This is a genomic window from Xenorhabdus beddingii, assembly GCF_002127545.1.
Classification (GTDB): Bacteria; Pseudomonadota; Gammaproteobacteria; order Enterobacterales; family Enterobacteriaceae; genus Xenorhabdus; species Xenorhabdus beddingii.
Genome location: NZ_MUBK01000011.1, coordinates 1 through 57,260, shown reverse-complemented (window position 1 = coordinate 57,260; position 57,260 = coordinate 1). Strand labels below are relative to the sequence as shown.

Annotated in this window: 61 protein-coding genes, 1 other RNA gene, 1 pseudogene and 1 CRISPR repeat array; of the genes and pseudogenes, 26 read left to right on the top strand and 37 right to left on the bottom strand. The window is 47.2% G+C overall.

Annotated elements, in window-relative coordinates; genetic code table 11:
• Positions 1-6 precede the first annotated feature (6 nt).
• Positions 7-1,170: a TerD family protein gene (locus tag Xbed_RS08335; RefSeq protein ID WP_086112461.1), complete on the bottom strand. Its 1,164-nt coding sequence runs from the start codon at positions 1,168-1,170 to the stop codon at positions 7-9.
• Entirely contained in the window at positions 1,170-1,754 is a 585-nt protein-coding gene (locus Xbed_RS08330) for a TerD family protein (RefSeq protein ID WP_086112460.1), read from the bottom strand. The genes Xbed_RS08335 and Xbed_RS08330 overlap by 1 nt, the downstream gene beginning before the upstream one ends.
• Positions 1,755-2,196: 442 nt before the next feature.
• On the opposite strand from Xbed_RS08330, the gene Xbed_RS08325 reads away from it, so the two are divergent.
• From Xbed_RS08325 to Xbed_RS08305, 5 genes are all read left to right on the top strand, one after another.
• A complete protein-coding gene (locus Xbed_RS08325; RefSeq protein ID WP_086112459.1) occupies positions 2,197-3,366 on the top strand; it encodes a phosphoribosyltransferase domain-containing protein in 1,170 nt (389 codons plus the stop codon).
• A complete protein-coding gene (locus Xbed_RS08320) occupies positions 3,359-4,150 on the top strand; it encodes a hypothetical protein (RefSeq protein WP_086112458.1) in 792 nt (263 codons plus the stop codon). Before Xbed_RS08325 ends, Xbed_RS08320 begins: the two co-directional genes overlap by 8 nt.
• Entirely contained in the window at positions 4,143-5,222 is a 1,080-nt protein-coding gene (locus Xbed_RS08315) for a cysteine protease StiP family protein (protein ID WP_086112457.1), read from the top strand. The genes Xbed_RS08320 and Xbed_RS08315 overlap by 8 nt, the downstream gene beginning before the upstream one ends.
• Positions 5,222-6,160: an HpcH/HpaI aldolase/citrate lyase family protein gene (locus Xbed_RS08310; RefSeq protein WP_086112456.1), complete on the top strand. Its 939-nt coding sequence runs from the start codon at positions 5,222-5,224 to the stop codon at positions 6,158-6,160. The genes Xbed_RS08315 and Xbed_RS08310 overlap by 1 nt, the downstream gene beginning before the upstream one ends.
• A gap of 143 nt (positions 6,161-6,303) precedes the next feature.
• A complete protein-coding gene (locus tag Xbed_RS08305) occupies positions 6,304-6,789 on the top strand; it encodes a tellurium resistance protein TerW (protein ID WP_086112455.1) in 486 nt (161 codons plus the stop codon).
• Positions 6,790-6,843: 54 nt separating this feature from the next.
• Here the strand turns inward: Xbed_RS08305 and Xbed_RS08300 are convergent, their stop codons facing one another.
• The 5 genes from Xbed_RS08300 to Xbed_RS08280 form a co-directional block, all read right to left on the bottom strand.
• Positions 6,844-7,338, bottom strand: a complete 495-nt coding sequence (locus Xbed_RS08300) for a TIGR00645 family protein (RefSeq protein ID WP_086112454.1) — start codon at positions 7,336-7,338, stop codon at positions 6,844-6,846.
• A gap of 122 nt (positions 7,339-7,460) precedes the next feature.
• Positions 7,461-7,733: direct repeats of the CRISPR family, unit length 29 nt; unit sequence CGGTTTATCCCCGTGCCTACGGGGAACAC.
• 361 nt (positions 7,734-8,094) lie between these two features.
• Positions 8,095-8,670 (bottom strand): division/outer membrane stress-associated lipid-binding lipoprotein, encoded by a 576-nt coding sequence (dolP, locus tag Xbed_RS08295; RefSeq protein WP_086112453.1) that lies wholly within the window; start codon positions 8,668-8,670, stop codon positions 8,095-8,097.
• 11 nt (positions 8,671-8,681) lie between these two features.
• Positions 8,682-9,272, bottom strand: coding sequence for a DnaA initiator-associating protein DiaA (diaA, locus tag Xbed_RS08290; RefSeq protein ID WP_086112452.1), 591 nt, complete (start codon positions 9,270-9,272; stop codon positions 8,682-8,684).
• Positions 9,273-9,323: 51 nt separating this feature from the next.
• The gene (locus Xbed_RS08285; protein ID WP_086112451.1) at positions 9,324-9,707 is read right to left on the bottom strand and encodes a YraN family protein; all 384 of its coding nucleotides are present in this window, start codon (positions 9,705-9,707) and stop codon (positions 9,324-9,326) included.
• A gap of 99 nt (positions 9,708-9,806) precedes the next feature.
• Complete coding sequence (locus Xbed_RS08280) at positions 9,807-11,660, bottom strand: penicillin-binding protein activator (protein ID WP_086112450.1); 1,854 nt, start codon at positions 11,658-11,660, stop codon at positions 9,807-9,809.
• A gap of 63 nt (positions 11,661-11,723) precedes the next feature.
• Between Xbed_RS08280 and rsmI the strand changes: the two genes are divergently transcribed.
• Together rsmI and rnpB are read left to right on the top strand one after the other, a co-directional pair.
• Complete coding sequence (gene rsmI / locus Xbed_RS08275; protein ID WP_086112449.1) at positions 11,724-12,641, top strand: 16S rRNA (cytidine(1402)-2'-O)-methyltransferase; 918 nt, start codon at positions 11,724-11,726, stop codon at positions 12,639-12,641.
• A gap of 43 nt (positions 12,642-12,684) precedes the next feature.
• Positions 12,685-13,054, top strand: an RNA gene (gene rnpB, locus Xbed_RS08270) — RNase P RNA component class A.
• A gap of 143 nt (positions 13,055-13,197) precedes the next feature.
• Here the strand turns inward: rnpB and Xbed_RS08265 are convergent.
• On the bottom strand, positions 13,198-13,932 hold the full coding sequence (locus Xbed_RS08265; protein WP_086112448.1) for a pirin family protein: 735 nt from the start codon (positions 13,930-13,932) through the stop codon (positions 13,198-13,200).
• A gap of 112 nt (positions 13,933-14,044) precedes the next feature.
• On the opposite strand from Xbed_RS08265, the gene Xbed_RS08260 reads away from it, so the two are divergent.
• A complete protein-coding gene (locus tag Xbed_RS08260; RefSeq protein WP_086112447.1) occupies positions 14,045-14,941 on the top strand; it encodes a LysR family transcriptional regulator in 897 nt (298 codons plus the stop codon).
• A gap of 77 nt (positions 14,942-15,018) precedes the next feature.
• On the opposite strand, the gene Xbed_RS08255 is transcribed toward Xbed_RS08260, so the two are convergent.
• The 5 genes from Xbed_RS08255 to Xbed_RS08235 form a co-directional block, all read right to left on the bottom strand.
• Entirely contained in the window at positions 15,019-15,414 is a 396-nt protein-coding gene (locus Xbed_RS08255) for a DoxX family protein (protein WP_086112446.1), read from the bottom strand.
• 200 nt (positions 15,415-15,614) lie between these two features.
• Complete coding sequence (locus Xbed_RS08250; RefSeq protein WP_086112445.1) at positions 15,615-15,908, bottom strand: YqjK-like family protein; 294 nt, start codon at positions 15,906-15,908, stop codon at positions 15,615-15,617.
• Entirely contained in the window at positions 15,901-16,302 is a 402-nt protein-coding gene (locus Xbed_RS08245) for a phage holin family protein (RefSeq protein WP_086112444.1), read from the bottom strand. The genes Xbed_RS08250 and Xbed_RS08245 overlap by 8 nt, the downstream gene beginning before the upstream one ends.
• 1 nt (position 16,303) lies before the next feature.
• Positions 16,304-16,609 (bottom strand): ElaB/YgaM/YqjD family protein, encoded by a 306-nt coding sequence (locus Xbed_RS08240; protein ID WP_086112443.1) that lies wholly within the window; start codon positions 16,607-16,609, stop codon positions 16,304-16,306.
• 251 nt (positions 16,610-16,860) lie between these two features.
• Complete coding sequence (locus Xbed_RS08235) at positions 16,861-17,526, bottom strand: DedA family protein (protein WP_086112442.1); 666 nt, start codon at positions 17,524-17,526, stop codon at positions 16,861-16,863.
• Between the two features lie 681 nt (positions 17,527-18,207).
• Between Xbed_RS08235 and sstT the strand changes: the two genes are divergently transcribed.
• Complete coding sequence (gene sstT, locus Xbed_RS08230) at positions 18,208-19,452, top strand: serine/threonine transporter SstT (RefSeq protein ID WP_086112441.1); 1,245 nt, start codon at positions 18,208-18,210, stop codon at positions 19,450-19,452.
• A 91-nt stretch (positions 19,453-19,543) separates the two neighbouring features.
• Here sstT and Xbed_RS08225 read toward each other — a convergent pair whose 3' ends face one another.
• A complete protein-coding gene (locus Xbed_RS08225) occupies positions 19,544-21,565 on the bottom strand; it encodes an oxidoreductase (RefSeq protein ID WP_086112440.1) in 2,022 nt (673 codons plus the stop codon).
• A gap of 318 nt (positions 21,566-21,883) precedes the next feature.
• Between Xbed_RS08225 and Xbed_RS08220 the strand changes: the two genes are divergently transcribed.
• A complete protein-coding gene (locus Xbed_RS08220) occupies positions 21,884-22,480 on the top strand; it encodes a GNAT family N-acetyltransferase (RefSeq protein ID WP_086112439.1) in 597 nt (198 codons plus the stop codon).
• Positions 22,481-22,513: 33 nt separating this feature from the next.
• Here Xbed_RS08220 and Xbed_RS08215 read toward each other — a convergent pair whose 3' ends face one another.
• From Xbed_RS08215 to Xbed_RS08205, 3 genes are all read right to left on the bottom strand, one after another.
• The gene (locus tag Xbed_RS08215; protein ID WP_086112438.1) at positions 22,514-23,449 is read right to left on the bottom strand and encodes a VirK/YbjX family protein; all 936 of its coding nucleotides are present in this window, start codon (positions 23,447-23,449) and stop codon (positions 22,514-22,516) included.
• A gap of 453 nt (positions 23,450-23,902) precedes the next feature.
• Positions 23,903-24,367, bottom strand: coding sequence for an acetyltransferase (locus tag Xbed_RS08210; RefSeq protein ID WP_086112437.1), 465 nt, complete (start codon positions 24,365-24,367; stop codon positions 23,903-23,905).
• A 66-nt stretch (positions 24,368-24,433) separates the two neighbouring features.
• Positions 24,434-25,621, bottom strand: a complete 1,188-nt coding sequence (locus tag Xbed_RS08205) for an MFS transporter (RefSeq protein WP_086112436.1) — start codon at positions 25,619-25,621, stop codon at positions 24,434-24,436.
• 438 nt (positions 25,622-26,059) lie between these two features.
• On the opposite strand from Xbed_RS08205, the gene Xbed_RS08200 reads away from it, so the two are divergent.
• The 15 genes from Xbed_RS08200 to Xbed_RS08125 all read left to right on the top strand — a co-directional run bounded on the left by Xbed_RS08200 (position 26,060) and on the right by Xbed_RS08125 (position 39,011).
• The gene (locus Xbed_RS08200; RefSeq protein WP_086112435.1) at positions 26,060-26,329 is read left to right on the top strand and encodes an Ogr/Delta-like zinc finger protein; all 270 of its coding nucleotides are present in this window, start codon (positions 26,060-26,062) and stop codon (positions 26,327-26,329) included.
• 497 nt (positions 26,330-26,826) lie between these two features.
• Positions 26,827-27,315, top strand: a complete 489-nt coding sequence (locus Xbed_RS08185) for a phage tail protein (protein WP_086112527.1) — start codon at positions 26,827-26,829, stop codon at positions 27,313-27,315.
• Between the two features lie 94 nt (positions 27,316-27,409).
• A complete protein-coding gene (locus Xbed_RS08180) occupies positions 27,410-28,525 on the top strand; it encodes a DUF2586 domain-containing protein (RefSeq protein WP_208612214.1) in 1,116 nt (371 codons plus the stop codon).
• Complete coding sequence (locus Xbed_RS08175) at positions 28,526-28,981, top strand: DUF2597 family protein (RefSeq protein WP_086112431.1); 456 nt, start codon at positions 28,526-28,528, stop codon at positions 28,979-28,981. It abuts the gene before it with no gap.
• 160 nt (positions 28,982-29,141) lie between these two features.
• Positions 29,142-29,411 (top strand): putative phage tail assembly chaperone, encoded by a 270-nt coding sequence (locus Xbed_RS08170; protein WP_086112430.1) that lies wholly within the window; start codon positions 29,142-29,144, stop codon positions 29,409-29,411.
• Between the two features lie 50 nt (positions 29,412-29,461).
• A complete protein-coding gene (locus Xbed_RS20685; protein ID WP_273554506.1) occupies positions 29,462-29,602 on the top strand; it encodes a DUF6890 family protein in 141 nt (46 codons plus the stop codon).
• A complete protein-coding gene (locus tag Xbed_RS08165; protein WP_086112429.1) occupies positions 29,599-31,704 on the top strand; it encodes a phage tail tape measure protein in 2,106 nt (701 codons plus the stop codon). The genes Xbed_RS20685 and Xbed_RS08165 overlap by 4 nt, the downstream gene beginning before the upstream one ends.
• On the top strand, positions 31,697-32,032 hold the full coding sequence (locus Xbed_RS08160; RefSeq protein ID WP_086112428.1) for a DUF2590 family protein: 336 nt from the start codon (positions 31,697-31,699) through the stop codon (positions 32,030-32,032). The genes Xbed_RS08165 and Xbed_RS08160 overlap by 8 nt, the downstream gene beginning before the upstream one ends.
• Positions 32,022-33,206, top strand: a complete 1,185-nt coding sequence (locus Xbed_RS08155) for a baseplate J/gp47 family protein (protein WP_086112427.1) — start codon at positions 32,022-32,024, stop codon at positions 33,204-33,206. Before Xbed_RS08160 ends, Xbed_RS08155 begins: the two co-directional genes overlap by 11 nt.
• A complete protein-coding gene (locus Xbed_RS08150) occupies positions 33,199-33,855 on the top strand; it encodes a phage tail protein (protein WP_086112426.1) in 657 nt (218 codons plus the stop codon). The genes Xbed_RS08155 and Xbed_RS08150 overlap by 8 nt, the downstream gene beginning before the upstream one ends.
• Before the next feature lie 12 nt (positions 33,856-33,867).
• Positions 33,868-35,640: a phage tail-collar fiber domain-containing protein gene (locus Xbed_RS20155; protein WP_244182442.1), complete on the top strand. Its 1,773-nt coding sequence runs from the start codon at positions 33,868-33,870 to the stop codon at positions 35,638-35,640.
• Entirely contained in the window at positions 35,627-36,142 is a 516-nt protein-coding gene (locus Xbed_RS08140; RefSeq protein ID WP_086112425.1) for a tail fiber assembly protein, read from the top strand. Before Xbed_RS20155 ends, Xbed_RS08140 begins: the two co-directional genes overlap by 14 nt.
• Positions 36,142-36,870, top strand: coding sequence for a hypothetical protein (locus tag Xbed_RS08135; protein ID WP_086112424.1), 729 nt, complete (start codon positions 36,142-36,144; stop codon positions 36,868-36,870). Before Xbed_RS08140 ends, Xbed_RS08135 begins: the two co-directional genes overlap by 1 nt.
• Positions 36,842-37,387, top strand: a complete 546-nt coding sequence (locus Xbed_RS08130) for a baseplate complex protein (protein ID WP_086112423.1) — start codon at positions 36,842-36,844, stop codon at positions 37,385-37,387. The genes Xbed_RS08135 and Xbed_RS08130 overlap by 29 nt, the downstream gene beginning before the upstream one ends.
• Positions 37,374-39,011, top strand: coding sequence for a type VI secretion system Vgr family protein (locus tag Xbed_RS08125; protein ID WP_086112422.1), 1,638 nt, complete (start codon positions 37,374-37,376; stop codon positions 39,009-39,011). Before Xbed_RS08130 ends, Xbed_RS08125 begins: the two co-directional genes overlap by 14 nt.
• Positions 39,012-39,341: 330 nt before the next feature.
• Here the strand turns inward: Xbed_RS08125 and Xbed_RS08120 are convergent, their stop codons facing one another.
• From Xbed_RS08120 to Xbed_RS08025, 20 genes are all read right to left on the bottom strand, one after another.
• Positions 39,342-40,571, bottom strand: a complete 1,230-nt coding sequence (locus tag Xbed_RS08120; RefSeq protein WP_086112525.1) for a beta-ketoacyl-ACP synthase — start codon at positions 40,569-40,571, stop codon at positions 39,342-39,344.
• Between the two features lie 11 nt (positions 40,572-40,582).
• Complete coding sequence (locus tag Xbed_RS08115) at positions 40,583-41,314, bottom strand: 3-ketoacyl-ACP reductase FabG2 (RefSeq protein WP_086112421.1); 732 nt, start codon at positions 41,312-41,314, stop codon at positions 40,583-40,585.
• Positions 41,311-41,859, bottom strand: coding sequence for a hotdog family protein (locus Xbed_RS08110; RefSeq protein ID WP_086112420.1), 549 nt, complete (start codon positions 41,857-41,859; stop codon positions 41,311-41,313). The genes Xbed_RS08115 and Xbed_RS08110 overlap by 4 nt, the downstream gene beginning before the upstream one ends.
• The gene (locus Xbed_RS08105) at positions 41,859-43,025 is read right to left on the bottom strand and encodes a beta-ketoacyl-[acyl-carrier-protein] synthase family protein (RefSeq protein WP_086112419.1); all 1,167 of its coding nucleotides are present in this window, start codon (positions 43,023-43,025) and stop codon (positions 41,859-41,861) included. Before Xbed_RS08105 ends, Xbed_RS08110 begins: the two co-directional genes overlap by 1 nt.
• A gap of 3 nt (positions 43,026-43,028) precedes the next feature.
• Positions 43,029-43,592 carry a DUF3261 domain-containing protein gene (locus tag Xbed_RS08100; protein WP_086112418.1) on the bottom strand — a complete coding sequence of 188 codons (564 nt, stop codon included), beginning with the start codon at positions 43,590-43,592 and terminating at the stop codon, positions 43,029-43,031.
• Positions 43,589-45,928, bottom strand: a complete 2,340-nt coding sequence (locus tag Xbed_RS08095) for an MMPL family transporter (RefSeq protein ID WP_086112417.1) — start codon at positions 45,926-45,928, stop codon at positions 43,589-43,591. Before Xbed_RS08095 ends, Xbed_RS08100 begins: the two co-directional genes overlap by 4 nt.
• Positions 45,900-46,463: an outer membrane lipoprotein carrier protein LolA gene (locus Xbed_RS08090; protein WP_086112524.1), complete on the bottom strand. Its 564-nt coding sequence runs from the start codon at positions 46,461-46,463 to the stop codon at positions 45,900-45,902. The genes Xbed_RS08095 and Xbed_RS08090 overlap by 29 nt, the downstream gene beginning before the upstream one ends.
• A gap of 56 nt (positions 46,464-46,519) precedes the next feature.
• The gene (locus tag Xbed_RS08085) at positions 46,520-46,942 is read right to left on the bottom strand and encodes an acyl-CoA thioesterase (RefSeq protein ID WP_086112416.1); all 423 of its coding nucleotides are present in this window, start codon (positions 46,940-46,942) and stop codon (positions 46,520-46,522) included.
• Positions 46,943-46,945: 3 nt separating this feature from the next.
• Positions 46,946-48,646: a glycosyltransferase family 2 protein gene (locus Xbed_RS08080; protein ID WP_086112415.1), complete on the bottom strand. Its 1,701-nt coding sequence runs from the start codon at positions 48,644-48,646 to the stop codon at positions 46,946-46,948.
• Positions 48,637-48,996 (bottom strand): ApeI family dehydratase, encoded by a 360-nt coding sequence (locus tag Xbed_RS08075; RefSeq protein ID WP_086112414.1) that lies wholly within the window; start codon positions 48,994-48,996, stop codon positions 48,637-48,639. The genes Xbed_RS08080 and Xbed_RS08075 overlap by 10 nt, the downstream gene beginning before the upstream one ends.
• Positions 48,983-50,356, bottom strand: coding sequence for an AMP-binding protein (locus tag Xbed_RS08070; protein ID WP_086112413.1), 1,374 nt, complete (start codon positions 50,354-50,356; stop codon positions 48,983-48,985). The genes Xbed_RS08075 and Xbed_RS08070 overlap by 14 nt, the downstream gene beginning before the upstream one ends.
• Positions 50,353-50,943: a COG4648 family protein gene (locus tag Xbed_RS08065; protein ID WP_244182441.1), complete on the bottom strand. Its 591-nt coding sequence runs from the start codon at positions 50,941-50,943 to the stop codon at positions 50,353-50,355. Before Xbed_RS08065 ends, Xbed_RS08070 begins: the two co-directional genes overlap by 4 nt.
• 45 nt (positions 50,944-50,988) lie before the next feature.
• The gene (locus Xbed_RS08060; protein ID WP_086112412.1) at positions 50,989-51,240 is read right to left on the bottom strand and encodes an acyl carrier protein; all 252 of its coding nucleotides are present in this window, start codon (positions 51,238-51,240) and stop codon (positions 50,989-50,991) included.
• A gap of 11 nt (positions 51,241-51,251) precedes the next feature.
• A complete protein-coding gene (locus Xbed_RS08055) occupies positions 51,252-51,509 on the bottom strand; it encodes a phosphopantetheine-binding protein (RefSeq protein ID WP_086112411.1) in 258 nt (85 codons plus the stop codon).
• A gap of 15 nt (positions 51,510-51,524) precedes the next feature.
• Positions 51,525-52,319, bottom strand: coding sequence for a lysophospholipid acyltransferase family protein (locus Xbed_RS08050; protein WP_086112410.1), 795 nt, complete (start codon positions 52,317-52,319; stop codon positions 51,525-51,527).
• Between the two features lies 1 nt (position 52,320).
• Complete coding sequence (locus tag Xbed_RS08045) at positions 52,321-53,040, bottom strand: beta-ketoacyl synthase chain length factor (RefSeq protein WP_086112409.1); 720 nt, start codon at positions 53,038-53,040, stop codon at positions 52,321-52,323.
• Between the two features lie 13 nt (positions 53,041-53,053).
• On the bottom strand, positions 53,054-54,127 hold the full coding sequence (locus tag Xbed_RS08040; protein ID WP_086112408.1) for a methyltransferase: 1,074 nt from the start codon (positions 54,125-54,127) through the stop codon (positions 53,054-53,056).
• A 100-nt stretch (positions 54,128-54,227) separates the two neighbouring features.
• The gene (locus Xbed_RS08035) at positions 54,228-54,617 is read right to left on the bottom strand and encodes a hypothetical protein (RefSeq protein WP_086112407.1); all 390 of its coding nucleotides are present in this window, start codon (positions 54,615-54,617) and stop codon (positions 54,228-54,230) included.
• Positions 54,618-55,154: 537 nt separating this feature from the next.
• The gene (locus tag Xbed_RS08030; RefSeq protein WP_086112406.1) at positions 55,155-55,976 is read right to left on the bottom strand and encodes an OB-fold protein; all 822 of its coding nucleotides are present in this window, start codon (positions 55,974-55,976) and stop codon (positions 55,155-55,157) included.
• A 129-nt stretch (positions 55,977-56,105) separates the two neighbouring features.
• Positions 56,106-56,450: a hypothetical protein gene (locus Xbed_RS08025; RefSeq protein ID WP_086112405.1), complete on the bottom strand. Its 345-nt coding sequence runs from the start codon at positions 56,448-56,450 to the stop codon at positions 56,106-56,108.
• Positions 56,451-56,870: 420 nt separating this feature from the next.
• Between Xbed_RS08025 and Xbed_RS08020 the strand changes: the two are divergent.
• Positions 56,871-57,113, top strand: a pseudogene (locus Xbed_RS08020) (DNA primase); the annotation flags it as partial.
• Between the last annotated feature and the right edge of the window lie 147 nt (positions 57,114-57,260).

Below are 57,260 nucleotides of genomic sequence, written 5' to 3'. Positions count from 1 at the left end.
AACCGGTTATTTACTGCCGGATGTCCAGTTAAAGCCCCATCCAAACGCCTGATCCATCTCTTTATGCCCCTTGAAGTATTGATTGATGCGCTCCACTTTGATGGCACCGTTTTCATTGACAAGGCGAGCAATGGCACACATGCCCTTTTGGTTGTTGCCTTCCGTCATCCGGGTTTCAATCGGGGGCTGGTCAGGGACATGGATCGTGACCACACCGTCGGTTTTGTCCCAGCTAGGTGCACCCTCGTAGATAAAGGCGTAGATCAAAACTTCACGGATGTTTTGCCATTCAAGACCATTGACGTGGAGCCATTCACCGTCACTCACATTACCGGTGCGGTCATCGCCCTGTAATTCGACATAGGGTTCAGCGCGGTAATCGCCAAAGCTATTCCCCAATGCCTGTACCACGTTTTTATATCCATCCTGCAGTCGGATAAAGGCGCCAAGATCCAGATCCACACCTTTGTTTGAACCAAACATGCCTTGCAGTAAACCTTTTGGCGGGGAAGCCGTCTGGTTCCAGTTCAGGTTAACGCGGATTTTACCGAAGTTATCGCGTTTACTCAGGCTGATGGCCGGTTTTTCTTTGGTCAGGGAAACCTTGCTCAGATTCACGTTATTGGAAGCTGGCGTTGGTGCCGGTGCTGTGGTTGGCGCTGCGGCGGGGGCATCATCAAGAATATTCACGCCAAAATGCTCTGCCAGCGGCTTAAGGCCGCCATTGAAGCCTTGGGCAATAAAGCGGAATTTCCACTCACCATTGCGGCGGTACAGTTCACCGAGGATCAGGGCGGCTTCCGGGCGTCCCTGTATTTCAACCTCCCCCTGCAAAATTACGCTGCTGTTCAGTTCGATCCGGATAGTCAGGCTACGCAGGTTGGAAATCGTTTGATTGCCGTCACAGGTCGCGGTGAAGGCGACTTTCTGGACATCCGGGTGCAATGCCGGCAAGTTGACGAAAAATGAGGTATTGATGTTGCCACCTGCCAGACGGATCGTGTTGTCGTCATTGACTGGCTGGCCATAGAACACCATATCGGGATCGCCTTTAACTTTACCCTCGGCATACAGGCGGAAAGCTGAGACATCAACGGCTGAACCTGACAGGATCCGCACAGTGAGTGTTTGATTGGAAACCGGGGCATTGCCCCCGGGTGTCAGATTCATCAGCGTACCACCGTTTCGACGATCTGCGGATACATCGCTTCAATGGTACGCCCAACGCAAGGGACGCCATGTGCCGTAAAATCCCATTGACCCCCATTGCGGCGCAGGGAAGAGATGATGATGCCGGTATGGGAACCCTGCTCATGCAGCTTATAGCGAGCCAGTTCTTTGCCGCTTTGGTCAACGACACGGCAGAAGGCATTTTCAACATCATTGAAGGTTTGACCCCGGAAGCTGTTGACGGTAAAAGCCAGATATTCAACATTTGCGGGAAGTTTGATCAAATCAACGCGGATAACTTCATCATCCCCATCGCCTTCACCGGTCAGATTGTCGCCGGTATGCAGGATAGAACCGCATTTTGATTTCAACTGACCGAACCATACGGTATCGATGGCATTGCCGGATTGATCCAGTAGGATACAGCTTGCATCCAGATCAATTTCATCACTGCTGGCGAATAAACTTGCCAGGAAGCCTTTTTTCTTGGTGACGGGATCCCATCCCAGACCAAAATCAACGTTAGCCAGTGAAGCACTCTGTTTGGCGAGTGAAACTGACTGATTCTTGTTTAACGAAACCATTAATGACACCTCTATTCTGTTTGTCGGTGAATCACGGTAATTTCACGTATTAAAAAAATCATAATATGACAAATAGATAGCGAAAATCTGTCATATTATGATTCCCATAAACAGTATGTCTGGTTGTTAACTGTATGATAGGAAACAATCTGGCGTCATTTTTTATCATTTCTTTTCTGTGCAGAAAAGTCAAACAAATTTTGTTCTAAAAAATCATAATATGATTGACATGGCGTTATTCTCAACTCTAGACTGCGATGCATATTCCACCGAATTAAGAGCGGAAATGGCAAATTACCCAGTTGGGTGTCAGCAATTTAACAATTGTTTCTGTCTGGATAACGAAATTTGGTTTATGAAAAGATAATTTAATTTGTGAAAAGATAGTTGCCGCATTCATCAATCATCCTAAATAAGCAGAATTTTTTTTAAAAGGCATCACATGACAGCATTGAATAATCCCCTTGTTTATAAAGAACAGGTTTATCAGGAACAGGTTTATCAAAAAAGATTAAACAGTGGGATGTTGACGGTAACAGCACCCCATGAATCTGCATCTCTGGAAACCCTGTTTGATATTGCTGAACGCCGTAATCCCAAAAGGGCATTTTTGTTTGTCAGTAAGGTTTTGGGACGGCATATTCCTGTCAGTCCCTCCATTATGCGCTCGGTTTATCGACAATTGTCTGAACGGTTTCCGGTTAATATTTCTGGCCCTGTTTTGTATATTGGCATGGCGGAAACCGCTGTCGGGCTGGCCGCCGGGGTGTTTCAGGAAACGAAAGGCAAGGTGGATGCCCCGGTATTTCTCACTTCGACACGCCATCCCGTTGAGGGTGATTTATTGTGTGAATTTAAGGAAAACCACAGCCATGCAACGGATCACCTGATTTATTGGCCGACAGAAAGCCGGCTGCGCCAGCGGGTGATCGATGCACGCACTCTGGTCTTGATTGATGATGAAGCCACGACCGGCAATACGTTTCTCAATCTACTGGAGGCGTTGCGCAAGGCCGGGCTTAATCATATTGAACATATTGTCACGGTAACGTTGACGGACTGGAGTGGGGAAGCGGTTGTGAAACGCAGCCCGTTGCGGGTTTCTGCCGTTTCCCTGATTGCAGGAAACTGGCAATGGGATGCAGATATCTCTGCCCCGGTTCCGGTTATGCCTCAGGTCAATGTCACGGCGCGGGGAAACGTCAGCATTATCGGTCACCAGAATTGGGGGCGTTTGGGATTGGATGAGAGCCAGTGTGATATCGGTGCTGATATTTGCGTTAAGGAAGGTGAGAAAGTATTGGTATTAGGCTCCAGCGAGTTTGTCTGGCAGCCGTTCCTGCTGGCTGAACGGCTTGAGCAAGCCGGTGCCTCGGTCATGTTTGGCTCGACAACCCGTTCTCCGATCTCCTGCGGCCATGCGATTCAGTCAGTGATGACTTTTACCGATAATTACGGGCTTGGCATCCCCAATTTTCTCTACAATGTCGCGCATCAGGCGTTTGACCGTGTGCTGCTCTGTCTTGAAACGCCGAAAACGTCGGTTGATCAGGGGTTGATGGAACAGCTTGCGCATGTTTCTCCCGTGGTAGAGATTGTTTCTTATGATTAAGCCTGTTTTCCTGACCGATCTCGATGACACGCTATTTCAATCACGCCGAAAGATGAAGGGGGCATCGCCTATCCCGGCCTTTCGTGTAGGCGCTTTGGATCGGAAAAACTCACCCCATAGCTATATGACGGAAGAGCAATCCATGCTGGTTGACTGGCTGCTGGCTCACGCAGAGCTTATTCCTGTCACCGCCAGAAATACAGAACAGTTCAAGCGGGTACAAATCTTTGGTCATTCCTGGAGCATTGTCTCTCATGGCGCGGTGCTTCTTACGCCAGAAGGTGCGGTTGATGAACAGTGGCAATCACATATGTTGCCGGAATTAATGCCGTATCGGGATAAATTGCAGGAATGGGAACGCTTGTGCCATCGCCTGATTGCATCTCATGGTCTGGATGCATGGGCACGGATTGATTATGAATATGGTGATATGCCGGTTTTCCTGATCATTAAACATCGGGATCATGATCGGTTGAACGAGCTTAATTTACTGGCCGAAACCTTGGCTCAGGAAAATCATGCCGACTTCCAACAACATTTTTATTTCCACCAAAACAATAACAACCTGACTTTGCTGCCGAGGTGTGTTGACAAGGGCATGGCAACCCGTCACCTTTTGCAAAGGTTACGCGCTGAGAGAGGGGCTTTTCCCGTCATTGGTTTGGGCGACAGTCTGAGTGATCACCGTTTCATGCAATTGTGCGATTGGTTTGGTATGCCCCGGCAAAGCCAGTTTGCCGATACATTAATGACTGCTTTATTTGGAGTTGTAAATAATGAATAGCTTTCCGCCTTTTTCTGGAAGTTATGTCGCTGATGATGTTCAATTTTTGCTAAAACCCATCCAAATTGAGATGACGCCGGTTGATGTTAAGGAACAGTTGATTCAATCAGGTGCCCGCCATTATTCGGATATGCTGAGTCAGGAGCCGGAACCGACCTCTTATCATCTTGAGCTGTTTGATAAAGCCCTTGAACAAGGCGCGGTGCGGTTGGCCACGGAAGTGGTGATGCTTGCCAAGGCATTGATATCGCGCTTTGGGGACACACCGATGGTGTTGGTCAGTTTGGTCAGGGCGGGTGTCCCTTTGGGCGTGATGTTGCATCAGGCACTCAGGACCATGGGCAAACGCTCTTATCATTATGGTATCAGCATCATTCGGGATCGGGGCATTGACAGCACCGCCCTATCGTATATTGAACAGCAACATGGCACGGAAGGTCTGGTGTTTGTCGATGGCTGGACAGGCAAAGGGGCGATTACCGCAGAATTGTCGCGCGCGCTGGCGGGGCGGGCAGGTTATCCAGAGACGCCTCGTTTGGTGGTACTGGCTGATCCCTGTGGCTGTTCGTGGTTGGCCGCAAGTGATGATGACTGGTTGATCCCTTTTGGCATTATGGGCGCGCCGGTATCGGGGTTGATATCCCGCTCGATCTGGCGCGGGGAAGGATTGCATGGCTGCGTGCAATGCGATCACCTGACCGCGTTTGAATGCAGTCGTCTGCTGGTGGATACCATTGCTGCGTGTCGTGAGCAACTGGATTTGGACGCTGTACCAGAGGCCGTCTGGCTGGTGCAGGAAAAAAAACCTTTGTTGCAATTGAGTCAGGAAGTGATTGCTAATCTTGCCGAAAAATACCAGATTGACAGCATCAATCGCATCAAACCCGGCATTGCTGAAGCCACCCGCGCCGTGTTGCGGCGTGTGCCAGAACACGTACTGGTGCGTTCCTTTGATGATCCTGATGTTGCCCTATTGATTCATCTGGCACGTCAGAAAAATATTGTTATTACGGAAGTCGGCGATCTGATAGGTCAATATCGCGCCGTCACTATTATTAAAAAGGTTGTGTGATGAAACCGATCCCTTCTCCATATCAACTTGGCGCAACGCTGTATATGCCGGCCACCCGGCAGAACATTGCAGAAATTGTGTTACACAATAAAGTCCTTGGGCTGCGCTCCCTCGTGATTTGTCTGGAAGATGCGGTCAGTGAACAGGATATCCCGGCGGCGATTGAAAATCTCAGCCGTGTCCTGCAAACATTGGCGGAATCTGATGCGCCTTCTTCCGGTTCATCTGTTTCCAATACCGGACATCATCGCCCCATGATTTTTATCCGCCCGCGCAACATGAGCATGGCGAAGCATCTGATCGCCAATATTAACCTCAATATGATTGATGGGTTGGTTCTGCCCAAATTTACCTATGCTTCGTTGGCGGGCTGGTGGGATATGGTGGGTTCAACCCATCTTTGCATCATGCCAACGCTGGAAACCGAAGAAGTCTTTGATGTCCAGAAAATGAATCAGCTTGCTGACACTCTCAAAAATCATCCTTGCAAAGAACGTATTATTGCCCTGCGTATTGGCGGTAATGACCTGATGAGTGTGATATCTCTGCGACGTCCCCGTGATTTCACGCTTTATGATGGGCCAATGGGATATGTCATTAAAATGCTGGTCGCCGTTTTTGCTGCACGGGAGTTCGCCCTGACAGCACCGGTTTGTGAGCATATTGATGATCTGGAGATACTGGAGAAAGAGCTGGCACTGGATATTGCCCATGGTTTGGTGGGAAAAACCGCCATACATCCGAAGCAGATCGCCTGTATTCAGCGAGCGTTGAAGGTCAGCTCCCACGACTATGCTGATGCGTTGAATATCCTCGCCTCAAATCAGGCTGTTTTCAAATCCCGTGGCGTGATGTGTGAGCCAGCCACCCATCAACGTTGGGCGGTGAATATACTTGAGCGGGCAGAATATTATGGCATAGAGTCTGAGACAGCATAAAACCTGAAACTGACGAAAAGAGTATTAAGGCTTTTAATCTGTTTTGATATTGATTTAGTTGTGATAGAAGCTATGCTGAAACTCATTCACTTAGTTGATAATAGGGGGTTTGTTTTGACACCCCTAACTTGGTAATTGAAAACATGCTGCTCAGTCCCAAACAATTTAGAAATTTCAAGTTAACCTTATTACTTTCACATGGCAAACCGATCAGTAAAGTGAGAATCATCAAAGAACTTAGCTGTTCGGAGCCGACATTAACCCGCGCACTGCGGGAGTTGAGGGATCTTTACTGTGCGGATATCCGCTTTAGCAAGATAGGGAATACCTATCAACTGGTTGATAGCGGAATGCTGACCAAAAAAGATGTGAAAAGGATTGAAGAACTGCTCGCTCATCATCTTAGTCTAAAAGCCGACGAAGCCATCAGCCATGTCTTTCTTGATAAAGAGAAGAAAAAACCGGTTTCTCTCTCGTTGAGAATGTCTGTGATCAGAAAAATTGATGGGCTGGCCCATCGGCTTGAGACGACCAGAAGTGACGTGGTTGAAATGGTCGTGGACAGGTTTATCGAGAAGCTGATGAGAGAAGCGATGAACCGTGAATTATCGGAGCGGAGAGTCCCGTAATGCCAGCCGGTTGAGTTCAACTGGCAACGGGGCGATGATCGTTGGCCTGATGGTTTAGTGGTTGTGGCGTGTAAGTTTATCAAGATATCCCATCATAAATGCGGATAAAACGAAGGTGAGGTGGATGATGACATACCACATGAGTTTATTGTCCGGCACATTTTTAGCATCCATAAAGATGCGCAGCAGGTGAATGGAAGAGATAGCCACAATTGAGGCTGCAACTTTATTTTTGAGCGAAGTGGCATCCATCTTCCCCAGCCAACTCAGTTTCTCCTTGCTTTCGTGGATATCCAGGCTTGAGACAAAGTTTTCATAGCCTGAAAACATCACCATCACCAGTAACCCACCCACCAGAGCCATATCAATCAGGGAAAGCAGTGTCAGGATTAAATCTGATTCTGCAACGGAAAAAATATGCGGCAGGATATGCATGATTTCCTGAAAGAATTTAACCGCAAGAGCAAATAGCGCCAATGATAAACCGAAATAAACCGGTGCAAGTAGCCAGCGCGAGGCATACATAGTGTTTTCGATAAAGCGTTCCATGGTCTTTTATAGGTAACAAAAGGGGGAATAGTATAGATCAAGAGGGTGAAAGCTACGAAATACATATCGCTGTTACGCACTCAACGTTACATAAACTGCCTTTTCCTGCCCTGATATTATTTGGGTTTATCCCCGTACCTACGGGGAACACCGTCTTACAATGTCCATGCCCCTTTCTGGTATCGGTTTATCCCCGTGCCTACGGGGAACACCGCCCAATAGCGATCCATTTCTTCCGGCGTGGCGGTTTATCCCCGTGCCTACGGGGAACACGGCGTACTGTAACGGGGCGATAGCATTTGATGCGGTTTATCCCCGTGCCTACGGGGAACACTTTGGTCTATAAATATAGCTCCCCATCCTTTCCGGTTTATCCCCGTGCCTACGGGGAACACTCTAATTATATCCGTCTGTTTTATAATATCTTTTTAGAGTGGAATAATTCCACCATTTTTTTAGCTTATAAAATAGTCAAATCCACTGTTCTGTTTTTTCCTGTTTACTCTCTGTAAATTCGATCAAATTTCATCGTTTTTTTAAAAACGACACGCTACTGAGATCCCCGTAAGTACAGAGCTAAATTCTATGAAATAATGATGCTGTCGAAAAAAACAACCGAAAAAAGAACAAAAATACCGATAAAGGGTGATATCGCTATCGGCATTGGATACGATAAAAACGGGAAACAAATAAAAAAGCGGCACAGTGATTTGTGCCGCTTGTAGACTGTGGTTGAAAGATCTTAGTTGACGAATCTTAATTGAGGTAAGTGAATGCCGTTGTCACACGTTGGACGCCGCTGGTTTCACTGGCTATTTTCGCTGCGGCTGCCCCTTCTTGTTTAGTTACGATACCAAACAAGAAGACCTCCCCGTTTTCTGTCACAATTTTGATGCTGGATGATTTTACCGCATCGCTGGTTAAAATTTTTGAGCGTACTTTGGTGGTCAGCCAGGTGTCTGTGGAGGCCGTCGCCAGAGAAACCGGGTTGCCCTGACGGATTTCGTTATACACCACGTCAGTGCCTTCAATTTTCGCGGCGATTTGCTTCGCCCGATCCGCCAAAGCCATATTCGGGCTTTGCCCGGTCAAAAGCACTTTGCCTTGATATACCGTGGCGACCACCCGGGCTTGCGCCTTAATTTGTGGATCTTTGCTAATGGCATTGCTGATCCGTGCTTCCAGAGTGGTGTCATCAACTTGCTGCCCGATGGTTCGTGGGTCTGATCCGGCTTTTGTGGCAATCGCGGCGGAACCCACGACTGCGGCACCAATACACCCTTGTAATAACATTGCACTGAAACAGACCAATAAGAGAGAGAATAACCGCATTAGTTGGCTCCTTATTCATCCTGATGAGGAAATAACGTATTGTCGATTAAGTCGCACAGACAGTTGATTGTCAACATGTGGACTTCCTGAATTCGGATACTATGGTGTGAGGGGATCCGGATTTCGACATCCTGTGGCCCTAGTAATCCCGCCACTTCACCACCGTCGTAGCCCGTCAGCGCGACAATTGTCATATCACGGGTCACGGCAGCTTCCACGGCTTTAATGATATCCCGGCTATTTCCATGGGTAGAAATGGCGAGCAGGACGTCTCCGGTATGCCCCAATGCCCTGACTTGTTTGGCGTAGATTTCGTCAGGCTGTTTACTGCTAGTGATAGCCGTGATCACCACATTATCAGTATTCAATGACAGGGCAGGCAGACTTGGTCGCTCTGTTTCAAAACGATTTATCATGCTGGCGGCAAAACGTTGCGCAGTTGCGGCAGACCCGCCATTACCACAGCAAAGAATTTTGTTGCCGTTCAGCAGTGAGTGAACCATCATCATGGCGGCGCGTGATATTGCGTCGGGTAATGCTTCTGCTGCTGCGATCTGAGTTTGAATACTTTCTGTGAAGCAGACTTTAATTCTATCCAGCACGTTATGACCTATGTATATTGGAATCTATTATTTAGCGAGAAAATAGGGAACCTACAGAAATAGGCTCTCATTCAGGGTGAAGGCATTTTTCAGCCATTCAAATTTCTGGCCTGTCATCGCACAAATATCAAAGCGACACGATGCTGTTTCCAGGCATTCATTGCGTTGGTACAACCAGACAGCGGCTGTATGCAACAGTTTCTTACGCTTGCTTTGGGTAATTGTAGCAATGGCATCACCATATTGTGCGTTCTGACGGAAACGGACTTCAACGAATACCCATGTGTGTTTATCACGCATGATCAGATCGAGTTCCCCGCCACGAATTTTTACATTCTCTGCAACAAAGGCAAGCCCCTGTTTTTGCAAAAACTGTTTAGCTTGATGTTCGTAATGGCGTCCTTGCGCATAGCGATTCACTGTCGGTTTTTTCATCCTGAAACGACCAATAAAATATGATATCCGTTGAGTGACAGCCAGTGACGTTGAAGACGGATTAACTTGTGGGCACGCCTTCAACATCATTTATGCTGCTTATTCTACCGCATTACTTTGACCAGAATGAGTGACATTGTCTGAATTGTTCAAACCCTCAGGACTGTCCGTGTTATTGGTGTTTCCCGCAGCATTGGCATGGTCAGCCTGATTTTCGGTTGTGATACGCCCATGATTGAACTGCATCCAAGGTAGTTGGCGCAAAATAGTGCAATTATCTGTAACGGAAAGCGTTCCCGATGCACCATTCAAGCGGAACCCTGACGCTTGCTGCATTTGCGTAAACTGATTCGCCAGTGACCATGCATCTATTCCCATTGCGTACAGACGCATCAGGCTGTAATCGTTGGATAGTTTTTTGGCCGCTTGTTGCATCAATGGCACGTTTATACCGGTTAACAATGGAATATCGCTGAATTGCATACCCTCCATTTCCAGACGGAAATCCGGGCCAGAACCCGATTTATTACTGCGTGAATTGGCATAGAGAGCCGGTTTTTTGCGGGAACTGATTGCCATATCGATCATTGGCTTGATGATGGTCAGTTCGTCCGTTGTCGCGACAATGTAAACGGCATCCACCGGGCCTGAGGAAATCACCGGGGCAGGGGAATTTTTCTGGGCTATAGCGGTATCTGTATCCGGCACGGAGACACTAACGGGAATTGGCGAGCCAGACATGCGGATGCCAACGCCACGGTTCATGGATTGTCGCATCTCGCCCGGCGTCCCGAAAGTTTGCTGTAATGCGCTCTGGCCGCCCAGTTCCTGCCATGCTTTAGCGAAGGCTTTTGCAACCCGGCTGCCTAATTCGGTACGCGGTATTAACACCAGAGGATGGCGCTTTTGTTGCTGCCAGATATGGCCGGCGGCATTTTTCGCTTCATCTTCAGGAGACAATGAAAAATAACAGATATTGGGTCGTGCCTGTGGCACATCCAGCTCATTGAGAGCCAGAATATTCAATGGCGTTTCAACCTGTACCAATTGCTCGACATTGGGTTTCAGCAATGGCCCAACCACCAACGTGACCCCCTCTTGTTCAGCTTGTGCCAGTAAATTGGCGAGTGGCTGGCTGTTGGTATCGTAGACTTTTATGGCTTGATCATTAATGGGGGCATCATTAATCGTGGAGGAAGTCGTTGAGGCCGCCGTGGTGACATCCGTATTCTCAGCACTCGAAGTGTTGTTGCTCCCCGCATTGGATGTGGCAGGGTCGGCATCGGGTTGCCCGGCATCGACAGTCTCGCTATGACCTGAGTCGGTGACATTCACAGGCAATGAAGGTTTCGGCAATCCTTTTTGTGCATCAAGGAAGCCCTGACGAATAGCTTCACCGAACACCTTTGCCTGACCGCTTAAAGGCAGGAATAGGCCAATCGTGGCACGGCTGTCTTTGGGTTTTTGCAGCATCTGTTGCAGCGCAGTAGGTAAACGATGTGCCGCCGGATTATTGGCATAGCGGATTTGCCAATCGTGGAGGGCAGAACGCAGTTTATCGAGATCCGGCTGATTGGTCTGGTAAGCATTGAGTAAATCAAGCCAGCCCTGCAACGTATACTCATTGGCATTAATCACCAATTCGCTGAGTTGCTGCGGGGAAAGACGGGTCAGAACCTGCCATGTCTCATCAATATTTTTCTGTCTGTCAGCGTCATCGGTTACATGAGGTTCCAGTGCAATGTAAGCACGGATAACATCCAGTGATGGTTGGTTATGGGCCGCGTCAATCACGGCTTGATAGCGGTTAATCTCTGCGCTGATCTTGTCCTGGGGCTGAGAAGTTGGTTGCCCTTGCTGTGCGGGCATGGTACACCCTGCAATAATCATAGTCGACAGCAACGCTATGTAGACTAAAACAATTTTGAAACGCACAAAAATTGAGGGAAGCATACTGTATCCAGTGATGTTTTTTTCAAAGATGCTCAATTTTAAATCGGTCATTCGGATGAAACAATGAATCAAACCAATCGAGCAGTGGTTACGACATCCACGCTATATGTTGTGCCAACCCCTATTGGAAATCTGGGGGATATTACTCAGCGTGCCCTTGAAGTGCTTAAACATGTCGATTTGATTGCAGCCGAAGATACGCGACACACTGGCTTGTTGCTTCAACATTTTGCCATTAATGCGCGCATGTTCGCACTTCATGATCATAATGAACAGCAAAAAGCAGATCAATTACTTACGAAACTAGAACAAGGGGTAAGCATCGCATTAGTCTCTGATGCAGGTACACCTTTGATCAATGATCCGGGCTATCATCTTGTTCGTCGTTGTCGTGAAGCGGGCATTAAAGTGGTTCCGCTACCAGGCCCTTGTGCCGCGATTACGGCGCTGTCCGCTGCCGGTTTGCCGTCCGATCGTTTTTGCTATGAAGGCTTCCTGCCTGCAAAAAGTAAGGGGCGCCAAGATACTCTGCGTGAATTGGAGCAAGAAACCCGAACGCTGATTTTCTACGAATCGACACATCGGCTGTTGGACAGTTTAGAAGATATTGTGAAAGTGTGGGGGGCAGATCGCTATGTTGTGCTGGCACGGGAACTGACCAAAACATGGGAATCCATTCAGGGAATGCCTGCTGGACAGCTTCTGGCGTGGATCAAAGAGGATGAAACCCGTCGCCGGGGTGAAATGGTACTGATTGTGGAAGGGTATCGCAAACCTGCGGAAGATAGCCTGCCATTGGAAGCCCTACGGACACTGGCATTGCTGCAAAAAGAGCTGCCATTGAAAAAAGCGGCGGCATTGGCTGCCGAGATCCACGGTGTGAAGAAAAATGCCTTGTACCGTCATTCACTTGAGCAAAATCAGGCACCCGAACAAAATTCAGTCCTTGGGCAACTTGGGCAAATTGAAGGGGATGAGTGAAAATCCCTATACATTGGATAACAAACCTCTTATAATCCGCGCCGGAGTTGACCAGACAGTCGCCGCTTTACCTCTCTTCGGGAGAAGTAAAGGGGAGGAAAGTCCGGGCTCCATAGGGCAGGGTGCCAGATAACGTCTGGGAGGTGAAAGCCTACGACCAGTGCAACAGAGAGCAAACCGCCGATGGCCCAGTTTTCTGGGATCAGGTAAGGGTGAAAGGGTGCGGTAAGAGCGCACCGCGCGACTGGTAACAGTTCGTGGCACGGTAAACTCCACCCGGAGCAAGACCAAATAGGGGTTCATGTGGTACGGCCCGTATCGAACCCGGGTAGGTTGCTTGAGCCAGTGCGCAAGTGCTGGCCTAGATGAATGGCTGTCCAAGACAGAACCCGGCTTATCGGTCAACTTCACAAATTTAGCCCTATAGAGCAAATGCTTTATAGGGCTTATTTATTTCTGGGTATATTTTTTTTTCATAAACCAAAGGCAGAAAAAAGTCATTGACGGAAAAAAGTCACTGACAGGGCAAAGCAAAATTATGCCGGCTCCGGGTAAATCAGTCCGCTAAATCAATCAACAGCCCCCGAAATGGTGTATCCGCCAGCAATGTGACTTCCTGTTCCTCCTGAATAAATATTCCGTCGCCACATCTCATTTCCACCCCGCGATTTTCGACCCCATTATTTCCCATCCTGCCGCTGATTCTGGCATTACCACTGATGGATTGCAGGTAGGCGTGCTTTCCCCGCAAAGGCAAAATCTGACTAGCACGGTCTTTAACCACCAGATAGCTTATCCATACCTGCTGGCGCAGAGTCATGCTGTGGTTTTCTGATGTCGGGGAGGCCAGCAAGGTTAATGTTTCATCTGGCAGTACGTTACCAGACAGTATCTTGCGCTGTAATGGCAAAGGTTCTTGCTGGGGACAGGCATTGAGCCAGAGTTGCAGTCGGGTAAGTGGTATCTCGTCACTGGGATTGAGTTCACTGTAACTGATGCCCCGACGGGCAGAAAACAGCAGGCAATCCCCTTGTTTTGCGTGGAAATGGTTTCCTTCGCTATCACGGTACCGGGCTTCTCCTTGCAGGATAATGTTCAGAATATCAACATGAGGGTAAGACTTGGGCTGGAATTCGGCTTGTGGAGCCAAAACTTCCTGATTAAGGACACGTAGCGCCCGATAGTTCAAAAATTTTGGGTCAAAATAGTGACCGAATGAAAAAGTATAGCGAGCCTGTAACCAGCCATAATCGGCTTTTCCGCATTGATTTGCTGTTCTCGTTGTTATCATATGCCATCCCTTTGACCAATAAACTTATAAATCTCGATCTTAATTATCTGGACGTCGAAATGTTAGCCAGTTAATCTGGTGACTATATTCAAAATTCCTGATTGAGAAGAATATGGGCAAAGAACGAGCGCTGACATTGGAATCCCTGCGGGTCATGGATGCGATAGACCGACGGGGCAGTTTTGCAGCGGCAGCGGATGAATTGGGGCGTGTTCCTTCTGCATTGAGTTATACAATGCAAAAATTGGAAGAAGAGCTGGATGTTGTGCTGTTTGATCGCTCCGGTCATCGCACGAAATTTACCAATGTGGGCCGGATGTTGCTGGAGCGGGGGCGATTATTGCTGGAAGCAGCGGATAAATTGACCGCAGATGCAGAATCGCTTGCCCGTGGCTGGGAAACGCACCTGACGATTGTATGTGAAGCCTTGTTTCCGATTACCTCGCTGTTTCCCCTTGTAGATCGCTTGGCAACTAAATCGAATACTCAGCTTTCGTTGATGACGGAAGTGCTGGCAGGGGCTTGGGAACGACTGGAAACGGGGTATGCAGATATTGTGATTGCCCCCGATCTTCACTTTCGGGCTTCGCCCGAAGTGAATTCGCGCAAACTTTATTCCATTAACAATGTCTATGTGGCCAGTGTGGATCATCCTATCCACCATGAACCTGAGCCGTTGTCTGATGCCACACGGGTGAAGTACCGTGGTATCGCCGTTGCTGATACTGCAAGGGAACGCCCTGTACTGACGGTTAAGTTACTGGATAAACAACTCCGCCTGACAGTCAGTACGCTGGAAGACAAGCGCCGGGCACTGTTGGCGGGTTTGGGGGTAGCGACGATGCCATACCCGATGGTAGAACAGGATATTGCTGAAGGCCGCTTGCGTGTTGTGGGTTCGGAATATAGCCATGAAACCAACATTATCATGGCATGGCGGCGCGATAGTATGGGAGAAGCCAAGTCTTGGTGTCTGCGCGAAATTCCCAAATTATTCATGAAGCAATAACGCGGGAAAACAGGCCAGAAAAGCAAGATCAATCAAGCCCCTTGCGGTGAATAACCCGCCAGGGGCTTGTGTGTGTATTACCAGTTTTTATTCAATGCACGGTCAATACTAAATTTTCCCGGCCCCATCATTGCCAGCATCAGATAACCTGCGCCGATGGAGAAATTTTTCAGGAACATTGTCAGGTTCATGTCATTTGAAAAATCGCTGTGGAACAGTAAGGCGGTCAGGATACAGAAAATAAAGGTAAATACTGCGGTGGTGCGGGTCAGTAGCCCGAACAGCACCGCAATCCCGCCACCGAGTTCAAGCAAGATAGTAAGTGGCAGCAAAATCCCCGGTACTTGCATGGCTTCCATAAAGGCTTGTGTTCCCGCATAGGCTTCACCCAATTTTCCATACCCTGCGATGATAAAAAGAACGGATATTAAAACACGAGCGATCAACAAGCCACTATCTTCAAATTTTTTCATTATTATCTCCAGGAATACTGCGGGTAACGATAAATAAGTTGTCTGTTTAGATTAAAATGACCAAAAAAAGGACAAAAAAGCACAATTTGTTAATCATTATCTGATGGCGGTATTCTAAGGAGAGAGGCTATCTGGTGATAGCAAAGAATATTAACAATTCAATGCAGTTTTTTTGAAAGAGTTTGATGGATGCTTGCCAGTTAAGACTTATTCAGTGCATTTCGTACCACTTTCATAATCCCAACAAGAGGGATCATGTGGCGTGACCAGCGGTAAAATTTTTTGGGGTGGCATAGCCCATAAAACAGAACAATACCAGCACCGAGAGTGGCATAGGGTTTAAAGGCAAGGAGAACCTGCCAGCCTTTATCATAAGGCTGGGTGATTTCAAGCCAGTGCCGGCTGCAAGCCGAGAGCGATTGACGCTGTTGCCGGATCTCTTTTAATAACTGTTGCTTTCGCAACGTTCGTTGATGGTGCCATGATTTATTCATGCTGATCATCCCCCAGCATTCGGCGATCAAGGTTCAGTTGTTCGCGGGTGGCGCGAAGAAAAGTCAGTTTCCGGGTTTTTCTGATCGTCCAGATGGCACTCAACACGGCGAGGAGCAGTAGCGTTCCGGCCGCAATGGACATTGCCGTGATCCGGCAGGCGGGATCGATGGCCCAGAATATCAGCATTAATAGGCACATCAGACCAAAACCCGCGAATAACAATGTGAACCCGACCATCAGCAGTAATTGCACCAGCGTCGCTGTACTTTCCTCCAGCTCAACGGCAACAAGCCGGAGACGAGTTTCAACCATGCGGACAAGAATTGCCGCGACTCGCCGTAAAGTATCAAACAGCCCTTTTCCCGGGCCTTGAGAATGGGATGATGGGGTCATCTCAGCGCCTTGATAGTAGAACACCTAAGACCAGCCCAACGGCGGCACCAATACCGACACCTGTCCACGGATTTTCACGGACATAATTATCCGCATGACCGGCAATTTCTTTTGTTTGATCGACCAGCCTCTCGCTGGCATCGTTGAGTGTCACACGCGCATCTTGCAGCGTTTTTTCCGCCTTATTGCGCAGTTTTTCCAGTTCTGTTTTTGATTTGTCACTGGAGCTATTGAGCACTTCCTCCAGAGTATCCGCAAGGGATTGGAGTTCAGCACGTAAATCTTCAGAATTTTTTTTCTGGGGCATGACCGGTCTCCTTAAATATACGATGGATGAATTTCTACCATAGTCGCTTTTATAAGGAGTTGAAAGGGTGAATAGATGAAAAATTGTCACAATATATCGTGAATTAATCTTAAATATTGTTTAAGTCGGTGGGCGAAGCCACTGACATGGGCGGGATAATGTGAGTTGCGAATATCAATCCTGTGGTATTTCTCCCGCAATGCCACAGAAAATACACCACAGGAAAAACACCACAGAAAAAGGAAGGAGGACTAAAGGGTATTATTGGCGCGTTTCTTACGCCAAATAACCGTCAGGCTGCCAATTAAGCCGATGAGTAACAAGCCCAGTGGTAACAATACCAAAAAATTCATCAGATACTCTTCGTACTGACGGAACAGGGGGCTTTTACCGAGTATATAACCCAATGTAGTCAGAATAAGCACCCACAGGAACCCACTGAGCCAGTTGAAAATCTGAAACCGCCCATTATTCAATCCGGCAAGGCCGGCCAATGTTGGCAGCAAGGTTCTGACAAAAGCAAGGAAGCGGCCTACCAGCAAAGCGGATAAACCATGACGATGGAATAAATTATGGGCGCGCTGATGATAATGTGCGGGGAGGTGTGATAACCAGCCCTGAACTAATTTGGTGTTGCCAAGCCACCGTCCCTGAAGGTAGCCAACCCAGCAGCCGAGACCTGCACCAAAGGTGAGAATGACTAATGTCACCGGAAAACTCATGGCTTCTTTGGCGATTAAGACACCCACTAATATCAATAGGCTGTCGCCCGGTAAAAATGCCGCCGGTAATATTCCATTTTCCAGAAACAGAATAGTAAAGAGTAGGATATAGATTGCCCATACCAACGATGGGTTAGCAAGTGTTTCATAATCCTGGTGCCAAAGTGCATAAACAAGGTCTGTTACAATTTCCATCAAATGTTCCTAAAACGCGGGTTAAGAATAGCATCTTACTTTTATGGTGCATTTATGGTGATTTTCTATTGGATGCTTCGCCAATACAAAGTATTAAATATCACTTGTCATAAAATACCCTCGAAATCCCTTCAAGATGGCATAAAGATTGACTGGGACACTTTAACAAAATCAACAGTAGCGAGACAGAAAATTTTGTTGAGCAATTGAACATGAATCAAAGTATAAAATTAAATTCATCCAGATATATCGGTTGATGAATGATTTTTGAAGTGACCTAAAATGGCGTTAATAACCGGTTTATTCCACAGATGGACTGAATTTATGTTTTTTTCCCGTTAAACCTATTTCTGTCGTGCATCTGATGACGAAAAGTCATCTATCCGTCGTTTGGGAGGCCGGAAAACAATCAGCGGTCATGGCTAAAAATATAGCTCATTAATATTATGAATATTAAGGAAAATATTTACTTTCAACTTAGTGACTGTCACTTTCTGAAGTTATTCCAGGAGGAAAATTGATGCTCCGATCACACAAATGTAATCAAATTGTTATCAAAAGTTGCGTTCTCTGTATATTGCGATTAACTATTCTTTGTAGTTTTCTTAATTTTCCTATACTGGGAAAGCAAACATAACAACATCGGGCTCATCGGGCTAAAAAGACCAAAATGGATAGACTATGGAAAAACGACAAAAAGGCTTTGTGCAATATCTTGTACAAGGAAGCCTAGTAAAACAAATCTTGATTGGATTAATTCTGGGCGTATTACTTGCGTGGCTGGCCCCTTCTGCGGCCAAGTCAGTGGCGTTGTTGGGAACGCTCTTTGTCGGCGCACTTAAAGCGGTAGCGCCTGTTTTGGTATGGGTATTGGTCATGTCTTCGATCGCTAATCATAAGACAGGCCAAAAAACTAACATTCGTCCCATCTTGTTCCTGTATCTGATAGGCTCTTTCTTTGCGGCGGTTGTGGCTGTCATTGGCAGTATGCTGTTCCCGTCGACACTGACATTGGTGACCAATGATATCCAGATGTCACCACCAGAAAATATCATTGAAGTGCTGAAAGGGGTCTTGCTCAATGTCGTCGCTAACCCGATTAATGCGATCTTGGAAGGGAATTATGTCGGGATACTGGCGTGGTCAATTGGTTTGGGCGTTGCTTTACGCCATGCCAATGAATCGACTAAGTTGCTGATTCATGACCTGTCAGGCGCCGTGACCCAGATCGTGCGAGTGGTTATCCGTCTGGCACCTATCGGCATTTTTGGTCTGGTTTCTTCGACGATTGCCACAACGGGTTTTGAAGCCCTGCTCAACTATGCTCACCTGTTAACGGTACTGCTTGGCTGCATGATTATCGTTGCGCTGGTGGTCAACCCGCTGATTGTTTACTGGAAAATCCGGCGTAATCCTTATCCGCTGGTTTTTGCATGCTTGCGTGAAAGTGGCGTCACGGCGTTCTTTACCCGTAGCTCTGCGGCCAATATTCCCGTCAATATGGCCATGTGTCGCCGGATGAATTTGCATGAAGATACTTATTCCGTTTCCATTCCTTTGGGAGCAACCATCAATATGGCCGGGGCGGCAGTGACGATCACGGTATTGACACTGGCCGCCGTGAATACACTGGGCATGGTGGTGGATATTCCTACGGCCATATTATTGAGTGTTGTTTCAGTCATTGGAGCCTGTGGGTCATCGGGTGTTGCGGGGGGATCATTATTGTTGATCCCGCTGGCGTGTAGCATGTTTGGTATCTCCAATGAAGTTGCCATGCAGGTTGTTGCGGTGGGTTTCATCATTGGGGTATTGCAGGATTCTACTGAAACGGGGCTGAATTCTTCGACTGATGTGTTGTTTACCGCCGCCGCATGTCAGGCAGAAGATGACCGCATAGCGTCGGATCAATTGGCACAGCGTTAACGGTCAGTTGGAATAAGAACGGTGATAATGAGTTGAATATACGTTATCACCGTTTTTGATTTAAATTCTATTAGTAAACTCTCTATTATGATTAAATTCTGAATGCCAACCTAGTCCCTTGATCAATGGCCCTGCGCGCATCCAATTCAGCGGCGACATCAGCCCCCCCAATCACATGGACACTTTTTCCCATGGCCTGTAAGGGGGGGTAAAGTTCTTTCAATGGCTCTTGTCCGGCGCAAATAATCACGTTATCCACCTCAAGGCATTGTTGTTCATCACCACGACGAATATGCAGCCCTTGATCATCAATTTTCAGGTATTGCACGTTGTTTAGCATCGTGACCCCCCGCATTGACAGGCTGGCCCGATGTACCCAGCCCGTGGTTTTCCCCAAGCCATTGCCAACTTTGGCGTCCTTGCGTTGCAGAAGATAAATTTGTCGCGGGGAACGTTCTGCCTTTGCCCCTTCCGGGCGTAATCCGCCCCGATGCGTAATGGTCTGATCAATCCCCCACTCATGACTAAACGCATGGCTGCTCAGGCTGGTGCTTTGCCCGTTTTGACTCAGATACTCTGCGGTATCAAAACCAATGCCACCGGCACCGATAATGGCGACCTGTTTTCCGACGTGCCGTTTATGCTTCAACACATCCAGGTAAGTCAGCACTTTTGCGTGATCAATGCCGTCAATATTGGGGGTACGTGGTGTAATGCCTGTCGCGATGATGATTTCATCAAACGAGGCAAGCTGATCCGGGGTGGCGCTATGATTGAGACGAACATCGACGCCGTTCAAGGCCAATTGACGATCAAAATAACGCAAAGTTTCATGAAACTCTTCTTTACCGGGAATTTGTTTGGCGATATTAAATTGCCCGCCAATTTTGTTCTCACGTTCAAAGAGGGTGACATGATGCCCCCGGCTGGCGGCGGTGACAGCAAAGGATAAACCCGCAGGCCCGGCCCCGATGACAGCGATGGTTTTGGGCGCGTTTACGGGTTCGGCAAGGAATTCAGTTTCGTGACAGGCGCGGGGATTGACCAGGCAGGATGTCAGCTTGCCGACAAATACCCGATCCAGACAGGCTTGGTTACAGCCGATACACGTATTGATTTCATCCGCCCGGTTCTGCTCGGCTTTCAACACAAATTCGGCGTCAGCAAGGAAAGGACGCGCCATGGAAACCATATCGGCACAACCTTCACTGAGAATTTGTTCAGCCACTTGCGGGTCGTTGATACGGTTGGTGGTAATTAAAGGAATGCGGACTTTCCCCATCAGTTTTTGCGTCACCCAACTGAATCCGGCTCTGGGCACCATGGTTGCAATCGTGGGAATACGGGCTTCATGCCAGCCGATACCGGTATTGATAATGGAGGCGCCCACTTTTTCAATCTCTAAGGCCAGTTGCACTATCTCCTGCCAGTCAGAGCCGTCTTCCACTAAATCCAGCATGGAAAGGCGATAGATAATGATAAACTGTTCCCCCGTCATGGCGCGGACGGCTTTGACAATTTCCAGGGCAAAGCGCATACGGTTTTCGAAAGTCCCACCCCATTTATCTTGTCGATGATTCGTCCGGGTGACAAGAAACTGGTTGATGAGATAACCTTCTGAACCCATGATCTCTACGCCGTCATAACCCGCCTGTTTGGCAAGTTGGGCGCAGCGGGCGAAATCCCTGATGGTCTGCTGGATATCCTCTTCAGACATTTCTTGGGGGGGGAAGGGATTAATCGGTGCCTGAATAGCGGAGGGCGCGACCGCATTTTTTTGATAGCTGTAACGCCCGGTATGCAGGATTTGCAGGGCAATCTTTCCACCAGCCTGATGAACGGCATCGGTGATGAGCTTATGTTGGGGCAGGGAATCTTCACTATTCAGAACGCTTGCGCCGGCTGCCGTTACGCCCTGTGGATTGGGTGCGATACCGCCTGTCACAATTAATGCGACGCCACCCGCCGCCCGTTCTGCGTAGAATTGTGCCAACCGTTGGGCGCCGTCGGGATGTTCTTCAAGCCCGGTATGCATTGATCCCATCAATACACGATTTTTCAATGTGGTAAAGCCCAAATCCAGCGGTGTAAGCAGGTGAGGGTAATTGCTCATTGCATTCTCCATCAAATATTTGGTCACTTAAAAAATATTATTTTTTCCGTATGACTTAGATTTTTCACTTAGGTATGGCTAAGTGGTCGGATGAGATAGTGTTCAAATTTAGACAGTTCTGGCTTGATTGGAATATCTTTGTTAATTGATTGTGACAAATATCATGAAATATATTAGGTATAGAACATCAACAATATTTGAATAAGAATCTTTTAGGTATAGCCATGTCTCTATTTACGATTGTTGCGTATTTCTTAACTATGCATACTGACAATATATTCTTCAACGATGATTCTTCAACGATGGTGGAAAATAAACATGAAAAAAATAACTGACTGGGTCAAGCTGACAGGAAAAAGTGTGACATTAGTCCCTTTGTCACATGATAAATATGATGAATTTGTTCGCGCTATCGAAGATGGGCAATTACATAAACTTTGGTATACCAGTGTCCCTGACCCGATGAATGTACATGCGGAGATTGACCGTCGTTTAGCCTTGCATGCCAAGGGAAGTATGCTGCCTTTTACTGTCATTGATAATGTCACAGGGGGGGCCGTCGGGATGACAACCTATATGAATATTGATGCCAATATTCCCAGATTGGAAATCGGTTCGACATGGTATGCGCGTTCAGTGCAACGCACGGCGATTAATACGGAAGCAAAGTTTTTGCTGTTGCAATACGCATTTGAAGAATTGGAATGTGTCGCGGTGGAATTTCGTACTCATTTTCTGAATCATCAGAGTCGCAAGGCCATTGAGCGGTTGGGGGCAAAACTGGATGGTATTATGCGCAATCACATGCGGGCTAAGGATGGTTCGATACGGGACACCTGCGTCTATAGCATTCTTCTCAATGAGTGGCCCGCCATTAAGACTCATCTTGCATGGTTAATGGCGAAGCCGCGCTAAATGCCAGATCGGGTATTCCTTCCTCAGCAGCAATCAGGCAGTAAGGGATGCCTTGATACTGTTTTCCAATTCATCCAGTAACTGATAACGGCGGCGATACTCGGCGCGTTTTTTGCTGGGAATATCATCCAGAGATTTTCTTTCTATGATTGACGGTAAATGGAAGTCATTATTTTCCTTTCTGACACCACTTAAGGATTCCCAGAAAGCATTATAATCGGCTACCATCTTATCTTTCTTTTTATGCCAATAACGAATACTGCGGTAGATATGCGTTTCATTACTGACTGCCAAAATCTGTTCACAATCAACATGTTCAGCAAAGCGGCAGATAGCTTCAATTAATAGGCGTTTGGGAAATAACCCATAACACTCTTTCGTGGCATGGCGGATAATATCCAGCGAGTTATCCCCTTTGGCCGGACCCTGTAATACCCCAATAAATAATGTTTGTTTGCCATCCACCGTTAATAACGTAAATGCACATTTCGCCAGAATGACATTTTCTGCGGTGGTAATATATAAAGAAAGTTCCCCTTCTTTATTCAGATTATCCAATGAATCAATGTATATCATGAATGATTCATTTTTTCCCTGAATGGTTGCCAATAAATAAGCATGAGTATCAAATAGTTTACTGATGATGGCCGGTTCTAAGTGCTGGAACAGTAACTTATAATGTTCATTTAATGCGCAGACAATATGTTTACGTTTAAAATTAATGCTCAAATAGGGGCGATGTAATTTACAAGGTAAACTGGGTTGCTTTTTCAAAATATCCAGATAGCGTGGCGTCTTGGCAAGACTATCCAAGAGCTTCAGCGTAGAAACAGGTGTCAGGATACTGCGCAGTGCAAATTTAGTGCGATTACCGGAAGAGAGCCAGTGTTCCCCTGGAGTAACCCGTTTTCCGACAAGCGCGGCAAATAGCTTCACTCCTGAGGAAGCCGATTGTTGTAAATGATTCATTAATGCTTAGACTCAATAGAAATAAAAAATATTTATACCTGTTGTCTTTCCCGTTGCCGCTTGGTTGGCTGCATCTTGAAATCCATAGGGTATATACGACCCCTATTATATCATTGATTTATCAAATTTTACTCAGTCGTTTACAAAACATTCTATTACTTTAAGTTTATTTATTTTTACATGAATCACTTATTTCTCTTATTTCTATTTTAAAGTCTTGTTGTTATAAGCATTATTTCTGTAAAATCATCGTGTTTTAGAAAGTGTTTAGGTTATCTATTCTTTCAATTAATTGTTCTTTTTGTCATCCATCCATAAGAAATGGATAAGTTTTAATTTTTTGTAAAAAGGTTGTTGCTCATTATCGGGAAAACATCAGAATGATATTTAACATTTTGAAATTTTCAGTCGATCATTCAATTTTTATTGAGTGTTGAACCCAAGAATGTATCGTCAGGCCAGTTTCACTTGTACTAATCTCATAGGGACTAATCTCATATGTAATAGTGGAAACGCGTTTCCTTGTCCATCAAGCTCTGAACGGGCAAAAACCTGAAACCCCATATGCTGATAAAAGCCGACACCTTGTGTATTTTGTTCGTTTACATCCAACTCATTGATATTTAATTTATCAATGGCAAACTTCAACAACATCTTGCCAACCCCAGTGCCCCGCGCTTGTGGAGTAACAAACAGCATTTCCACGCGGTGTTGATCGGTACTGATAAATCCGACGATATTATGTTGCTTATCTACCGCCTTATAGACAGTGAGGTTGGGCAGGTAATCATTCAGGATTTGCGGGCGCAAAGTCTCAATCATGGTCTTAGGAAGGAAATCATGAGTAGCCAGTACTGAGGCTTCCCAAACCTGGATCAGTGTCGGAAAATCAGCTTCGGTGGCTTGTTGTATCTGCATTGCATACCTCTGGATTTTGCTATCGTATTCGGTTTCTGGTTGAATATTTTTGCAGCTATCTTTGCACTAGCTTGCGAATACACGGTCTTTGCGATACAAACTCGCCAGTAGCATATAAATCGCCGTAGCCAATAAGACAATGAAGAAGAAACTCATCAATCCCTTGTGTTGCATATTGAGAGCATGTTGGGCATAAAAAGCGTGTTGAAGCATAAAATGCCCGGCTCCCAGAGGGCCAATCGCGGAACCAACACTGTAACTTAACAACATGACTTGGCTTGCGGCGACAATATAGGATGAATCCAGCTTGTCACAGGCGAGGGTAATCGCAATGGGATACAGGGCAAAAGACGACATTCCCAAAAGCGCCAGTGCCACTATTGTCACACTATAATGTTCGAAGAGATAGGTCATTCCCACGGCGAAAACGCCCAGCAGTGAAACCATGGCAAGTAAAAAGGTTTTGCTCATCATGACAGACAGCTTACTGATAATCGGCTGTATCACCATGCCACCCAAAATAATTGCGGCCATCAATACACCGACCTGATCGGCACTGAAGTGACTTTGACTTAATGATAAAGGCATCAACCCGTAGATAGTGCCCATGACAATGCCTGATGTCATGCAGCCAACGATGGCTGGCTTGCTGAATTGGGTAATTTTTCTCAGCGACAGGCTCTGATGATGAAGCGAAGGTGGCTGCCCGTGGCGCACAAGTAATGGGGGCAAAATCGCTAACAGCAGCAGGGCGGAAATCACCATAAAGGGGATCATCCCCTGAGTGCCGATAGTCCCAATCAACAATTGACCCAGCGTTGTTCCACCGTAGAGTGATGTCATATAGAAACTCAGACGTTTTGCCCGTTCTTTGGGGCTATCGCCAATCAACAGCCAGGATTCGACCACAACAAAAATCCCGGCAACCGCGATGCCTGCTATGCAACGGATAAGCAGCCAGATTTCTTTATTGGGAAAAACAGGCAATGCAATGACGGTTGCAGCCAAAAGCAACAAAAAAACAATAAATGAAAGACGGTGACCTATTTTCGCAATAACGGGTGCAATCATCATTGAACCCAATAATAGACCGGCATAATAAGCACTGGCTAACCAACTGGCATAAATCGTGTCAATGTTGAAACTTGCCATCGACAAAGGAATTAAACTCATTAAATAACCAGAAGCAATGGCAAAAACAGCCAACCCCGTGACGGGGACCAATGCACTGTCATTGTTGCGCAGCAGTTTCACTACTGTCGTCTCCACATAAAAAAATCAGCCACAAATGCGCTGCTTCTCATCAAGATTTTGCCGAATGGCAGCCACGATATATGCCAGGGATTGGGATATATCTTGGTGACTTAAGCAGTAGGTAATTGACTCAATGACCTTGAGTGGTGCGGACTATAGCTGTTTCTCACATAGAGATACAATGAGAAAAACTGATACTCATGAGTGAAAAGATTTATGAAGGCGGGGGCATTATTTTTTTAATCATGACTGGGAAAACTGGCCTGACTGCAACAACATCTGGCTCCCTTGTTACCTGATAATAACGCGTGGATTTGGTGGGATGTTTTGATGTATCAGTGATACGACATCTCTGTATCAGGCAAAACACATAAATTTGCGGGTAACATGCGCCAAAAGTAAAAACCTCTGAAAATAAATCCTGTAGGAATGATAACGATGCGCGTATTAAAGATTCTTTGCCCTGAATGTGGTGTTAAGGCGGTGATTAGTAAAACTAACCGGAAACACCCTGAAATTGCCGATCTTTATTGTTCGTGCTCTGATATTGAATGTGGTTACCGATTTGTGATGAATCTGACCTTTTCCCATACGTTAAGTCCTAGTGCTAAAACTGGCGACAAATTGTTACAGACGATGGTGAACAATCTTAATCCGCAACAGCGTCTGGCGGCATTAGCGTTGTTGAAAGCGGGTGCAGGTGCTTAATGTTTTGTTTGTGGTTTTTCATAATGATAAGGTAAGTGATCATTTTTCATTATATGAAAAGTTAAAGTGGTCAATCTGAAATATTTTTTCGACAAAATAGTCAAAACGGATTGACCATTCCTCAAAATAATATTTTCTGTAATATCCCTCCATTTCTTTAGCAAAAAAACATCATAAATTCTCACCCCATGTATTCCGCCAACCTTTTTGGTCTGCAATGACTTCATCTGAAAGAAATCCGGAACGAATGAAATTAATATCATTTCGGCCTGATTCGGTTATTACCCTATAACCGAATTCATCAGAACTAAACCATTCGCAGCATGGGATTGAATTCGTAATAATGCATCTGCGTTGAACGGAAGGGACTCATGTTTTAGCTTAGTCTTAATCAAGCGTGAAAATATTTCGGCAAGGGATTGCCAGCCATTGATGAATGAAAGCGGATTTTTACCCGTAATAATGAAAGGATTGAAACTGACAGCGGTATGCATGATATGAGTAAATTACAGCAATTAACGGCATTTTTACGGGAAAATCTGCCAGAGTTCATTTGTGAAACGGACTTTAGCAGTGAAGTGGAGGAAATTCGCTTTATTCAGGCTCAACGGGATTTGGGGTTGGGGCAATACCAGATGTTTATCCAAAAATACAAAGCGGTGATTAAGTGGGCGAGTTTTCCATCCAAAGAGCATGATCCCCGATATATTCCACTGCTAATCGATGCGTGGCTGACAGGGCAAGACGATGAATTTGGGAATGTTGCTCAGGAACAGGAGCGCCCAATGATGACTGTCAAAACGAATGAAGAAACCACAGCCATTGTGGTGTCATTATCACTGTCAGAGCCTGTGATCATGCGTGAGGATAAAAACGGCATCGTCCCCTTTGATGGTAAGCGCTGGCTGCTGGCATCCCCTGAAATCTGGTTTGCTGAAAATGGAATCGTGCATTACAGGGATGAATCAGGTGAACCGCCCCAATAATAATATTCAATGGGCAGTTAAAGCAGAATGGCTTAAGGAATAACAAAACGTATCTTGTCACCTTAAGTGACTGAAAACATAAATAAAGGAATAAATTATGTGGCCACATGTTCAGGTTAACCAAGTTAACCAACTACAGGGCGAAACAAAGGAAATTGAGCGCGTATTGCTCTTTGTTGGTACGGGAAAAACCAACGCAGGCAAAACAGTCTCTGTCAATACTCAGACGGATTTTGATTCCGTATTGGGAACGGCGGATACCGCTCTGAAACGTAACGTACTGGCAGCGATGGCGAATGCCGGGCAAAACTGGTCTGGTTATATCCATGTCTTACCTGAATCGGCAGATGAATTGGCCTTTGTTGAAGCGGTGACCGCAGCGCAGCATATTGCCAGTGTGGAAGGCTATGTGCTGACAGCATGTGCAACGAAATCCGTTATCAAGGCAGCACAAACCTTGCGGGCAAATACCATTGCCAAATTTGGTCGTTGGCAGTGGGCGATTCTGGCTGTTGATGGAACACAGTCGAAAGAAACGTGGGCGGATTATGTTTCCCGTCTGGCGGAACTGCAAAAGGGTGAGGCGGTTGCTTCGGTGCAATTGGTGCCATCCCTGTGGGGTAATGAAGCCGGAGTATTGGCTGGCCGTTTGTGTAATCGTGCCGTCACCGTGGCAGACAGTCCGGCGCGTGTCCAGACAGGGCCATTAATGGCGTTGGGCACAACGGATTTTCCACTTGATGGTGAAGGCAAGCCAATGGATTTGGCTACCCTACAAGCGTTGGAAAAGCTACGTTTCAGTGTCCCTATGTGGTATCCCGATTATGACGGTATGTATTGGTCAGACGGTCGCACATTGGATGTGGAAGGCGGGGATTACCAGAGCATCGAAAACCTGCGTGTCGTGGATAAAGTAGCACGTCGTGTGCGTTTGCAGGCCATCGCTAAGATTGCTGACCGCAGCTTGAACAGTACACCGGGCAGTATTGCAACACATCAAGCCTATTTCGCCCGCACTCTGCGTGAGATGTCCCGATCGTCCGAAATTAACGGTGTGACATTTCCGGGTGAAGTGAAATCGCCTCAAGAGGGTGACATAGTTATCACATGGCGCAATAAAAACACGGTAGAGATTTATATCACCATTCGCACCTATGAATGCCCGAAAGGGATCACGGCGAGTTTGCTGCTGGATTTGGGAGGGAACTAAATGAGCCAGCGTATTTCCGGCCAATCGGTCGATTTTAATATGGATGGGGATCTGGTTCATGCGGAAAAGGTCAATCTGTCCATTACTGACAACACTGCCGTAGCTCAAACTCAGGGCGTACCGGATGGCTATATCTCCGGTGATGTGGCGGCAGAGGGTGAAATTGAACTCAGTACCAAATACTTGGATATCGTCACCGCCAAAGCGCGTTCGGCGGGTTCATGGCGGGGCATTCAGCCGGTTGATTTGATGTGGTATGCCAAAGCCGGCCACGAAGAGATGAAAGTTGAGGCTTATGGCTGCAAACTGATCCTCAGCGATATCCTGGATGTTGATCCGAAAGGCGGCAGTGTGATGACACATAAAGTTAAATTTGTCGTCACTTCACCTGATTTCGTTCGTATCAATGGTATTCCCTATTTGGAAGCAGAATTAACCCGTAATCTGATTGGCTAAAGATTATGGGCAGGGAAGAACATGAGAAGCTGTTTGTTACATGAATCTTATTACATGAATTTTATTACATGAATGTACTGGGGCAACTCGTGGCATCAAGGATGATGTTTACCGAAAATAATCGAATAAAATGTACTAAATGAAAGAAAGGAATTAAATCATGAGCAAAGAAAACAAAGTTGTTACTTTAATTGTTGGTAAAGATGAAATTAAGTTTGAGCCGAATATTGTTGCTTATAATAATATGATTAACGATATGACAATGGACAATAAAATTGTGCCAATTGTGACTTATTTACGTCGTATTGTTCAGCCTGCGTCTAAATCTGCCCTGGATGAATTATTGCAGATCCCGGGTGCCGCGATGCAATTGGTTGAAAAAATCAATTCCGAATATGCACCAAAACTGGAAATTGAAATAAAAAACTAAATGCACGGGTTAAGGCTATTGATAATAGCTTATTTGAACAAGCCTTAACTTTGCGTCGTCATTATTTGCCAAATGAAAATGATGAAACGGAAAATTTAGCCCGTGCAATTTGGTTGGATAATCGATATTGGGAATATACGCGCATTGCAACTGCAAATGGAATTGCATTGGCATTAAAGGGTGAGCCATGAGTCCTGTAGATTTTATACACAATCTAATCCGTGATATTACACGACCTATTACCAGTGTAAAAACGGAACTTATTGACCTTGCTGCACAGTCACAAACGGCATTTGGCAAAATTTCAGCGGGTGGACAAACAATAGCAGATTCGTTCTGGTCAACTCATAGTTTCCTTGAACCTGCCATTCAAATGGATGACGCCCTGAAATCAGCCTCATTACAGGGAATTGATAGTGGGGTCATGGCAAAAATAGCCAAAGACTCAATGACCTTCAGCTCACAGTATGGCAAGTCTGCCATCGAGTTTGTGCAATCAGCGGCGGAAATTAACAAAGCAGTACAAGGACTGGAGCAAACAGAATTGCCTCAGATGACCAAAATTGCCAACATCACCGCCGTTGCCCTGAAAGCCAGTACGACGGATGCGGCGGACTATATGGGGAAAATGTTTGATCTGTTTTCCGACCATGCTGATGCGGTAGGGAATATCCAGTTTGCTGAAGAGTTATCAGGTAAGGCTGTTTTTATGGCGCAAACTTTCGGCACCAGTATGCCGGAAATTACCCAACTGCTGGAAAGCTCCCGCGCTGCTGGCGCAAAATTTGGCGTGGGTATTGATGAACAACTGGCCGTCTTGGGGGAATTACAGCGTTCATTGGGTTCAGAATCCAGCCGTGCTTATGCGAATTTTTTATCGGTCGCGGATAGTGGAGCGAAAAGCCTGGGATTGAGTTTCGTTAATGCATCCGGCCAGATGCTTTCCATGCCGGAAATGCTGGGGCAATTACAGGCCAAATATGGCAAAAGTATTGACGGTAATCTTAAGGCACAAGCAGAGATTGAAGCCGCATTTGGTGACTCTGCGGTCGTGGTGAAAACGCTTTTCAACAATGTTGATGCATTGAGTAAGAACATCACCGAGCTGGGTGCCAATGACGGGATGGATCGTACCCATAAAATGGCGGCACAGATGGCTGACCCGTGGGAACGGCTACAGGCAATTTGGCAGAACTTGCATATGCTGGTGGGGTCAGCATTGTTGCCTGCTATCAACCCCTTGGTCAATCAGCTCGCTGATAGCGCTCAAATATTGGTGCATTGGATGAAGTTATTTCCCAATATTGCACGCTGGGTGGGCTATATCGCGCTTGGGATTATGAACTTTTCTGTTGTGAACTCAGTAGCCAATATTGTGATGGGAGTATCCAAATTTATCATGATTGGTCTGAGAGTGGTTTGGATAAGTTTTACCTTAATCATGAAATTGGGAACTGCGGCACTATGGCTTTATAGGGCGGCTATCATTGCATTTAATGCCACGCTGAGAATATTACGCGGTACATTGCTGGCTATCCGTATGGTAGCGATTTTAGCGGGCATTTCATTCAGTTTTATGAGCTGGCCGATACTGCTGATTATTGCCGCGATTGCGTTACTCGCTATTGGCATTTATCTGCTAATCAAGCATTGGGATGTGATCAAAGCCGCCATTATGGATACCACCGCCTTTAAGGTAGTGGCGGCGTATGTGACATGGGTCGGCGGGATATTCAGTGCAGTTTGGGATTGGATCGCCGAAGGCTGGAATAATCTGTGTCACTGGTTCAGCAGCTTTTCATTGGCCGATACGTTTTCAGGCATGGTGGACAGTGTCGGTGATCTCTTCAGTGGCTTATGGGACTGGCTGATGGCGTCGTTCAACGGCATCTATAACGGGATCGTCAAGACATTAAATCTTATTCCGGGTGTCAATATTGAAACCCAAGCCATTGAAAAAACAGTCACTGAACCGACAGGACAGGTGGCCGTACCCAATGTGGGCATGGGGGAAAATACTCAGAAATTAATGGCTCAACCTAATAGCATTTTGCACGGACAGTCTCAGGCTATCCTCCAGCCTGTACAAGCCATTAAACCGCAAGAAAATACGAGTGTATTAACGGGCGGGAATAAACTGGGTATTAATAAAAATGGTCTGATTAATGAAGTCGCGGGTAATTCACAGACCATTAATGATAATAGCCGACGTATTGAAAGCGTAACGCTGAATATTTCCAATGCCATAACACCGGATCAATTAACGGAATGGGAGCACGTGGCTTATGGATGAGCCTAAATATATTGATTTGTTAATAAGTGAGCGTGATTTCACGCTTAATTCAGGGAATGAACCCCTTTTCTGTAATAACCGAATCTCCATTGGACAAGATTGTGTTCATGCCATTATTGAAAGTGGATTGGCAACGAGTTTAGTTGCCGAGCGCAGCCCGACATTACGGGCAGATATTCACACACAAATAGTGATTTTGGTTGAAAACGACGAGCGGATTATTCCGGGCACGGTCAGCATTAACGAAGAATCGCCGACCAAATTATGGATCACGGCTGAAACTTACGATTTTGGCCGTATCAATGTGAGCGTAGGCAATGGACACTAAACCGACAATTGATTACGAGAAAGTGCTGCGTGACAGCGGGATGCCGACCACGGAAACCGACATCAGCGCGGCGTTCGCCAAGGTTGTGGATGATGCCGGGCTGGTGACCAACACCTCGCGCATGTCTCCGTTCTGGCGGCTGATCAATACGATTGTGACGCGCCCGGTATGGTGGCTCAAGGAGGCATTAATCCATGTCACCCTGAAAAACATGTATCTGGCGACCGCATCGGGCGCGTGGCTGGATATGTTCGCATGGGGCGTCAACCTGAAACGCAAGCCTGCCTCCGCTGCACAAGGGGTTATTCGTTTTTACAAAGCGGCGGGGGCATCGGCGGTCACGGTGCCCGCCGGAACGGTGATCCAGACCGAGCGCATCAATGGCGAAATCTACCGGGTCAGCACCACGGAAAGCGTCGTGCTGGCCGATGGGGTTGCCAGTGCCTTGCTGCCTGTGGCCGCAGAAAGTGCAGGCGGGGCATTCAACCTTGCGCCCGGCTATTTTCGACTCCTGCCCGTGGCGGTGTCCGGTATTGAGCGGGTGCAGAATGAAGAGGGTTGGTTACTGACGCCCGGCGCAGATGCAGAGTCAGACGATGATCTGCGTGACCGTTGCCGCAACCAGTACAACTTAGTCGGTAATTATCATACCGATGCCGTGTATCGGGGCATGATTGCCGCCGTGGCAGGCTTAAGCATTGACCGCATCTTCTTCCTGCATGATGCGCCCCGTGGGGCTGGCACCGCCAACGCCTATCTGTTATTGGATTCCGGCGTGACCAGCCAGCCTTTTATTGAGGCGGTGAACAATTACATCACCAATCAGGGGCATCATGGGCATGGCGATGATATGCAGTGCCTGCCGATGCCGGACACGCATCACGCGCTGACCGTGACGCTGTTTGTGGTCAATCTGGCGAACTACAGTCAGGAACAGATAGCGGCACTGAAAACAGACGTCAGTAACCTGATCCGCAGCGCCTTTCGGGAAAATGCCGATTATCCGGTGAAGAAAACGTGGCCGTACTCGCGTTTTTCTTTCTCCAACTTGGGGCGGGAGATCCATCGTGAGTTCGGCGAAATTGAATCACTGAGCTTTTCATTGGCGGACATTCTCAGTGAGCTGAGTGTGCCCCGGCTGCAATCGCTGACGGTGGAGGTGAAGAATGTCTGAGTTCCGGGAACGCCTCACCCGGCTGGCGCTGCCGTCATGGATGAACAAGGGGGAACCCGCCAAACTGTTGGGTGCGGCGCGGGCATTCTGGTCAGGTGTCTATGACTGGCTGACATGGCCGCTGGCGCAACTGGATGCGGAAACCTGTTCCGAAGCGTTGTTGTCGGTGCTGGCGTACCAGCGGGATATCCAGCGCTTTAACGGTGAACCGCTGCCACTGTTCCGCAAGCGGGTGAAGTACGCCTTTATCAACGCCAGAGACGCGGGCAGCGTGGCCGGGTTTATTGCCATTTTTGATCGCTTGGGGATCGGCTATGTGGAAATTAACGAGCGCCAGCCAGACATTGACTGGGATGTGATTATCCTGCGCCTGAGTGACAGCCAGATAGCGGCCAACCCTGATTTGCTGATGAACATCATCCGTCAGTATGGCCGCACCTGTCGCCGCTACCGTTTTGAAGTGATCGCCAAAAATCAGTTGCTGATGTGGGTTGGCAGCGTGGGCGCAGAGTATTGCACTTATGCCGCTGCCATTCCGACCCAGCCATTATTATTAAAAGTGGGGCATATCGCAGGCGTTGCCGTCTGTGACAGTGCCCGCCTCAAGGAAAGTAGCGCACCGAACGTGACCTACGGTGCTTCATTATAAGGAAATAAAAAAATGTCCTCCGTCATAACCCTGGACTTTGAAAAATGGAAAGCACAGCAAACCGCTGCGGGCCATCCCGTCGTGCTGGATGAATTTGTGTTTGCCTATGTGCCGAACCTTGATCCCTCTCAGGCCATTAGCCGCGATGAGAAACTGCCTGCGGCCAATCACATTGTGCACCGTCAGGCCGTGAACAAGACTGGCCTTGCCAGTGAGAACGCCGTAGCCTACAGCGTCACGCTGGGAACCGAAGTCGGCCACTTTGATTTTAACTGGATTGGGCTGATTAATAAGGCCTCTGGTGTGATTGGCATGATCACCCATGCGCCAACCCAGAAGAAAATCAAGACCGCCAACGGCTTGCAGGGCAATGTCCTGACCCGCTCTTTTTTGCTGGAGTTTGAGGGTGCCGCCAAAGAGACGGCGATCACGACCACGGCGGAAACATGGCAGATTGATTTTACTGCGCGTTTAACCGGCATGGATGAAATGCAACGCCTGATTAATACCGACAGTTACGGCGAGGCGGCGTTTTTCGGTGACAGCTTTGCGGTGATCCGTAACGGTGACCAATACACGGTAAAAAAAGGGCTGGCCTATGTGGGCGGGCTGCGCGGGGTGCTGGAGTTTGACCAGACACTTAACAGCTTACGTAATACCCGCGTGTATGCCGATTTTAGTTATCAGGGCAATCTGGTGAGCCAGTGGAAAACTAGGGTGAAGATTACCGCATCAAATAACCTTAAAAATTATGTGGATGCGGCGGGTTACCCGCATTATGTCTTTTCGATTGCTAGCATTGATGATAACGGTGATGTTATTGATTTGCGTAAGCAAGGAACGTTAAGTGATCGTGATATTGCTGTACTGCAAAAAGAACTCGGCAGAATTAAACAGGATTATGCAACACAACAAGCACTCAGTGCAGGATTAAACGGGAAACAGACGAAAGGTGATTATGCAACTAATTCAGCACTGACTGTCGTCAGGGAAAATGCGAATAAACGTTTGCCGAATACAGGGGGAGTATTAACTAATAATGGCAGAATATTAGAACTCAAAAATACAACTCAAAGTTCATTGTATATTCAGGGAAGCAGTCATGATGACCTTGCAAAATGGCGTATCGGTAACACTGGGGCAAATAGTGATTTTGCATTGCACAATGTTCTTGACAGTACGTACGTTGTGATTGCGAATAAAACAATAACAGTTAATGGCGTTGACATTATTAATGAAGATGACTTATTACCGATCAAAAACAGCATTGATAACATAGAGCAATCTGTCCGCAATGTACAAAATATCGCAGTTACAGCAAAACAACAGGCAGACAATGCAAACAGCAACGCCAATAACCGACTATCCCATACCGGAGGAACACTCACGAATAATGGCAATGTGCTGGAATTAAAAAATACGAAAAATAGTTCCCTGTACATTCAAGGCTCTGACCATAGTGGTAAAGCCCGCTGGCGTATGGGAAGTCCCGGTGTTAGTGATGTGATTACATTGGATAACGTTGCGGGTAATACCTACCTGTACATTGGCAATGAGGGGGATGTCAAGATTAATAACAACCCTGTTATTACTGGTGTCAGGCTGGGTGAGATGATTCATACGATTGCACTGGCAGGTCAGGTCACCCTGCTGTCTGATGGACATGTTTGTGTTGGTATTTCCAAATCCGGTTCGGGTTTTGTTTCACACATCGTCAATCGTCCAGTGCAATATTTAATTGCAGGACAATGGAAAACCGCCGAGGTATTCAATGGTCAGATTTGACTCATTTTCTACATATAAGCCTCATAATGCTATTGAGGGTGTTGCATATTTGGTTAGTTCAGATAAACAGGATTGGTATGAATGCCAAAAATTGTTTGCCTCGGATACACTAAAAATTTGTTTTGACGAAAACTGGGTAATCCGGGCATTTAGCTATGATGTAAGTGCATTGTTCCCGATTGGGTTATCTATTGCAGAAATAGAAAGAGAAGAGGTTCCTGACGGTTTTGGATGGGAGCAAGATTGGATTTATCTCAACGGGAAAATTTCTCTCAAGATACCCTCATCAGAGGAATTACGGCAGCAGGCTGAATCTCGAAAACGACAATTACTGCGCGCAGCTAACGAAAAAATTGATATCTGTCAGGACGCAGTTAATTTAGAATTAGCAACGGAAGCTGAAAGGTCGGTATTAACTCAATGGCGGCACTACAGAGTGCTACTCAACCGGGTGGATTGCTCAGATGCGCCTGATGTTGATTGGCCGGAGCAACCCGAATAATGCACTGGCAACGCAAAACCTTGCAACTGTCCCCGAACCTATCGGGGATCTCTGCCGCCATCGTCCCCGTACACCCGTTTATTTACGGTATCGGGCAGCAAACTGACAGCGGCAGTTATCTAAGCCCGACCAACGCCATTCATTACCTGTCCAATAAACTGATGGGTGCCGGGAACCTGAACACCATGGTTCTGATGATCTGCGCCAAGACCCATGATGAATTTATGCAGAACCTGACGCAATTTTCATCGGTGTTGCCGCTGCCGGTGTTTGCGCAGGTTACCCGCATGGCAAAGACCGCCGAACGTCTGGCGATCACCAAAATGCAATTGCCAGCCCAGCAGGGCGGTGGTTTACCGCTGCCTCAGCCCTTATCAACGGCAACCAGTCGTTTGGCTGTGAATGCGCAACGGATAGAACAGGCCAAGGCACAGGCCAGCGCGGGCGGCAGTCTGGCCGGATTAAAATCCCAGTTAAGCGGGTTTACCACCGTCAGACAGAACGCCTTGCAGCAGGTCACGGATGCCCTGACTGGCACAATGGGGAAATCGGCCAGCGTCTGGACATTTACCGGAACAGGCCACGGTGCCCATTTGGCCGAACAGATGCGCAAAGGCATTCCGGAGCCGGACGCGGTTTATACCTTGGCTACGCTGTTTGTCGGGGAGGACATCAGCCCACTAGAAAGGATGCTACACCATGAGCCAGATTATCACCCTCGCCCTTGATGGCGAGGCCATCCCGTTAAAAAGCCTGACCGTCACGCCCTCCATGATGTTTCAGGACAGCGACCAAAGCGGCCAGTCATCCAGCACGGCGGTCGCTGAACAGGGCATCAAGCCGAAAGAATTGCGCATTACGGGCATTATTCCCTTTACCGAACAGAAAACCCTGTCACGCCTGTTTGCACTGGCGGAAGCCAAAGAGAACGGCAACCTGAAACGCTACCGGATCGCCAACCTGACCGCACAGGCCATTAACTTTCGTATCGGCACTTTTACGGGCACGATTGACGCCAGCAAACTGGACGGCAAGCAGGCATGGCAGGTTACTTTTACCCTGCGGGAACATTTATCGGTGTCTGAAAAACGCGATGCCCGCGCTGCCGGCACTATTTCGGCCAAGAAACAAACCGGAAAGGGAGGTGCCGCCGCTAAGGAAGAGCCGGAAAAATTAAGCTGGTTTGAACGCAAGGTCTTAAAGCCGATTAATGATCATATAGGGGCGGCCAATGAAACCCCTTAACCGGCTTTACCTGTCCAATGATGAGATCCCTTTGGTTGACGCCAATCTTATGCTGGAACTGTCATCGTGCGGCCGGGGCTTTATCACGGCAGAAACTACCACCGATTACACCGGAAAACTGGTGCGCCTCGATGTGGGGTATACCGATTTGCTGCTGCGCTGGTTTACGGGCTATGTGGAACGTTCACAGCCTGCCCAGAACGGTTATCAGCGCCTGTTTGTGCGTGAGCTGGTTGGCGTGTTTGATCGCCCGTGGCCGTGCTCCTTTCAGCATCCTACCCTGCGCCAGATGGTTGACTGGTTGCAGGCGCAGAGCGGGCTGACCTTCACCTTGCCGGATGCGCCTTACACAGATACGCCTGTCCCGCACTATACCCACAACGGCACGGGCTATCAGTTGCTGGCGAATCTGGGGCAGGTCTTTGCGATTGAAGACTATCTCTGGCATCAGTTGCCGGATGGTTCGGTGTATGTCGGTAGTTGGGCGCATTCATTGTTTGCCGGAAAACCCGTCGAGATCCCCAATGAATTCAGTCAGAGCCAATCGGCGGGCAATGCGATGACGCTTCCCCTCATCCAGTCATTGCGCCCCGGCTTTGTGGTGAATCAGCAACGGCTGAACAAGGTCAACCTGACCAATGAAAACATGACCATCACATGGATGCCGAAAGACCAACCGGCGAGCAAAACGCCCATTCAGCGCCAGATGGAGGCGGCTTACCCCGAATTATCGGCGGGGCTGCATCTGCCCCAATTTGGCCGCATTGAGGCACACACCGAAAGCACGGTCAGTGGCGATATTTCCGATCCATTCCGGCCGCGCTATGCCGTTGATGTGCAATTACTGGATGCGGATGGAAAAGACGCCGCTGCACCGGTTTATCGCGCCGTTCCGCTGCCCTTGCCGATGGCGGGCGGTGAATCGGGCATGTTCCAATATCCGCCCATCGGGACGGTGGTTGAAATTGCTTTCGAAGGCGGGCGACCCGACAAGCCCTTTATCCGCCAGACCCTGAGTCAGGGCAACACCCTGCCCGATATCAAGCCCGGCGAGCAGTTGCAGCAGCAGCGGGCGGAAGTCTCGCAGCGCGTCACGCAGGCGGGCAGTTGGATCAGACAGACTGACCAGACCATCAACGAGTCTTCCATGCATCGCGTCGTTAAGGCTGATACGGAAACGCGCACCGTGGTCGCACGGGACACCACGGTACAGGCCACAGATAAAGCCACCGTTTTGGGAACGTCTACCTTACTGGCGGGCGCTGTCCGGCACATCGCCGATGGGGATTATTGCATCGCGACCTCATCAAACTTCGTCGCCAGTGTGGGGAAAGAGGCCCATATTGACGTCGGGCAAACGCTGGTAGAAAAAATCGGCCTGCTTAAGCAGAGCATTGCCGGCGCCAAGCAAGAGATAGTCGCGCCCGTGGTTTGGGTGGGCAGCCAGCAAATCAACGTCATGACCCTGATGTTAGACACACTGGATGTGGTGAAAGAACTGGCTGAACTGACCGCCGCCCATACCCATCACAACACCGGCACCCCGGAGAACGCCAGCGCCATCAGAAACACGGCCTATAAATCCGATGGGCTGAAACAGAAATATTCGCCGGTGATTGGGTGAAAGAATGATATTCTTTTGTTATTAGATTCTAAGAATATTTTCTATTTGTTTTTACCTATTTATGATTTTAATTTATTGAGTCATATCTAAATAAATCTATAATCAATGGCTGTTAGTTTGGATTAGTGTTCTGGTCAGTGTATTTCTTACGCAAGTTTTTAAGTCCTGACTGAAATACAGGTGGTGCTGATTCAGATAGATAGCGGAAACGTAATTAAGGCCATTCGGATTAACCCTCCGATGGCCTTTAATATTTATTCACTATTTCAGGTTGCTGATAAAATGCTGGTATTTACCCAGCACGCTGTCTGTGACTTTACTTTCTCTAGATTAAGCCCAACGCCGGATCACAAGCGAAGTATTGATGCCCCCGAAAGCAAAGTTATTACTTTGGATAAACTCAGTCTGGATTTCACGCGGCTGGTGCATAATATAATCCAACTCACCACAGGCGGGATCAACCTCTTTCAGATTGATAGTTGGGGCAAACCAGCCCTCATTCATCATTTCCAGACTTAGCCAGGCTTCAAGGGCACCACAGGCCCCCAACGTATGACCGAAATAGCTTTTCAACGAAGAAATAGGGGTTTGGTTACCAAAAATATTGGCCGTGGCTTGGCTTTCAGCCACATCTCCCCGCTCAGTTGCCGTACCGTGAGCGCTGATGTAACCGATATCTGTTGGCTGTAAGCCGGCTGATTTCAACGCCATTTCAATACATATCTGCATGGTTTCGGATTTTGGCTGAGTGATATGAGAAGCATCACAGTTAGTCGCAAATCCGATGATTTCACCATAAATTTTGGCACCCCGTGCTTTGGCGTGTTCCAATTCTTCAAGGATCAGGGTGCCAGCACCTTCACCAATCACCAGACCATCGCGGTTAACATCAAATGGGGAAGGCGTGGTTTTTGGTGCTTCATTCTTTTGACTGGTGGCGAACAGTGTATCAAATACCGCCGCTTCGGATGGGCACAGTTCTTCGGCACCACCTGCAACCATCACAGTTTGATAGCCATGACGGATTGCTTCCCACGCATAACCCAACGCCTGACTACCGGATGTACAGGCACTTGAGGTTGGGATCACTCTGCCACGTAGACCAAAGAACAGCCCAGTGTTAACGGCAGTGGTATGTGGCATCATTTGTACGTAAGTGGTACCGGTGATGTTATTGGTATGCTTTTCCGTCAGCATGGTTGCAAAGTCACTGACTGGCTTGGTACTGCCCGTCGAGGAGCCGTAGGCAATGCCTGTTTTTCCATTGGTCAGTATCGGGTCGTCACTCAAGCCCGCCATCTCTAAGGCCAGCTCTGTGGCGCGCGTTGACATCAGGGAAACACGTCCCATGGAACGGATGCGTTTACGGGTATAATGTTCGGGTAAAATGAAATCGGTAATCGGCGCCCCAAGATGGGTGTTGAGTCCATCATATTCTGCCCATGCCGGCATTTTTCGGACGGTGTTGATCCCCGCTTTCAATCCGCTGGAAACAGATTGCCAGTCATGCCCCAAGGCGGTAACGCCACCCATTCCCGTAATAACGACTCTGCGGGACATTTCCTTATGGCTCATAGCATTCCTCCGTTGATTGATATCACTTGACGGGTCACATAGCCCGCAATATCAGACATCAGGTAGCTGGCAAGGCCGGCAACTTCATCTGCTTGTCCCATGCGTTTCATCGGGATCATATTCATGGCTTCTTTCAAGGCCACTTCTTCCATTTGGATCATATCCGTACCAATCAGCCCCGGCGCAATACAGTTCACGGTGATTTTTCTTTTCGCCAATTCGATTGCCAGCGCTTTTGTTGCCCCGATAATGCCCGCTTTGGCGGCGCTGTAATTGACTTGTCCACGGTTGCCCATCAAACCCGACACGGATGATAACGTGATGATTCGTCCTCCCTGACGCAAACCGATCATCGGCATCACACAGGGATGGATAACGTTGTAGAAGCCATCCAGATTGGTATGGATGACGCTGTCCCAGTCATTGCCTTCCAGCGCTGGGAAAGCGCCATCTTTGGCGATCCCGGCATTGCAGACAATGCCATAATAGGCACCATGGGCTTCGATATCTTTTTCCAGCACTTCACGGCAAGTCGTGCGATCCGAAACATCAAACGTCAGTACACGGCCATGGCCTCCATTTGCCTGAATATGTTCCAGTGTTTTTTCTGCGCCGTTAGCATCGCTGTGATAATGAACGATGACGGTAAATCCGTCTGCTGCCAGTCGGCAGGCAATGGCTCTGCCGATCCCTTTGCTGGCACCGGTCACTAGAACTGAACGCATTATGCTACTCCATCCCGTTGAAATAATTTTTTAAGTTCTGTTTTGTCTGGTTGGTAGGTATTGAGGCGACCCGTTGCCAGCACTGTGCCGTTACAACAGATTGAACCTTCAAAACTGCCAACTTTTTCATCTTGCAGTAATAAATTCATTTGGATATCCAGCACACTGTCTTGAGTGAAAACAGGAGCCAGACATCGCACCGCACGTCCGCCGAGTAACATACCCAATGCGGAATCTTCTTCTTTTCTTTTCTTGCGATGCCAGCCAGACCAGACACCAATGGCTTGCGCCATAATTTCAATCGCAAACCAACTCGGCATATGACCTTCTGCATTGAGAAAAGGGGATAAAACCCCTTCGTTGCTGACGGTGACCTGACAATGGACATGGTCGCTGGAAACGTTGATCACTTTTTCCAGTAATACCATGGGGGCTGCATGGGGCAGATAGCTATCTGCCGATAAATAGTTATCTACCGATAAATAGTTATCTACCGATAAATAGCTATCTGCCAATAAATGGTTATCCACCAATAAATAGTCAGGCATTATGCAGCCCCCAATATCAGGCTGGTATTGTTTCCGCCAAAGGCAAAAGAGTTCGACATGATAATCGGTTTTTCCAGTGGTTGTGGTTGGGTCAACAGGCCACAAGCCGTCAGGGAAGTCTCTATGCCTGAGCGCGAGAAATCCTGTACAGGCAGGGGCAGGTTGCGTGTAAGCAGCAACCAGCAGAGTCCTGCTTCACAGGCACCTGCCGCCCCCAGGGTATGGCCAGTTAAATATTTGGTTGAGCTGCATGGTGTGTTTTCGCCAAAAATCTGATTGATGACGAGGGATTCCATTTGGTCATTTAATTTTGTGCCCGTTCCATGCAGGTTGATGTAACCGATCTCGGCTGGAGAGAGCTTCGCGTTGTTCAATGCCATATTGATGGCTTCAATTGCGCCTTTTCCTTCAGGGTGAGGAGCCGACATATGCCAAGCGTCGCTGGATTCTCCCACACCGAGCAGCGCAATGGCTTGGGGTTCCCGCGTCAGCAACAGTAATGTTGAGGCTTCACCAATAGTAATGCCTGCGCGGTTTTCACAAAATGGCTCACACCGTGTTGAAGAGAGGGATTCAAGGCTATTGAATCCATTAATGGGCATCCGGCTCAGTGTGTCTGCTCCACCGACAATAGCCACATCGACAACTCCCATCTCAATCAGGCGCTGACCACTGATAATCGCCCGTGAGCTGGATGAACAGGCCGTGGAGAGGGTAAATGCAGGCCCATCAATACCGAGGTAATGGGCAAGGAAGCGGGAAGGATCACCCAGCTCCTGCTGATAATAATGGTAATGTTCATCAGATTGCTGATGCAGGGTTCGGCTGACATGCTGATCACCCTCGTCAAGGCCAGATGTACTGGTTCCCATGATGACGGCGATGCGTTCATGTCCGTGACGGGCGATAGCTTCGTCCACTTGGGGTTTGATTTGCATCAGGGCAGCCAGTAGCAGGCGATTATTACGGCTGTTGTGCTTAAACAGGGCATCGGGAATGGTGGGTAATTCACCGTCAACTCCGCCCAGACAGCAAATTTTATCGGGTTGTAACCAGCCTGAACGCTCATACATGCCGGGTGCCTGACCGAGCATGAGATTCTGTGCGATTTCATCCGCATTATTACCCAAGGCATTGAGCATACCCACGGCAGAAATATAAATCATGTTTTACGCTTCCAGATGCTGAATGGCGATACTATAGCCAAAAATAAACTGTCGGACGTGGATCGGGCGTCGTTTGTCATTTCGGGTATCATATTGAATTTCTGTGATTAATTTTCCATCTTTGTCATGCAGTTGACGGCGATCGCCGCTGTCCTGAAGTGTCCAGCCTGCGGGCAGCCGAGCCTGCCAGACAGAAACAGGCCAGTAGCTGAGCATAATATCGGCCAATACCTGATTGGCTGGCGGAAGTTCCGGCAGAACAATCGATTGTTCGGTACGGATGCCGTTGTTGTCGTAATCCAGTTTAAACAACCGGATGCCCAATGAGGACAATCCGGCCAGTGACAGATGGTGTTCATTCGCACTGAGCAGCACAATCAAGGATTGTTGCTTACCTTTCACCGTGGCTGTTAACAGTTGTTGTTCATTAATGGCGGGCGTCATCTTCGGTTCCGGCAGAGAAACTCGCACACCCGGCTTCAACCACGCGCTGGGCGAGTTATCCTGCGGGAAATTCATACACGCTGTCAGCAGGCAAGTCAGGGATAAGATAAATAGCCGTATCATGATTTCTTTTTCCTTTTTTGGCGTTCAGGCATGGCCAGCGGTGATAGCAGGAAGGCAGTAAAGATCCCGCTGCATAATACGATGCCAAAGCTACTGATTGCCTGAGTACTGCTGAATACCAACATACCCAGCGTGAGTAATGAAGTGCACATTGCCACGCTGATCGCCAATAAAGACGTGAGTGGCGTACCACGGGGATTGCTGAAAAACAGGGTATAGTTGATGCCAATGCCGAGCACCAGAACCAAAGCCAATATTGAGAACAAATTCAGGCTATGGCCACTGAAGCCAAGAACAGCCAGCCCACATCCCAGTGAGAGCAGTGATGGCAATAGACTGATGACTCCCCGGCGCAGACCCAGTCGAACAATATAGCTGACGGCGATCAGTGTGATTGAACCCACCAGCAGCCAGCCAAGCATGGTGCGGTAAAACTGAAACATTTCATCGAAAGCCAGTTTGCGATCGATCCAACTGATACCGTCCTGTTTTTCCGCCAATTGGCGCATCAATACGCTGTCCTTAACGCCGTTGACCGGTAGCAGGACGCCGCTTTGACCCTTTGGCAGGGTTATCCACATCAGGCGCCAGCCCTCACTGACGGCACTGTTGAGCCAGTCATCCGGCATCACTGTCATGGGTTGGATATCGGGTTGATCGATTGTCAGCCCGGCGTCGGTAAGACGAGCCATGATATTGGGAATGGCGGCTTTGATAAGGTCAAGATCCCGGTGCTGTTGTGCAAGAGAAGAGAGGGGCAGCCGCTGGTAATGACTGATATTGCCCTGCTGTTTTTCGGTCTCCAGTTTTGGAATAAAGGATTCCAGTCGTTGTAATGTTTGCTCTGCATTATCACCGTAAATAACAAACCATTTTTGATCACTTCGCTGTCCGGTCAGTGCCGCGATATGTTTTTCCTGTTGATGGATATCCTGCGGCAGGGCCTGCAATTGGGCAATGTCATCATTGACTTGCAAGCGGGAAATCCCCAGCAAGGCAAAAATCGCTAGCACTGCGGGTAAGCCGATATAAAACAGTCTATTGCGTCTCCACAAGGCCAGCCAGCGCATTAACATGATCATGGCAGGGATCGGGCGCACGGGCAGATTTTTCGTCAGTCGGGGATACCAACAAACGACAGTCAAGCAGGAAGCCGTCAACCCTGCGGCGGCAAATACGGCCAATTGGCGCAGGCCAGGGAAAGGGGCAAACATCATGATCAGATAGGCAATGACGGTGGTCGCCAATGCCATTAATAACGCAGGCAAGACTTTCCGCATACTTTGCCACGGTGTAACTTCCCGTCCATGTACCATGCGTTCTGTCAGATAATAAATGGCGTAATCTGCGGAAATGCCGATGATGCTGATGCTCATCACCAGCGTCATAAAATGTAATTCGCCAAAGACTCCCAAAGTCGCCACTGTTCCGGCCAAAGCGCCGATGCTGATGGAGAGAACACACAGCATCAAGGGTTTCAGGGAGCGGAAAACACAATAAATGAGTAACAGCACGCCCAGTACCGTTGCACTACCCAATGTCGCAATATCGTGTTTTGCCTGTTGAGTCGCGTAATCGCTGTAAAACAGAGTTCCCCGTGAAATCACTTCGGCATCCGGGAATTGGGTTCTTAATGCTTGCTGCAATTTATTCAGCTCCGTGACAGCATGATGCCCTTGCTGCATATCGAAAGAGGAACTGTTGAGTTCTCCGTGGAGCAGATACCAACTTCTCCCTGATCTATCTTTTCCAGAACCCTCTTTGGCGACCAACCAACCATTTTGGAGCCGCAACTGGCTGGATGTTTGCTGGAGAGCCAGTTGGGAACCCCTGACCAGCATCAGGGGATCATGACTGAGTTCTTGTCCACTGACACCGGAAAATGCGGAATAAACCTGAGACAGTATCCAGTTTGCCTGTAGGTTGCCACCCTCTTTCAGCCGGTCACGGGTTACGGGATCGAGCATCGCATTGCGGTGTTCATAGTAAAAACGTCCCCATGCCTGTTGCTGTTCTGCTGTCATTGGCCCTTTGACATGGGTCAGAAATGGCGTTTTTTGCAGATGTTCCAGCCAATATTGTGCAGGGGCAGTATCCTCTTTTTTCCCCGGGCTGACCATCCACACCAACTGGCGATCAAGGCGTTGCATGAACTCTTCTTGCAATGCGGGCGGCATATCCCCGGCACTTTGCGCCGGCAATAAGGCCAATATGCTGGTGGACAAGCGGGATTGAGGTAACAGGGCAGCGAGTGATATCAGCAAGAGAGAGCATATCAGCAACCAGAAGAGTGTCAGCAGACGTGGCTCAGAATTTGAAGTGTTGTTCTTCTTCATGGCTTAACGTCCCTGGAGTCAGTCGGTGTTGGGTGAACAATAATTCGGTGCGATCACCTTGGCGGTCAGTGAGTACAATGGCATCAAGGTTAGCTTGACCACTCAGGGTAATCACGGTAAAAAGTTTGTCCAAAGGGGACGTTTTTGGCGTCAGTAGCAAACGCCATTTATCCTGTCCCAGATCGTTGAACTCGATTTTGAAATTTTCTTCCAGCACCGCACGATCGGCCTGAAACAATGCCCGCATCAGATGATTGAACTGAAACAGTTGTGGGTTGGAATCGGCAGTAATCACTTGGGGCGTTTGTCCCTGCATGATTTGCACCATATGGCTGTCATCCAATACCAGTGTTAGCGGGAAAGGTTTTTGCTGATGCCACCACAGTCCTTTATGCTGTGAGACCAACATTTCACCGTTGGAATGCAGGGGGTTTGGCATTCCCTGAATTTGACGTTCCTGTGTGAAGCTGGCCCGAACGACGGCTTGGTGTGCAAACCGTTGTTGTAACTCATCAAGGGTAATGGCATAAGCCATATGATGGATTGTCAGGAGATTAGCGGTCAGAAACAGTAGGATCGAGCGCCACTTTTTCACGATTTGATCTCCATGCGTTCGAATAGAATATCTGGACTGACAAAACTCATTTCCTGTGTTGCTTCGGAAACGGCAACCTGAATGGTGTAGCCCATCGTTGTTTTCCTGCCACTGACTGCCTCAAAAATCTGGTAAGCAATTTTCAGGCGGTTTTCAAATTCTTCGATGGTCGCTCTGATGCGTATTTTTTGCTCAAATCGCACGGGGGCGCGGTATTTGATCCGGGCATCAACCACGGGCCAAACATAGCCTGATTCACGCATTTCGCTATAACCATAATTCAATTGATTCATCAGCACTTCACGGGCAATTTCAAAATAACGGAAGTAATTGCCATGCCAAACGACACCCATTGGGTCAGCATCGTGAAATGGCACAGTTAATTCGACTTCGGCAGTAAAACGGGGATCCGTCAGCATTTTTTATTCCTTATGTGTCCGATCAACTGGCAATTGCCAAAAATCGAAAAAATTGAACCAATCAAGGGGTGATTGCAGGGCGTAATATTCCAGGCGGGAGGCATAGCGATCCACCGCCAGTTGCAATGCCTGCTCTCTTTGTTTACGTGGCAGTTCCAGAGGATTGGCAAAGTGTTCACAATAAATCTTGAACTTATCATTCTGGCGGAGAGCGAACATCAACAGTACCGGGCAGCGCAACACTGATGCGAGGATAAATGGCCCTTGTGGAAATGGCGCGTGATGACCCAGAAATTGGCTCCATACGATCCGTTGGGTATTGGCGCGGGAAGGATTAACCGCAATCCGATCACCGACAATGGCTACCCATTCACCCGCATCAATTTTTTCTTTCAGCATGATGGCGGTATCGGCCCCGACATCCGTGACTGGCAATAAGTTGATGCCTGCCTGCGGTGAGACTTCTTCAATAATCTGTTTAAAACGTTGGGCGTGTTCAGTAAACACCAGCGCATTGATGATTTGTCTGCCCGCTCGTTGTGCCAGTGCCCGACAGACTTCAATGTCACCCAAATGAGAAACCAGCAGTAACTTACCGCCTGAATCTCCATCCAAAAGCGTCTGTTCTGCGCCTGGCGCAAACCCGATATCTTTTCCCCATGTTAAGTCACCGCGCCAGCTTGCTATTTTGTCCAACATCGCCCTGCCAAAACGCAGGTAATGACGGTAACTATCAAGGCCGCGTGGAATGGGGATCTCCTTGCGCTGTAGGGTTTGTTTCAGGCGCCCAATATATTGGCGGGAAGCCTGACGCTGGGCGCCACCTGTCACCCAAAAATAACCCACGACAGGGTAAAGCAAACATTCAAAGGGTTTGCGTCCGAACCATTGATAAACCGTTAGCATGAACTTCATGCCAGACAGCCCCTTGCGCTCCTTAATATCCGACCAATGACGGCGGTTACGCCATAATAGTGATGGAATACGCGGTAACATGCCAAAAAACAGGCGGGTATGCATCCATGAGATACTGAGGTTATCCCGTAAGGCATCGAAATGGGATAGGCCATTTTCAGGATAAGTGACTTGTGTGGGGACAAACTCGCTTTCTGTTCCTTGCCAGTAAAGCCGCACCATGATCTCGATATCAAAATCCATCCTGCGGCCAATGTCTTTTTTAGCCAAGAGTTGCAGGGTGGGAGCCAACGGATAAACCCGGAAGCCACACATACTGTCTTTGATGGAGAAAGACAACGTTTCCACCCAAACCCAGAAATGGGTGATATAGCGTCCATAAAGGCGGGATTTGGGCACGGAAACATCATATCTCGGATTGCCAGAAATCAGGCTATTGGGACATTGCCGGGCCTTTGCCAAAAACGAGGGAATATCTTCAAGGCAATGTTGCCCATCGGCATCAACCTGCAAGGCGTGGCTATAGCCTGAACCTGCGGCTGCCTGCATGCCTGCCATGACGGCTCCACCTTTGCCCTGATTATGTTCAAGACGGATAAGGGTCACATGGGGAGCGGATCTTGCCAAATCTTCAAGCCGATGCTGAGTATCGGGTTCACTGCCGTCATCGACAATAAAGCAGTGAAGTTGGTAGGGCGCTAATCTTTCCAACACCGCCGGCATGGTTGCGCCGTGGTTATAACAGGGAATAACCACGCAGGGCGTAATCGGGTTGACGCTCAACGACATAACTTTATCTTTCCTTGGCTTGCAGTCTGACGTTCGCCTCCGTTCGACACGTCTATATCATAATTGAAGGTCAGGAGATGTTTTTCTTCTGCCCATGTGATTTTCAATAGCAATTTGTCACCTGGTTGCAGGGGATATTGAAATTTCACCATTTCAATCGAAGAAAAAGACCAGCCCGGCGCGAGCAGAGTCCGGGCATAGTGCATAACCCAATCAATTTGGGCGACCCCCGGCAAGAGTGGCTGAATGGGAAAATGTCCACGAAACCAAGCCAAATCAGGATCTAAATACAAATGTATCATGGCCTCATTTTGAGCCGGTTGCTCGCGGTGAATTTCAATGGGTTGCATTAAATAGCTCCTGTAATGCAGGCCATGAACGCTTGCTTTGGGCATTCAAGGGCATGGTTTCGATGACTCGCCAATAACGTGGCAATGCGACAGGTTCCAGCCAGGGTTTCAATTGGCGACGCCAATCCTGTAAAAATTCACCCATACCTTGCCGCTGATAACGCGCGTAGTTTTCATGATCTAAAACCACTACGGCACCAATATGGTTACGCTTTCCCCGATTGATGAGTAGCGCAGCAGCATCAGTGATACCGTGAATGTCACACAGACGGCGTTCAATTTCTGACAGGGAAATGCGCTTTTCTTCAATTTTTACCAGCCGATCGCGACGCCCCAATAGAGTGAAATGACCCTGATCGTCAAAGGCAAATTGATCATCCAGAATTAAACCTGTTGACTCAGAAAGAAGCGGAGAATAGACGCGCAGATTTTTTTCTTCCTCTTCGTGGAATGACACATCATCAAATGTTGTCCAAACCGCATTGTCCGTTTTACGCCTGCGCCAGGCCATAATGCCGGTTTCGGTACAGCCATAAATTTCATTGGGAATAACCTTGAGCCACTGTTGCACCCGTTCAGCATGGGCAAAATGCAAAGGGCCGCCCGCCGAAACCACAAAAGAGCAATCTGGGGCGGCAAGTTGGTCATCAAGCCGTTGCAGAAAGGCCGGGCTACTGATCAGCGCGCAACGTGGGCTACCGACGAGTTGTTCGGGAAATTCCACCCTCTTGCGTTCAAAGGGTAAACCCAGCGACATAGGCAGCCAGATACGGAAGGTCAAGCCATACAAGTGTTGATGGCTGACCGAAGCCCTGACAATGCAAGATTGGAGTTTGTCTCCCCATAAAGCCGCCAACCATTGGGATTCAAGATCCATGACGGTGATGGGTTTGATCACTTGCTGAGGAGTTCCTGTTGAGCCGGAAGTGAACATCACCAGAGTGGCATCCGCCGGAATAGCCGGCAATGCGATGTCCAGTGAGGCTCTTGCCATCACATCAATGTCTGGATTTGATTGTGGGATTTGCCAGCAAGGACAGGATAAGGTCAGAGGTAAATCTGTCAACACCCCATCAAACAGAGACTGCTGTTCCTGCAATTGAGCCTCACGGCAGTGTCCCGGAATCACGGGAGTCTGGCCCGCATGAAGCGTTGCCAGCAGCGCCACACAGAAATGGTAACTGTCTTCAAAACACAGTGCCCAGCGCAGGGCTGGCTGTTTTTGGTCTTTCAGGCGCCAATATAGTGTGGTGACATCCTGCCGGAATGTATTCAGGTCGATGGCATGATTTCCCCAACTGATCACGCGATTGGGGCAATGATCCTCTGATAGCCATTGGGATATAGGTTGTATTTTCATCTTTTTTTTACCCGTTGGCGTATCAGCCATTCACCGCTGATGAGCAACCCAATCAATAGATAACTCACTATCCCGTTCCACAATGTCCACAGGGACATATCGTTATACAGGCAAGTTCCAAGCGCCACCGTGCCATTGAACATAAAGAACAGGCACCAAATATAAGTGACCTTACGTGTATAAAGAACGCCCTCTGGGGGCAGGTTGGGCTCTTTGTAACGAGCCATTCTTTCGATGATAGGAGGCCCATAATGTAATGAACCACCAAACAGAACCAGCAGAACGACATTAACGACCACTGGGTAGTACATCAGCCATTGATGGCTGCGTAGGAATAAACTGGCCAGTCCCAGAATGATCCCGGCTATGGACAAGATCCATCCGGCATTCCAACCGGTTTTTTGCTGATTGCGGGTCTGATGTTTGCTCAACAGTAATCGCAAAACAAAAAACAGAATAATGACAACTAATATGGCATGAAATTGCCCATAGCTGACCATCGCCCACACCAAGAAAGGCCAGGCGATTAACATCACGGTATTGGCAATACGGAACAATAAAATCAACGGCTTCAATTCACTACCCAAATGTCTGCTGCTTGTTTCTGGTGTACTGATTATTCTTCTTTCAACTTATTCTTCTCTCAACAATTGTTCCACCGCATCCACCACATCCTGAACAGTACGGACAGATTTGAATGCTTCAGGTTTGATCTTACGGCCCGTTTTCTTCTGCAAATGGACAACCATATCAACGGCATCGATGCTATCGAGTTCTAGATCTTCATAGAGCCGTGATTCAGGAGTAATATCTTCAGGAGACAGTTCAAACAGTTGAACCAAAAGTTGTGAAACTTCCTGAAAAATTGTTTGTTTTTCCATCATGACACCTGTTCTTATGCTTGCTGTGACTGGATGTAAGTTGCCAGTGCGGCGATAGAAGAAAAGTGCTGGCGCATCTCTTCGCTTTCAGAAGACAAGACAATGGCATAACGATTTTTGACCGCTAAACCCAGTTCCAGCGCATCAATAGAATCCAGCCCCAAACCATCGCCAAACAGGGGGGCATCAGTTGCGATATCAGCAGGTGTGAGATCTTCCAAGTTCAGGGTGTCTATGATTAATTTTTTTATTTCATGGTGTAATTCTTGCATCATCGTATCCGACATTTATTTATTTGATGGTGTTAATAAGTGGGTAAGCTGGCGATTGAGCTGACGGGCAGCGATGGCATGGCCGTTTTCTGTATCGACAGCAAAGTTTTCATGGGTGAGTTGTTCACCAATGGTGATCGTATAAATGGGTTTTTTCGGTGGAATTTGATACCACTTGCTGTTTTTATCCAACATCCTTTGGCTGCAAGTAATATGTATGATCCGTAAATCGCATTCACATCGCACGGCAATATTGGCTGCCCCACGCTGAAGTGAAATGGGGTGCCCCGGCGTTGTGCGGGTTCCTTCCGGGAAAATCAAAATATTGTACCCAGAAGCCAGCCGTTCACGACAAACGGGAAGTAAGGTTTCTGCATCGTTGTTGATGAGATAACGTGCGGAGCGGATCACACCACGGACAAACGGATTGTGTAGCAGTGCTGATTTTACGATGCAATCCACATCCGGCAGTGTCGATGCCAATATGACGTAATCCAGCAAACTAGGGTGGTTTGCAACAATCAAACAGCCTTTATCTGCGCGGAGTTTTTTCAGGCCACTAAAATGGTAGTCCAACACGCCCAATTTCCGGGTCAGAAAAAGGAACAGGCGAAAACTGAATGCAATGCTATGACGCGCAAGGCGGCAACTTTTGTCTTCATTGCGTTGAAAAAACAGCAATAGGTTAAACCAACTCAGGGAAAGCAGCAGCCCTCCCAGGCCAAACAGGATGAAGCAAAACCCTGTCATGAGCAGGCGCCAGAGCCAGTTAATGCGTTCCGCGATATTGACCGCTATCCTTTTTGCCATCTTATCGGCTCCAGCTCCATTGACAATGATCCCCGGTAACCATAAAACGCGATTCACCTCGCAGCCAGCCATGAAGAAATTGAAGGCTTTGGGGGAGGTTAGGCTCAGTTTGCGATGAAAGCTGTTTTGTATAGTGCAGGCCAGTGCCTTGCTCCAACAGCAGGGCTACCGCAAATGGGTAGGTTGGGGTATTGGCATGAATGACATTGTGATAAAAACGGGGGATCTCACCATCAAAATCAACGAGCAGGACTTTGCGATGACCCGCATGGAGCAGTGTCAAGGCTTCAAACAGCCCTTGCTGGAAACTGTCGATGCCCGCTGCAACGGAAGAGGAAACCAGAGGTGCTTTAGCCACAATGGTCAAATTGCCTACTGAAGAGTTATGAACTGACATGGCAAAATGGGTGGGGGAAACGCTCTCCGTCCGTGCCAAATTTTGCAATATCTGGTAATTGCGTTCCAATTCACCATGACGACTGGTATAGACAATGGCATCGACTTGATTACGCTGTAGGATACTCAAACCACAATCCACGGCAAGACGGCTGCCTGAGCTGAGACGGCGAGCTGTCATCATCGGTAATTGAGTGCATTTCGCCAATGGGCATGATGCATCAATAGCGGCTGGCGATGTTGCGGACCACGTTTTCCATTCTTCAGCCATGGAGAGTCCCGGAGCAATGGCTTGCCAATCTGTAATATCCAATGTCAATTTCATGAAATACCGTTCGTTACTGTTTTTTGCAGATCAATAAGGTGTGTCCAAGCCCTAACTGATCAATCTGCTTCTCTATTACCAACCCGGCTTTATTAAGGAATTGGCTGAAATCATCAATGCTGTAAAAACGACTATTACCATTTGCCATGCAAGTAAAATAAAGCGAGGTCGCATTAAGACTATAAGCCGCTGCTTCAAAAGGCTGGCAGTCCCAGAATAGCTCCATGATGCAAATTCGTGCATCCGGTTTCATGGCTGCTGAGATCTTGCGTAAGATGCCTATAATTTGTGTTTCGGAAAAACAATCCAAGAATTGGCTCATCCACCAGATATCTGCTTCTGTGGGTAATTCGTTATCCGATAACATGTCAACAGGATAGCCGGAAATACGGTCAGCCATACCTTGGCTGCGTATATTTTCTTCAGCCAGTTTTATTTGCTGGGGTAAATCCAGAATAGTGACGCTGACTTTACTGTCATATTGGCAACAGCGCAATGCCCATTTTCCTGTATTGCCACCAACATCATAAATCACGTTAGGGGCCATGGAGAATATGCGCTTTAAGGCTGCACTAAAGGCGGAATCAGAATAGAAATGATCAAATGAAAACCAGCTTGTTTTCGCGGGTTCAGGTAATTGGCTGAGGGCCGGATAAATGGTTGGCCATTCGCCGAAAACTTTTAACCCTTTAGGCTTATTTTTTATCAGGGATTCTTTTAGATAAAATAGCCCCTGATAACAAACATCCTGAGTAAAATCCATATTGACACGAGTCATTTTATCATGTAGCAAATAATGCCCGATTTTACTGAGAAAATAGCGATCATCTTGTTTGATGATAATTTTCCCGCTCAGTCCCATATCCAGTAAAATGCCTACACCGTAGTTGTCTAATTCTGAGCCACGACAAATTTCATCCTTAGTTGCACCATTTTTATGATTTTTATCTAAAAAAGATAAAATCCCGCAATCGCGTAGCCCGATTGCAGTCTGAAATAGCATGGGGGCAAAAGCAATGCGCTGAGCTTCAGTAATGGCTTCAAGAGCACTGAATTCGTCTTTATCATAATTGTAGGGTGCGGTCATATATCCCAATATCCGATATGTCTGTAGCCAGAAAATATATTGAAAGGTTAAAGCCTATCTCATCAGTAATATTTACCTATTTGGATAGGCTTTAAGTGATTTACTGATTAGCCAGCAGGGCTAAATTCATCTGAATGTCTTTATCCAGGTTATTAACCCAACGATTATAATTGCGATGAATTTTCCCGTTCTTCTCTCTTAACTTATGGCTGGTGACATAGTTAATGGAATAGTTTTTGGCGGTATAATTGATGCGTATTTGAACGTCGTGTTCGCGGTTTTTCAGGAATCCATCAATAACGCCCGGAGAAACTTCAGTCATGGCCCATCTGCGTTTTTTACCCGCTTCCAAAATAGCTTTTTTCACAGAAGAGAGAGAGTTATGGGACACAATAGTGGTTTGAGGTGTTAATATTGGAGCATTGCGTGCACAACCTGCAAGCGTGATAATGCAGGCCAGACTGATCAATAGCTTATGTGAAGTTTTCATCATTTTTCTCTTGTTAGATGAGATGAGTGACATCGTGACTTTGCATAGAATAGTTTAAATAAATTCTTAGAATACTGCTACATTTATCCTTTCAGGAAGAATACTATTGAGTTTATTTCTGCATTCTGATGAGATTTTATCTCTATTTTTATTGTTTCTTCATAAATAATTGACTATACAAAAGCATATTGGTGTGTATTTCCACTGTTGATTTTAAATTGGACGCGGAAAAATTAATGGTGATATTTTTCTTGGTATAATTTGTGGTGGTTTAGCGTTGTGAACTTATTGATTTGATGAATTGTTTATTTAGTCATGAGCGTGATAGAAAGTTAATTAATAATTACCTTTGTTATTCTTGTTATCAATATTTTAACAATTTTAGAATTGTTTTCCTCTCATAAAGAGTGGAGTAAGATATTCCAATATTTTCATTAGCTGAATGGCGATTTAAATCACCATTCAGACTGCTGACAAACCCTGCCATTTTTAACGAGGTTTGTCAGCAGCCTGGGTTTCGTGAAAAGCTGTCTATATTTACTCTTTACCCAGTAACTCTTTGAGTTCCTGCATGGTCGGTGATGATCCTATATTTTTTGCTGCTTTTTGTCGTGTTGGCGCGATGGAAGTCAGGCACTTCTTATCGATCTTTTCACAACTGGAAAAATCGTTAGTTTGCTCGCCTACAAATTTTGCAAGTATAATCAATTCCTTGGTGTTATCCGATATATCTTTGTTACCTTTAAGCGCTTTATTAACGTATTGCTTCTGCTTGTTAATAAAATCATTTTTTGCCACATCAACAGGAGCACATTGACTTACAGTAGGAGAACCAATTATCACGCCATCACCTTTACAAAAGAAAGTCACTTTCTGGTTCTTGTTTAAATCGATAGCAATATCTCTGTACTGTTTTTTGAATCTAACATGAACACTACTGAACATGTCGTTTGTTTTCAAAGTGACGATAGGAATATCGCCAAGGCTTGAATCAATAGATGATACGATACCCGTAATGATCATATCTTTATCTTTGTATGTCTTATCACCCCTTGCTTCATTCGCTGCATAGTTCTTTTGCAATTCTCTGGCTGTCACAAAAATAGCATCAGGCTTAATCAAGGCATCACCACCATCGAAAGCCACATCAGCGTAGTCCTCAATCGATAAATTGATGAACTCAGCTTCTTTTTCTGTCAAAGAAATTGTTTTCTTGCCATTGGATGAGCTATTAGAAGAAACAGAGATATCTCCCTCTGGTTTATCTTCACCCTTTTTATTCTCATCCTTACCAACAATTAGCCCCAGTACGAACAAAGCAACAAATACTATCCCTACCCATTTCAATACTTTTTTCATTTAGATACCTATTTACATTACGTCAGCTAACTACTTGAATTGTATATTTAATTATCTGGCATTATTATCCACCTAACTAAAACCGTCCAACTTTATGGGGTCAGTTCATTTAGGAACTTATTCATGCCATTAACTCGCTATAGCGGTTTGTTTTTTACTTGATCTTTTCTTCAAAATCATTGAAATGATGACTGCCAATACAAAAAGAACAATATGGAAGCCCACATAGAACCAATAAAGCCCTATACCATCTTCACCATTACTGTGCATTGTGGCAGCGGTAGCCATAATACTTGGCGATAAAAAGGCGATATCAATGATGTTAACACCAAATGTTACGCCAGATAATGTCGGACTCTTATAGAATGTGATAAGCGCAAAAACGCTACAGAACATAGAGATAAAGACACCGCCGACCGGAATAAAAATAGACAAAGCTGAAAATATAAGAGCAATAATGGCTAATGCTTTCATTCTTAAACATCCCTAATTAAGGCGCCAAGATGTTCAGAAGCCTACCACATGAAAGGCTGGGTTGATTCCCCGTTACCGGGTATTATTCACCACCATCTTGGCATGGTTAAATTTAAGTTTTACTTACATTCGCTCTATTAAGCGATCTGTTTGTGGTAGCGGTTCTGGCACCAATAAAAATAATATTTTTTTATTATACTCTTGTCAAAACATGCACAGTGAGTTCCTAACGGTATAAAGTATTTACTAATGTATAATTTGTGTGTTTAAGTTCTCATCGAACGCCATCAGCGGTATATTTCCCCACCTTTTCTGGTGAGGGTACGATAATGTGTTGTTCAACTTTTATTATATTCCTACTCAATTATTGTCTAATTGTTCTCATTAGGGTGAGAAAGCAACATTTTGACCAGTCAGGTTCACGCCCCAAATTTTTATCGCTGGCTGTCCCATGCGGCAGGGCGCAATGAAAATAAAATGAATCGTATCAACACCGCCCTGTTTATGATCCTGGCAAACCGTTATGACTGGCAGCTATTTATTGAAGTGACGGGCGAAGGTGGCAGCGGTAAAAGCATCTTTACTTATATCGCCACGTTATTAGCGGGAGAACACAATACTGCCAGTGGCAATATGAGAGCCTTGGACGAAGCACGAGGACGTTAAAGAATAGGTGAACAGGGGACACAGTCAGTGAATATCCTATTAATCACGACAAACCCAGAGGTAGCAAGGTTTTCAGGGAATTGTGCACAGGGTGCATAACTGAGAGGGTGAAAAAGATTTTCAGGGGTATCTCTGGTAGGAAAA

Coding starts and splice junctions, on each gene's coding strand:
- Xbed_RS08335 (WP_086112461.1), bottom strand. CDS start 1,170: ATGAATCTGACACCCGGGGGCAATGCCCCGGTTTCCAATCAAACACTC.
- Xbed_RS08330 (WP_086112460.1), bottom strand. CDS start 1,754: ATGGTTTCGTTAAACAAGAATCAGTCAGTTTCACTCGCCAAACAGAGT.
- Xbed_RS08325 (WP_086112459.1), top strand. CDS start 2,197: ATGACAGCATTGAATAATCCCCTTGTTTATAAAGAACAGGTTTATCAG.
- Xbed_RS08320 (WP_086112458.1), top strand. CDS start 3,359: ATGATTAAGCCTGTTTTCCTGACCGATCTCGATGACACGCTATTTCAA.
- Xbed_RS08315 (WP_086112457.1), top strand. CDS start 4,143: ATGAATAGCTTTCCGCCTTTTTCTGGAAGTTATGTCGCTGATGATGTT.
- Xbed_RS08310 (WP_086112456.1), top strand. CDS start 5,222: ATGAAACCGATCCCTTCTCCATATCAACTTGGCGCAACGCTGTATATG.
- Xbed_RS08305 (WP_086112455.1), top strand. CDS start 6,304: ATGCTGCTCAGTCCCAAACAATTTAGAAATTTCAAGTTAACCTTATTA.
- Xbed_RS08300 (WP_086112454.1), bottom strand. CDS start 7,338: ATGGAACGCTTTATCGAAAACACTATGTATGCCTCGCGCTGGCTACTT.
- dolP (WP_086112453.1), bottom strand. CDS start 8,670: ATGCGGTTATTCTCTCTCTTATTGGTCTGTTTCAGTGCAATGTTATTA.
- Xbed_RS08285 (WP_086112451.1), bottom strand. CDS start 9,707: ATGAAAAAACCGACAGTGAATCGCTATGCGCAAGGACGCCATTACGAA.
- Xbed_RS08280 (WP_086112450.1), bottom strand. CDS start 11,660: ATGCTTCCCTCAATTTTTGTGCGTTTCAAAATTGTTTTAGTCTACATA.
- rsmI (WP_086112449.1), top strand. CDS start 11,724: ATGAATCAAACCAATCGAGCAGTGGTTACGACATCCACGCTATATGTT.
- Xbed_RS08265 (WP_086112448.1), bottom strand. CDS start 13,932: ATGATAACAACGAGAACAGCAAATCAATGCGGAAAAGCCGATTATGGC.
- Xbed_RS08260 (WP_086112447.1), top strand. CDS start 14,045: ATGGGCAAAGAACGAGCGCTGACATTGGAATCCCTGCGGGTCATGGAT.
- Xbed_RS08255 (WP_086112446.1), bottom strand. CDS start 15,414: ATGAAAAAATTTGAAGATAGTGGCTTGTTGATCGCTCGTGTTTTAATA.
- Xbed_RS08250 (WP_086112445.1), bottom strand. CDS start 15,908: ATGAATAAATCATGGCACCATCAACGAACGTTGCGAAAGCAACAGTTA.
- Xbed_RS08245 (WP_086112444.1), bottom strand. CDS start 16,302: ATGACCCCATCATCCCATTCTCAAGGCCCGGGAAAAGGGCTGTTTGAT.
- Xbed_RS08240 (WP_086112443.1), bottom strand. CDS start 16,609: ATGCCCCAGAAAAAAAATTCTGAAGATTTACGTGCTGAACTCCAATCC.
- Xbed_RS08235 (WP_086112442.1), bottom strand. CDS start 17,526: ATGGAAATTGTAACAGACCTTGTTTATGCACTTTGGCACCAGGATTAT.
- sstT (WP_086112441.1), top strand. CDS start 18,208: ATGGAAAAACGACAAAAAGGCTTTGTGCAATATCTTGTACAAGGAAGC.
- Xbed_RS08225 (WP_086112440.1), bottom strand. CDS start 21,565: ATGAGCAATTACCCTCACCTGCTTACACCGCTGGATTTGGGCTTTACC.
- Xbed_RS08220 (WP_086112439.1), top strand. CDS start 21,884: ATGAAAAAAATAACTGACTGGGTCAAGCTGACAGGAAAAAGTGTGACA.
- Xbed_RS08215 (WP_086112438.1), bottom strand. CDS start 23,449: ATGAATCATTTACAACAATCGGCTTCCTCAGGAGTGAAGCTATTTGCC.
- Xbed_RS08210 (WP_086112437.1), bottom strand. CDS start 24,367: ATGCAGATACAACAAGCCACCGAAGCTGATTTTCCGACACTGATCCAG.
- Xbed_RS08200 (WP_086112435.1), top strand. CDS start 26,060: ATGCGCGTATTAAAGATTCTTTGCCCTGAATGTGGTGTTAAGGCGGTG.
- Xbed_RS08185 (WP_086112527.1), top strand. CDS start 26,827: ATGAGTAAATTACAGCAATTAACGGCATTTTTACGGGAAAATCTGCCA.
- Xbed_RS08175 (WP_086112431.1), top strand. CDS start 28,526: ATGAGCCAGCGTATTTCCGGCCAATCGGTCGATTTTAATATGGATGGG.
- Xbed_RS08170 (WP_086112430.1), top strand. CDS start 29,142: ATGAGCAAAGAAAACAAAGTTGTTACTTTAATTGTTGGTAAAGATGAA.
- Xbed_RS08165 (WP_086112429.1), top strand. CDS start 29,599: ATGAGTCCTGTAGATTTTATACACAATCTAATCCGTGATATTACACGA.
- Xbed_RS08160 (WP_086112428.1), top strand. CDS start 31,697: ATGGATGAGCCTAAATATATTGATTTGTTAATAAGTGAGCGTGATTTC.
- Xbed_RS08155 (WP_086112427.1), top strand. CDS start 32,022: ATGGACACTAAACCGACAATTGATTACGAGAAAGTGCTGCGTGACAGC.
- Xbed_RS08150 (WP_086112426.1), top strand. CDS start 33,199: ATGTCTGAGTTCCGGGAACGCCTCACCCGGCTGGCGCTGCCGTCATGG.
- Xbed_RS20155 (WP_244182442.1), top strand. CDS start 33,868: ATGTCCTCCGTCATAACCCTGGACTTTGAAAAATGGAAAGCACAGCAA.
- Xbed_RS08140 (WP_086112425.1), top strand. CDS start 35,627: ATGGTCAGATTTGACTCATTTTCTACATATAAGCCTCATAATGCTATT.
- Xbed_RS08135 (WP_086112424.1), top strand. CDS start 36,142: ATGCACTGGCAACGCAAAACCTTGCAACTGTCCCCGAACCTATCGGGG.
- Xbed_RS08130 (WP_086112423.1), top strand. CDS start 36,842: ATGAGCCAGATTATCACCCTCGCCCTTGATGGCGAGGCCATCCCGTTA.
- Xbed_RS08125 (WP_086112422.1), top strand. CDS start 37,374: ATGAAACCCCTTAACCGGCTTTACCTGTCCAATGATGAGATCCCTTTG.
- Xbed_RS08120 (WP_086112525.1), bottom strand. CDS start 40,571: ATGTCCCGCAGAGTCGTTATTACGGGAATGGGTGGCGTTACCGCCTTG.
- Xbed_RS08110 (WP_086112420.1), bottom strand. CDS start 41,859: ATGCCTGACTATTTATTGGTGGATAACCATTTATTGGCAGATAGCTAT.
- Xbed_RS08105 (WP_086112419.1), bottom strand. CDS start 43,025: ATGATTTATATTTCTGCCGTGGGTATGCTCAATGCCTTGGGTAATAAT.
- Xbed_RS08100 (WP_086112418.1), bottom strand. CDS start 43,592: ATGATACGGCTATTTATCTTATCCCTGACTTGCCTGCTGACAGCGTGT.
- Xbed_RS08095 (WP_086112417.1), bottom strand. CDS start 45,928: ATGAAGAAGAACAACACTTCAAATTCTGAGCCACGTCTGCTGACACTC.
- Xbed_RS08090 (WP_086112524.1), bottom strand. CDS start 46,463: ATGGCTTATGCCATTACCCTTGATGAGTTACAACAACGGTTTGCACAC.
- Xbed_RS08085 (WP_086112416.1), bottom strand. CDS start 46,942: ATGCTGACGGATCCCCGTTTTACTGCCGAAGTCGAATTAACTGTGCCA.
- Xbed_RS08080 (WP_086112415.1), bottom strand. CDS start 48,646: ATGTCGTTGAGCGTCAACCCGATTACGCCCTGCGTGGTTATTCCCTGT.
- Xbed_RS08075 (WP_086112414.1), bottom strand. CDS start 48,996: ATGCAACCCATTGAAATTCACCGCGAGCAACCGGCTCAAAATGAGGCC.
- Xbed_RS08070 (WP_086112413.1), bottom strand. CDS start 50,356: ATGAAAATACAACCTATATCCCAATGGCTATCAGAGGATCATTGCCCC.
- Xbed_RS08060 (WP_086112412.1), bottom strand. CDS start 51,240: ATGATGGAAAAACAAACAATTTTTCAGGAAGTTTCACAACTTTTGGTT.
- Xbed_RS08055 (WP_086112411.1), bottom strand. CDS start 51,509: ATGCAAGAATTACACCATGAAATAAAAAAATTAATCATAGACACCCTG.
- Xbed_RS08050 (WP_086112410.1), bottom strand. CDS start 52,319: ATGGCAAAAAGGATAGCGGTCAATATCGCGGAACGCATTAACTGGCTC.
- Xbed_RS08045 (WP_086112409.1), bottom strand. CDS start 53,040: ATGAAATTGACATTGGATATTACAGATTGGCAAGCCATTGCTCCGGGA.
- Xbed_RS08040 (WP_086112408.1), bottom strand. CDS start 54,127: ATGACCGCACCCTACAATTATGATAAAGACGAATTCAGTGCTCTTGAA.
- Xbed_RS08035 (WP_086112407.1), bottom strand. CDS start 54,617: ATGAAAACTTCACATAAGCTATTGATCAGTCTGGCCTGCATTATCACG.
- Xbed_RS08030 (WP_086112406.1), bottom strand. CDS start 55,976: ATGAAAAAAGTATTGAAATGGGTAGGGATAGTATTTGTTGCTTTGTTC.
- Xbed_RS08025 (WP_086112405.1), bottom strand. CDS start 56,450: ATGAAAGCATTAGCCATTATTGCTCTTATATTTTCAGCTTTGTCTATT.